Here is a 45208-nt window from a genome sequence, read left to right on the forward strand (position 1 = left end):
CCGATCCGATGGTCTTGCCGAGGCAGAGCGCCAACTTGTGCTTGGTTGCCTCGAAATCCTGGCTGGCGAGGAGCTCGCGCAGGAAGACGGTCTCGCGCTTGCTGTTGGGCAATTCGATGCCGATGGCGTTCTTGCCCTGCACCACCGCGACACGGGCCGAGACCGCGCTCATCGAACGCGCGATGTCGTCAGCCAGCGAGATCACCCGCGAGCTTTTGATGCCGGGGGCGGGTTCGAGCTCATAGAGGGTCACCACCGGGCCGGGGCAGGCCTGGACGATCTCGCCCCTGATATTGAAATCTTCGAGCACGCCTTCGAGCAGGCCGGCATTCTGCTGGAGGACCTCGACCGGCATCGCCTCGGCCTGTGCCACAGGCGGCTCGGTCAAAAACTCGATCGGCGGGAGCTGGAAGCCGGCATCCTGCATCACCGGCAGCTCGACGAGGCGATGCTTGGCCTTGAAGGGGGCGGCCTTGGTCGGCTGAACCATGACGGGCTCGGGCACAACGACCGGCTCGGGCGCGGGCTCGACCACAGGGCGCGTGCTGCGTGCCAGCGGCACTCCGGGCTTCACGGCGATCACGGGGTCGACCGGGACGGGAACGTCATTCTCGACCGGCTCGATCTCGGCGGCCGGCGCACACCAGGACGGCACGGAGATCTGGAAGCTCACCTGATAGCTCTGACCCCAATTCAGACCCGACCAGGCGGGAACGATGAGCGGAGCCGAAACGGCGAGCGGCGCGGCCTCGGGCCGCTTGGCCTCGGGCTGTGCCCGCGCGCCGCCCTGAGCCCGTGGCGGCTCTTCGGAAACGGTGTCGGCCGCAGCCGGGGTGGTGGCGGCGGACCATCTCGCAGGGGGCGTGACGGTCTCGAACGAAAACTCGGCGTCGTCGCGCTCGGCCTCGGGCACGCATTCCCAGAAGGCGTGGTCGGAAATGAAGGCGAGCGGCGTCGTGGCCTCCTCGGCCTCGGCAACCGTCTCCGGCCAGACGACCTCGCCGGTCACCTCGAAGGGCTCCTCGATGATCGGGGCCATCGCCTCGTCAGGCGCGTCCAGCGGCTCGGCAAGCGATGCATCCTCGCTCTCCGGAGTGCCCCAGACCTTCTTGATGAGATGGTCCGGCGTCCGCCAGAAACGGACGCGATTCGTACTGGCCGGCGGCGCTGGAACAGCTATCGCCCTGGATTCGGTCGAAGCGGGAACAGCCTGCTCTCGCTCGACTTGCGCCGCCTTGCGCAGCTTGTCGGGCGTGCGGCTGAAACGCACGTTCTCGGGCCGGACGCAAGGCTTCTCCTGCGCCTCTTCCACGGGGCGCCGGACAGCCCGCGGCGACACCGGAGCCTGGAAGGATTCGTCGGCTTGGTCGGCGCTATAAGCCTCGGAAACGATGACGTTCGCGCGGCGGTGACGGTCAAGTTTGTGCATGGGCTTGGGCGAACACGATAACTCGTTAACCAGTCACCCAGTGCTAGCCCGGCAGGGTTAAGGCCCCATGAATCCGAGCCGTTGTTAACAGGCGAGGCAGAACTCAGTCCCGCGTGTCGTCATCCTGCAGGACGCGCCAGGCCGCCCCCTCCAGATCGGCGAATTGGCCGCTGCGCATGCACCAGAAGAAGGCGCCGAGCCCGATCAGACCGAGTCCGAGGGCGAGGGGAAACAGGATCACGATGATGTTCATGCATCTGCCTCCGAGGAAGCCCCGCGGCCGCGTGCGCGCAAGGCGTTGAGCGTCACCACCAGCGACGAGCCGGACATGGCGACGGCGGCGACGAGCGGCGTCGCCAGCCCGGCAATCGCGATCGGCACCGCAATCGCGTTGTAAAGCACGGCGAACCAAAGGTTCTGCAGCATCAGCCCGCGCGCCTTCCGTGCGATCTCGATCGCTGCGGAGACCGGGGCAAGGCTGTCACCCAGGAAAACGACATCGGCCGCCGCCTGCGCGAGATGGGTCGCGCTCACCGGCGAGATCGAGACATGGGCACCCGCGAGCGCCGGCGCATCGTTGAGGCCATCGCCGACCATCAGCACCTTGCGGCCATTCGCCGCCATGCTGTCGAGCAGGTTGAGCTTGTCGCCCGGAAGCAGGCCGGCCTGCACATGCGCGATGCCAAGCTCGGCCGCGATCGGCGCGACGGCCTCCGGGCGGTCGCCGGAGAGGATCGCGATTTCCAGCCCCGCCGCGCGCAGCGCGTCGATCGTCTCGCGCGCCGCGGGACGCAGGCTCTGGCCGAGCGCCAGAACAGTGCAGCAGGAACCGTGGCGATAAGCGATCAGCGAGGCGCCGGGATGAAGCGCCTTCACCGACTCAGCTTCGGCCTCAGCCCCGCAGAGGGCGATGCTGCCTAACCGCTGCTCGTCGTTGCCTTCGCCTGCCGTCAGGCCTTGACCGCGTTCCTCGCGGACATCGGACCTTGCGGACGCGCCTCCGAGCGCGCGCGCCAGAGCCTGTGCCAGCGGGTGGGTGCTGGCCGCCGCGAGCGCACCGATCTCGGCGCGGCGCTCAAGCGGCAAAGCCTCGGGATTGAGGATGTCCGGCTCGGGCAGGGTCAGCGTTCCCGTCTTGTCGAAGACGGCGATGTCGGCTTCCGCGAGGCGCTCCAGCGCATCGCCCTCCTTCAGCATGATCTTGCGCTTGAACAGGGCGGAAGCCGCGACGACCTGCACCGCCGGGATCGCAAGCCCAAGCGCGCAGGGGCAGGTGATGATCAGCACGGTGACGGCGATCATCAGCGCCTCCGGCCACGCCAGCCCCCATGCCAGCCAGCCGAGGAATGTCGTGGCCGCCAAAGTGTGGACCACCGGCGCATAGAGCCGCGCCGCCCGGTCCGACAGGCGGACATAGCGCGAGCGGCTGCCCACGGCCTGACTCATCAGCCGGTCGATCTCGTCGAGCAGCGTGCCCTGCCCGGCAGCCTCGACCCGCACCGTCAGCGCGCCGGTGAGGTTGAGCGTGCCGGCATGGACGCGCTCGCCATGGCCGATCGCAACAGGGGCTGTCTCGCCGGTGACGAGGCTCTGGTCGAGCGCGGAGCGGCCGGTCTCGACAACGCCATCGACCGAGACGCGCTCGCCTGGACGCACGAGAACGCGGTCGCCCGCCGCGATCGCCGCGATCGGCGTGATCGTCCAGCTGCGGTCATCGGCCAGCCGCGTCGCGGTCTCGGCCTTGAGGGCGGCAAGATTGCCGGCGAGGTCGCGGGTGCGCCGCCGCATCAGCTGGTCGAGATAGCGCCCGATCAGCAGGAAGAAGAGCAGCATCACCACGCCGTCGAAATAGGCGTGGCGGCCATGGGTCCAGGTTTCCGCTACCGACATGGCGAGCGCCAGCACGACGCCGATGGTGATCGGCACGTCCATGTTGACCGCGCCGGCCTTCAGCGCCCTGAGTGCGCTCTCGAAGAACGGCCGGCCGGCATAGGCCGCCGTCGGCAAGGCGATGAGCGCCGAAAGCCAATGGAAGAAGTCCCGCGTCGTCGGGTCGATGTCACCGCTGTTGCCGGACCAGACCGCGACCGAGAGCAGCATGATGTTCATCGAGGCGAAGCCGGCAACGCCCAGCCGGCGCAGCAGGCCGCGCTCCTCGGTGGCGGCGCCCTCCTCCTGCCGCTCGGGCACGAAGGGATAGGCCTTGAAGCCGAGCGCCGCGAGCTTGTCGACGACAGCTTCCGGCCGCAGCAGCGCTTCGCGCCATTCGACCGAGACGCGCTTCAGGGCGAGATTGACGCGGGCGCCGAGAATGGCGGGTTCGCGGCCGAGGCCGCTCTCGATCGCCTGCATGCAGCCGGCGCAGCGGATGCCGTCGACCGCGAGCTCCATGCTGGCGACGCCGCCATCGCGATGGCGCACGAAGACGGAAAGATCCTGCGCCGCCATCTCACTTCTCCGGCAGGGTGATGCGGCTGCGCGAGACGAAGACGACCTCCTCGCCGCGACGCGCCTTCAGCTCGAGGATCCAGGCACCGGCGTCGATACGGTCGAAGCGCGCCTCGTAGCGCCCCGGCTGGCGTTCGCTCAGCGCGACGCTGTGGTCGCGCGCGGAGGTAGCGGGGTGGCGCAGCCGCGCCGTCCCCGTGAAGCCGGAGAGCGGCTGGCCGAGCCGGTCGGCCAGCGTCACGTCGAGCGCCGCGCCCTCGCCCTGCCTTGCGAGCGTGGCCGCGGCATTCCAGCCGCGCGCGTCGCGCTCGTGCTGGCGCGCGATCTCCTGGTTGAAGTGCTGGCCGTCCTCATAGGCGCTGCGGGTCTCGACCCCCGGCATGGTCCGCAGCGCCACCGTCATGATCGTCGCATTGACCGAGATGATGACACCGAAGAACAGCACCAGCATCGCTGCAACCATGCGCCCGGTGAGCCGGAAAGGGCGGCGCGGGCGCGGGGCGGCGGGGGTGTCGCAGGACATCAGGAAAACTCCGCAGCAGCTCATGGTTTGCCTCCGGGCGCCATGAAGTGGTCGGTTGCGCGCACGGTTTCCCCGGCGAAGAGATCCGAGGCGGTGATGGTGATGGGCTGAGACGCATCGAGCGGCACGCCTGCCGGCACGGTGACGAGGACACGCACTTCTCGCGAGGTGTCCGGATCGACGTTCACGACCGGTCGGAGATCGGCGGTGGGTGCGACGCCGACCGCGTCGATGCGGATGCCCGGCAGGCCATCGACGGTGAGCGCGAAGGGGCGGACATCCGGGCGCTTGTTGAGCAGGCGCACCGCATAGGCGTTGCGGATCGAGCCGTCGCTCAGCGTCACGAAGAGTGGCGCGCGCTCGTGCAGCACCGAGATATCGGCGGTGCGACGCGTCGCAAGCTGCCAGATCATGGCTCCGCCGACGACGAGGATCAGCGCCGCATAGATCAACGTGCGCGTCCGCAGCGGGCTGTAGACGGCTGGCTTTCCGGCAATGCGCCGCTTGACGTTGATCTCGGTGTCATAGGCGATGAGCCGCTTGGGACGGTCGATCTTGGCCATCACCGTATCGCAGGCGTCGATGCACAGGCCGCACTGGATGCAGTCGAGCTGGGCGCCCTCGCGGATGTCGATGCCGACCGGGCAGACGGCGACGCATTGGTGGCAGTCGATGCAGTCGCCGGCCGGCGCGCCCTGCGCCTTGAGCTTCTGCGCCTGCTTGACCGAGACGCGCGGCTCGCCGCGGTCGTAGCGATAGGTGACGTTGAGCGCCTCGTCGTCGGTCAGGGCCGCCTGGATGCGCGGCCAGGGGCACATGAACTTGCAGACCTGCTCGCGCATGATGCCGGCGAGCGAATAGGTGGTGAAGGTTAGGATCGCGATCCAGACATAGGCCGAGATCGGCGCGGTGAAGGTCGCAAGCTCCCGCACCAGCGTCGGCGCATCGGCGAAGTAGAGCACCCAGGCGCCGCCGGTCCACCAGGCAATGACGAGCCAGACGGCGTGTTTGGCGCTCTTGCGCCAGAGCTTGTCGAAACTCCAGGGCGCCTCGTCGCCGCGCATGCGCTCGCGGCGGTCGCCCTCGAAGAAGCGCTCGACGGCGAGGAAAAGGTCGGTCCAGACCGTCTGCGGGCAGAGATAGCCGCACCAGACCCGGCCCGCGACGGCGTTCATCAGGAAGAGGACGAACGCCGCCATGATCAGCAGGCCGGTGAAGTAGTAGACCTCCTGCGGCCAGATTTCGATGAAGAAGAAGTAGAAGCGATTGTTGGCGATGTCGGCCAGCACCGCCTGATCAGGCAGATGCGGGCCGCGATCCCAGCGCAGGAACGGCAGCAGGTAGTAGATGCCGAGGCACAGGAACAGGATGAGCCATTTCGCGCGCCGGAACGGGCCGGAAACGCTCTGCGGATAGACCTTCCGCGACGCCGCAAAAAGCGGGGTGTCGTCGGGATCGGCCTCGGCGGTGCTCACGCTACTGCCCTCCCCCCAGCGAATGGACGTAGACGGTCAGCGCCTTCAGCGTGGGCTCATCAAGGCGGCCGCCCCAGGCCGGCATCACGCCGCCCCGGCTGTTGGTGATGGTCTCGGTGAGCGAGGCCATGTCCATGCCGTAAAGGCTTATCGCGTCGGTCAGGTTGGGCGCGCCCAGTTCCTGGTTGCCCTTGCCGGCGGGGCCGTGACAGGCGGCGCAGTTGTCGGCGAAGAGCTTGCGCCCAAGCGCCAGGTTGGCCTTCGGCTCGGTCGACAGGCCGGCGAGCTCGCGGACATGGTTGGCGACAGCGTTGATCTCGTCGCGCTTGAGCATGCCGTCGCGGCCGAAGGCCGGCATCTGGCTCACTCGCGTCTCGTCATTGCCGGCGACGCGGACGCCATGGCGCAGCGTCTGCATGATCGCGTCGAGCGAACCGCCCCAGAGCCAGTCGTCGTCGTTCAGATTGGGATAGCCCTTGCCCCCGGCGCCGCCGACGCCGTGGCAGGCGGCGCAGTTGTCGCCGAAGGCCGCCTTTCCCTGCGCCATCGCGATCTGGAACAGCGCCGCATCGGCCTTGATCTGCGCGGGCGTGGCGTCGGCCATGCCCGCGGCCTGGACAGCACGCTGAGCCTTCAGTTGCGCCATGTCCGCGCTGATATCGGCCCGGCTGGCGTAGCCGATCACGCCCTTGGTGGCGTCGGTCAGCAGCGGCCAGGCCGGGTAGACGATCCAGTAGCCGAAGGCCCAGACGATGGTGGCGTAGAAGATGCCAAGCCACCAGCGCGGCAGCGGGGTGTTGAGCTCGCGGATGCCGTCCCATTCATGACCGGTCGTGGCGATGCCGGTGTGAGGGTCGATATGCGGGGCGTCGTGCTTGTTCTGGTCCATGGTCAGTCCTCGCGCAGCGGATTGAGCGCGGCTTGCTCGAAGCGGGCGCGGTTCTTCGGCCAGAAGGCGTAGAGGCAGACGCCGAGGAAGACGGCGACGAAGTAGATCAGGCCGGCGGACTGGGCGAAGCCGGCGAGCCAGTGATAGGTCGTTTGCATGGCAGCCTCGCTCAGCGGATGTTGGCCTTGTCGTCGTAGAGCTTGAAGTCGACGAGCGTGCCGAGTGCCTGGAGATAGGCGATCAGGGCGTCGGCTTCGGTGATGCGCTGGGGGTTGCCGTCGAAATCACGCGACTGCACCCGCGGATAGCGCTTCTCCAGATCGGACTGGCCGGGATGGTCCGGTGTCGCCTGCGCCTTCAGGTCGCTCTGCGCCTGCGCGATCATCTCGTCAGTGTAGGGCACGCCGCCGGCGCGGTTGGCGCGCAGCTCGTCGGCGATGTCGTTGTAGTTCAGCTCGGTCTTCGCCAGGAAGGGATAGCCCGGCATGATCGACTGCGGGACGACCGCGCGCGGCTCGGCGAGATGCGCCCGCTGCCACTCGTCGGAGTACTTGCCGCCGACGCGGGCGAGGTCAGGCCCCGTCCGCTTCGAGCCCCACTGGAAGGGCTTGTCGTACATGCTCTCGGCCGCGAGCGAGTAATGCCCGTAGCGCTCGACCTCGTCGCGCAGCGGCCGGATCATCTGGCTGTGGCAGTTGTAGCAGCCCTCGCGGACATAGATGGATCGGCCGGCCAGTTCGAGCGGGGTGTAGGGGCGCATGCCCTGCACGGTCTCGATCGTGTTCTTCAGGTAGAAGAGCGGGGCGATCTCAACCAGGCCGCCGACCGAGATCACCAGCAGCACGCCGATGACCAGGATGATCGAGTTGGTCTCGAATATCTTGTGCTTGGCCCAGAGCGACCGGCGCGCGGGCTTGTGTTCGATGCTCGTCATTCCGGAAGCTCCTCAGACGGCCATGGCCAGCGGCGCCGGCGCCTCGTCGGAGAGCGGCATCTCGGCCGCGCTCTCGGAGCGCACGGTCATCCAGAGGTTGAAGGACATGATCAGCGCGCCGATCAGGAACAGGGCGCCGCCCATCGCGCGGATCACATAGAAGGGGTGCATCGCGGCGACGGTCTCGATGAAGGAGTATTCGAGGAAGCCGAGCGAAGTGTAGGCGCGCCACATCAGGCCCTGGAGGATGCCGGAAACCCACATCGCCGAGATGTAGAAGACGATGCCGAGCGTCGAGATCCAGAAGTGCCAGCTCACCAGCTTGAGCGAGTAGAGCCCCTTGCGGTTCCACAGCCAGGGCACGAGGCAGTAGATCGCGCCGAAGGAAATGTAGGCGACCCAGCCGAGCGCGCCGGAATGGACGTGGCCGATGGTCCAGTCGGTGTAGTGCGACAGGCCGTTCACCGCCTTGATCGACATCAGCGGGCCTTCGAAGGTCGACATGCCGTAGAAGGCGAGCGAGACCACCATCATCCGCAGCACGGGGTCGGTGCGCAGCCGATCCCAGGCGCCCGACAGGGTCATGATGCCGTTGATCATGCCGCCCCAGGAGGGCATCCACAGCATGATCGAGAAGGTCATGCCCAGGGTCTGCGCCCAGTCCGGCAGCGCGGTGTAGTGGAGGTGGTGCGGGCCGGCCCAGATGTAGATGAAGATCAGGGCCCAGAAGTGGATGATCGAGAGCCGGTAGCTGTAGATCGGCCGCTCCGCGCGCTTGGGCACGAAGTAGTACATGATCGCGAGGAAGCCGGCGGTGAGGAAGAAGCCGACTGCGTTATGGCCGTACCACCACTGGAACATCGCATCCTGCACGCCCGACCAGAGGCCGTAGGATTTCGGCGACAGGATCGAGACCGGCATGGCGACGTTGTTGCCGATATGCAGGACCGCGATGGTCAGGATGAAGCCGAGATAGAACCAGTTCGCCACATAGATATGCGGCTCCTTGCGCTTCATCACCGTGCCGAGGAAGACCAAGAGGTAGACGACCCAGACGATGGTCAACCAGAGGTCGGCATACCATTCGGGCTCGGCGTATTCCTTGCCCTGGGTGATCCCCAGCAGATAGCCCGTGCCGGCGATGACGATGAAGAGATTGTAGCCGAGGACGACGAACCAGGGCGAAAGCGTGCCGGCCAGCCGCGCGCGGCAGGTGCGCTGCACGACGTAGAACGAGGTGCCGATCAGCACGTTGCCGCCGAAGGCGAAGATCACGGCCGAGGTGTGCAGCGGCCGCATCCGGCCGAAATTGATCCAGGGCAGATCGAAATTGAGATCGGGGAAGGCCAGCTGCGAGGCGATGAGCAGCCCAACCGTGAAGCCGGCGATGCCCCAGACCATCGCGGCGATGGTCGCGAACTTGACCGGCTCCATGTTGTAGTTCGGCTTGCCGTCGAGTTCCTGCGGCTCGGCCGCAGGCGTGCCGTCGAAACAGCGGTTCGCGATCAGAATCACGCTGGCGGCAGCCGCTACGACGCCTAACATGGCATGGAAGGCGTAGCCGGAGTTTTCGGCCAGTGCCGAGATCACGATCAGCGGCAGCACGCAGGCCGTCGCGATCAGCATGCCGATCATTTCGCCGACAGTCGCCTGCCTGACTTGGCTTGCCGTTGCCGTCACATTCGACTCCCGCTTGGTCGCCGGCGCATGAGCGCGCCATGAACGGGAGGCTTAGCGGGCGGCCTGAGGCCGGGCGTTGATTCAGGTCAAGGGAAGCGGCTGGCAGGTTGCGACGAGAGACCGCAGTCTCAGGCCGCGACTGCGTTCATCCGCTCGGGATTCATCACGCGCACACCGCCCGGCACGATCAGGATCGTCTTGTCCTTGGCGAGGCGGGTGAAGGTACGGCTGACCGTCTCTATGGTGAGGCCGAGAAAATCGGCGATGTCCTGCCGCGTCATCGGCAGCGGCACCGTGACCGAAGGCTTGCCCAGGCGCGCCCAGCGCTGCTGCATGCCGAGCAGGAAACAGATCAGCTTCTCTTCGGCGGTGCGCCGCCCGAGGAGCATCATCTGCTCGTGGGCAAGCGTCAGCTCGTGCGTGGCGAATTCGTGGAGGCGCTTCAGCAGATGCGGCTTGGCGTCGACCAGCGCGGTATAAGCGCCGCGCGAGAAGGCGCAGGCCGCGACGTCGCCGATCGCATCGGCGGAGAAGCCATAGGCATCGCGCATGGCGAGCCCGAGGAAATCCCCCGGCAGGGCGAAGCCGACAACCTGGCGACGACCGTCCGACAGCAGCTTGTAGAGGCGCACCACGCCAGCGGTGACATTGTAGACGGAGTGAGCCTCGCGCCCCTGCGTAAACAGCGTCTCGCCAGAGGCGAAATGCGTGGGGTGCGCCAGGGATTCAAGCAGCGCCAGCTCGTCGTCGGAAAGTGACGCGCAGACGCTCACCAGGCGAACCATGCAGCTGCGGCAATTGCCCTCGCCACGGTTCGCAGTGCTACAGGCCGAAGGGTGACAGTTCACGATCGCATCTTCCCGCTTGTCGAAACGACCATAGCCGAGGCGAGCAGGGTCACAAAGCACGCTCGGCACCCTAGTCGGCGAAATTGATCCAGATCAATGCGACAACATCGCCCCCGCAACCACCGTGCGCTGCAGAAAATCGGGAGAGCCGCACGTGACCGGCGATGACATCTTCGAGGTCGCGCGCATCGCGCCGGCCGGAGCCGACGCCGTCTATGGCCTCGTCGCCATGCTGCATCCGGAGGTAACGCCCGACGACTGGGCCGCCTTCGTGCGCGAGCATTCGCAGGACGGCGCAAGGCCGCGGGGCGTCTTTGCCCTGCGCGATGGCCGCGGCATGCCGCATGCCCTGTTCACCTTCCGCGTCGCACAGACCATCAGTGGCGGAACCACGCTCGAAATCTTCGAGCTGGCGATGCTGCGCTTGCCGGGGACGCATCTGGTCGATGCGCTGCTGCGCTTTGCCAATCAGCTCGCTGTCGAGCTTGGCCTGCCCCGGATCTCGATCTCGCTGGAGCGCTCGGCCGCCTGGCCGCAGGACCACGACGCACTGCAGCGCTCGGGCTTCCAGGTCGATCGCGTGATGGTTCTGGGGCGGGCCCGGATGGAGCCCGCACCCTGGAATTGACCTGTCTCAATCCGGCCTGGCGCCGCTCCCGGGCGGCGCAAACCCGGCGGTCAGACCCGCTCCAGCGCGATGGCGATGCCCTGGCCGACGCCGATGCACATGGTGGCCAGCGCACGCTGCTTGCCGGTCAGCGACAATTCGAGCGCGGCGGTGCCGGCGATGCGGGCTCCGGACATGCCGAGCGGATGGCCGAGCGCGATCGCCCCGCCATTCGGGTTCACATGCGCGCCGTCCTCGGCGATGCCGAGATCGCGGAGAACCGCGATGCCCTGGGAGGCGAAGGCCTCGTTGAGCTCGACGATGTCGAAATCGGTCGGTTTCAGCCCCAGACGCTCGCAGAGCCTGCGGGTCGCCGGGATCGGCCCCAGCCCCATCACCCGCGGCGCGACGCCACCGGCAGCGCCACCGACGACGCGCGCCAGCGGGGTCAGGCCGTATTTCGCCGCGGCCTTCTCCGAGGCGATGATCAGCGCCGCGGCGCCGTCGTTGACGCCGGAAGCATTACCGGCGGTGACGGTGCCGCCTTCCTTGCGGAAGGGCGTCGGCAGCTTGGCGAGCTTCTCCAGCGTGGTGTCGCCGCGCGGATGCTCGTCGCTCTCGACGCGGATGGCATCGCCCTTCCGCTGCGGGATCACGACCGGCACGATCTCCTTGCCGAGGCGGCCATTCTGCTGGGCGGCGACAGCCTTGAGCTGCGAGCGCAGGGCGAAGGCATCCTGATCGGCGCGGCTGATATTGCAATCGGCGGCGACGTTCTCGCCGGTCTCAGGCATCGAATCGACGCCGTATTGCTGCTTCATCAGCGGATTGACGAAGCGCCAGCCGATCGTGGTATCGTGGATCTCGGCATGGCGCGAGAAGGCGCTGTCGGCCTTCGGCAGCACGAAGGGCGCGCGCGACATGCTCTCGACGCCGCCCGCGATCATCAGTTCGGCCTCGCCCGCCTTGATCGCGCGGGCCGCCGTGATGACGGCGTCCATCCCTGAACCGCAGAGCCGGTTCATCGTCGTGCCCGGCACCTCCTTGGGCAGGCCGGCGAGCAGCAGCGACATGCGCGCGACATTGCGGTTGTCCTCGCCCGCCTGATTGGCGCAGCCGAAGATCACATCGTCCACTGCAGCAAAATCGACGCCCGCGTAGCGCTCGACCAGGGCCTTCAGCGGCACGGCGCCGAGATCATCCGCCCGCACAGAGGACAGGGAACCGCCGAAACGGCCGATCGGCGTGCGGACATAGCCGCAGATGAAAGCGTCGCTCATCGTCGGGAACTTCCCCTCTGTCGCCGTGCTTCAGGCCCGGCCGTCAGTCGGGTGTTCTCGCTGCCCCTCCGCGCTTTGTAAAGACGAAGCGGCGCGCGGCTGCGCCCGCCGCGTCCCCCGGTCTCACTTGCCCCAGCGCAGCGCCAGAGGATCCAGCTCACGCGCGAGCTCGATCAGGCCCTCGCGGGTCTTCGGGTGCAGCGGCGTCAGCGGGTGGCGCACGGCCTCCGACTTGATCACGCCGCCTTCCTTCATCACCGCCTTGGCCGAGCGCAGGCCGCACTGGCGGTTCTCGTAGTTGATGATCGGCAGCACGCGGGCATAGAGCGCCGCCGCCTGCTTGCGGTCCCCGGCCGCATGGGCGGCGAGGATCGGCTTGATCAGGTCCGGGATCATGGCCGATGTCATGGTGCCGGTCGCGCCGGCGTCGAGATCGGCCATCAGCGTGATCGCCTCCTCGCCGTCGAAGGGGCCGACGACGGCATCGCCGCCCGCCTCGATCAGGGCGCGCAGCTTGTTCGCCGTGCCGGGCACCTCGATCTTGAAATAGCGGACGAGCGGAACCTCCTTCGCCAGCCTGACCATGAAGGGCACGGTCATGGTGACGCCGGAGAGCGGCGCGTCCTGCAGGATGACGGGCAAGCCGCAGGCGTCGGTGACAGCCTTGAAATGCTCGATCATGCCCTGCTCGTCGGCCTTGAGCAGCGCGCCGTGATAGGGCGGCATCATCATCAGCATTTTTGCGCCGGCATTGGCCGCGGCCTTGGCGCGGGCGGCGGCGATGCGCGTCGAGAAATGCGAGGTGGTGACGATGACCGGCACGCGGCCGGCGACCTGCTCGAGCGAGAGCCGCATGACCTGATCGCGCTCCTCGTCGGTCAGCAGGAACTGCTCCGAGAAGTTGGCGAGGATGCAGATGCCGTCGACGCCCTGATCGACCATCAGGTCCATGACGCGCCTGTTGCCCTCGCTATCGAGATCGCCATTGTCGTGGAAGATGGTCGGCGCGATCGGCAGGATGCCCTTGTAGGGTTCGGTCATGGCGTCATCTCGTATGGCGGACAGGGCGGCATTCGAAGGGGCGATACGGCCGTCAGACGGTTCTGGCGGCCTTGGTGCCACGCAAGCGGCGAGCGATGCTGCCGACAACGGGCAGCACCAGAAGCGCGAGCCCGACCGACATCAGCGTCGAGACCAGCGGGTTCGACCAGAAGATCGAGAGCGAGCCCTGGCTGAAGATCATCGACTGGCGGAACGCGTCCTCGGCCTTGTCTCCGATGACCATCGCCAGCACGAGCGGCGCGATCGGATAGTCGAGCTTCTTGAAGACGTAGCCGACGAGCCCGAAGATCAGCGCGAGCCAGATGTCGAACTCCTTGCTCGCGGCGGTATAGGCGCCGATGAAGCAGATCACCACGATGATCGGCCCGATGATCGAGAAGGGGATGCGCAGGATCGAGGCAAAGAGCGGCACCGTCGCCAGCACGATCACCACCGCGACGACGTTGCCGAGATACATCGAGGCGATCAGGCCCCAGACGAAATCCGGCCGGTCGGTGAAGAGCGTGGGGCCGGGGTTGAGCCCCCAGATCATCAGGCCGCCCATCATCACCGCCGCCGTCGCCGAGCCGGGAATGCCGAGCGCCAGCATCGGCAGCATGGCGGCGGAGCCGGCGGCGTGGTCTGCCGTCTCCGGCGCGATCACGCCCTCGGGCTCGCCCTTGCCGAATTTCGCCGGGTTGCGCGAGGAGCGCTTGGCCATGGCGTAGCTCATGAAGGAGGCCGCGGTCGGCCCGCCCGGCGTAATGCCCATCCAGATGCCGATCAGCGAGGACCGGAGCAAGGCGAGCCAGTAGCGCGGCAGCTTCGCGGCGGTGCGCAGCACGTCGCCGATGCGGACCTTGGCGGCGACGCCGTCGAATTTGAGCCCCTCCTCCATGGTCAGCAGCAATTCGCCGATGCCGAACAGGCCGATGACCGCGATCAGGAAGCTGACGCCCGCGAGCAGCACGTCGAACTCGAAGGTGAGACGGACATTGCCGGACACGGAGTCCATGCCGATGGTCGCCAGCGCGAAGCCGATCGCCATCGACACGACCGTCTTGAACGGCGAGGAACCGCCGAGCCCGATGAAGCTCGCGAAGGTCATGAAGTAGACGGCGAAATATTCGGGCGAGGAGAAGCGCAGCGCGAATTTCGCGACCCAGCCGGAGAGCAGCGTGATCAGGATGACGCCGGCCATGGCGCCGAAGCCGGCCGAGAGGAAGGCGAAGGAGAGCGCCTCGGTCGCCTTCCCCTGCTTGGCCATGGGGTGGCCGTCGAAGGTCGTCGCGACCGATGAGGGCTCACCGGGAATGTTGAACAGGATCGAGGTGGTCGAGCCGCCGAAGAGCGCGCCCCAATAGAGCGAGGTCAGCAGGATGATCGCCGAGACCGGCTCCATCGAAAAGGTCAGCGGCAGCAGCAGCGAGACGCCGTTGGGGGCGCCGAGCCCCGGCAGGACGCCGACGAGCACGCCGAGCAGCACGCCGGCCATCATCAGCAGGATATGATGTGTGGTGAGCGCGACCGAGAAGCCGTGCATCAGGTTGGCGACGTTGTCCATGCTGATATCCCCGCCGCTTTCAGAGGCCGATGAGCGGCTCGATCGGGCCTTTGAGCAGGCCGATCTGGAAGAATTTTTCGAGCGAGAAATAGAAGAACGCCGCCGTCGCAAAGGCCGTGACCAGGGTCGGCAGCCAGCCATAACCACCCTGGAAGCGCATCGCGAAGACGAGGTAGAGGATCGTCGCGACATACATGCCGAGCGTCGCGCTGATGACGACGAAGGCAATCAGCGGCAGGAGGAATGAAAGCACGCGCTTGCCGCGCTCGGCATCGAGGAAGGACTCGGCGAGTACCGCCTTGCCGGCGACGCGCTGGCCGACCGTCATGGCGAGCGTGCCGAGGCTCGCGAGCGCGATCAGCGCACCCGCATAGAAGGGGAAAGCGCCGGGTTGCGGGCCGGACGTATCCCAGCCGATGCCGAATTCGAGCGAGCCCTTCACGATGACGAGCCCGAAGACGAGCGTCAGGATCGCGGTCCCGATCTCGGCCCAAAAGCGGGTGATCATGCGGTGGGTTCTCCCTTTCAGGGCTTGCACGTCATGGCCGGGCTTGACCCGGCCATCTCGGAAACCAGCCTTCGCGTCATGAGATTCCCGGGTCGACGCGTCGCGCCGCCCGGGAATGACGATCGCACCTTACTTCGCGACCCAGCCTTCGTTTTCGAAGACCTTCTTGTTCGCGGCCTCGTCCTTGGCGACGAAGTCGGTGAGCTCCTTGCCCTTCATGAAGCGGGCGGTCTGGGCGGTGCGCTGCACGAACTCCTGCCATTCCGGCGTCTTGGAGACCTTCTCCAGAAGGTCTGCATAGTAGGCCACCGCATCGGCAGGAACCTCGGCCGGCAGCCAGACGGTGCGCGGCATCTGGAAGGTCTCGAGCGGCAGGCCCGCCTCCTTGCAGGTCGGGATATCGCCCCAGCCCTTGCCCTCGAAGACCGGATCGCTCTTGGCGAGGCGGACCGGCGAGAAGACGCAGAGCGGCTTCACCTGCCCGGCCTTCCACTGGCCGATGTTCTCGTTGGGATTGTTGACGTTGGAATCGATATGGCCGCCGGCGAGCTGCACGGCCGCCGCGCTGCCGCCCTGGAACGGGACGTAGATCCACTTCACGCCGGACGCGTCCTGGATCATCGAAGTCAGCGTCTGGTCGGTGTCCTTGGACTGGCTGCCGCCCATCTTGAAGCCCATCGGCTTGGCCTTGACCGCCTCGATATAGGATTTGGCGTCGGCATAGGGGGCGTCGCCCTTCACCCAGAGCAGGAACTCGTCGAGCGCCAGCGAGGCGACGGGTGTCAGATCCGTGAACTTGTAGCCGAGCTTGGCGACATAGGGCAGCAGATAGGCGTTGTTGGTGCCGAAGATGACGCGGTTCGGATCGCCCTTGCCGCCCTTGCCATAGACATAGCCCTCGGCGCCGGAGCCGCCGCCCTTGTTCACCACAACGATCGGCTGCTCCGTGAACTTGTGCTTGGTGATGATCGACTGGATCACGCGGGCAAAATTGTCGGTGCCCCCGCCGGCGCCCGAGGTCACGACGAACTCGATCGGCTTGGTCGGCTCCCAGGCCTGCGCCGCGCTGGCGCCGCCGAGCGCGATCGCGCCAGCGAATACAGCCGAGATGGCAATGGTCTTCATGATGATTTTTCTCCCTAGGAACTGGATTTTTGCGACGCCGCTCTTGTTGGCGGCTTCACTGAAAGCAGCGGGAATTCAGGCCGCAGCGCGCGCCCCGGCCTTTCCGTCCTGAGCCATCTTGATCGCGAGCGACAGTGCCGCGCGCGTCGCGCCGAGATTGGCGATGCCCTTGCCCGCAATCTCATAGGCCGTGCCATGAGCCGGCGTGCAGATCGGGAAGGGGAAGCCGCCGATCAGCGTGACGCCGCGGTCGAAGCCGATCAGCTTCATCGCGATCTGGCCCTGGTCATGATACATGGTCAGCACGGCATCGAAATCGCCGTTCCTGGCGCGCAGGAAGACGGTGTCGGAGGGGAACGGCCCCTCGACGGTGAAGCCCTTGGCCTTCGCCGCAGCAACCGCCGGCTCGATCGTCTCGATTTCGTCGCGGCCGAAATTGCCGCCGTCGCCGGCATGCGGATTGATGCCCGCGACCGCGATGCGCGGCGGGTTGAAGCCGGCCGCGCGCAGATTGGCGTCCGCCAGGGTCAGCGCCCGCAGGATGCGCTCCTGCGTGATGTTCTGCGCCACCTCCGAAAGCGGGATGTGCGAGGTCACGCGGGCGTTCCAGAGCTTGTCGAGGATGTTGAACTCACTCGCCGCCCCTTCGAAGCCGATGGCGTCGCGCACGAAGCGGATCTCGTCGTCATAGCCGGGATAGGCGAAGCGCATCGCCGCCTTGTTGAACGGCGTGAAGAACACCGCATCGGCCTTGCCGGAGGCGGCGAACTGCAGCGCTCGGCGGAAATTCTCGGTCGCAGCCTTGCCGCCAGCGAGCGTCGCGGTGCCACGCTTGAGATCGGCGGGATCATGGTTGGCGAGGTCGACGAAGACAGGTTTGTCGCCGAGCGGCAACGCTTCGCCATCCCCGACGACCTGAACCTGCGGGTCGGCGCCGCCATCCTTGATACCGAGGTCGAGCAGCCGCTTGTCGCCGAAGACGACATAGCGCGCGGCAGCCCTGAGATCGGCCTCCGAGAGAATGCGGGCCGTCAGCTCCGGGCTGATGCCCGAGGGATCGCCCATCGCCACGGCGATCACCGGCAGGGCTTCGTTCATCCGCTCGCTCATGGCCGCACTCCGCTGCCTGGAATTGTTTGTCGGCCCTCTCGCTAACACAGGCACCGCGTCGCCTCAAGTATGCTGTATGCAGCATAACGAGATTGCTGTAGTCATCGCCAAAAGCGCGGACCACGCCGTCATCGGCCGCGCCGGGAGGAGCCTGATGAATTTCCACGCGCATTACGCCGGGATCACCGAGCCGGTCGAAACCTGCCTCGTCGGCAGCGGCAGCTTCGGTCGCAGCTATCTGGCGCAGTCGCGCCGCACGCGGCTGGTCAATGCGCGCATCGCCGTCGACATGTCGGCGGAAGCCGCCGGGCGCGCCTTCGCCGCCGCCGGTTTCGCACCGTCCGAAATCGCCCTGTGCGAGACGGCAACGCAAGCACGCGCGGCTTGGGACAGCGGCAAATGCGTCGCGGCCGCCAGCCTCGACATCGTCCTCGACTTGCCCTTCCAGCTGCTCGTCGAGGCGACCGGCAGCCCGGAAGGCGCGACGCAATACAGCCTCGCCGCGATCGAGGCCGGCCGCCATGTCGCACTGGTCTCGAAGGAGGCCGACAGCGTCGTCGGTCCGGGGCTGGCGCGGCTGGCGCAGCAGAAGGGTGTGGTGGTGACGCCGGTCGACGGCGATCAACCCAGCCTGCTGATCGCGCTGGCGAGCTGGGCCGAGGTGCTTGGTCTCGACATCATCGCCGCCGGCAAGTCGAGCGAATACGATTTCGTCCTCGACGCCGCCACCGGCGATGTCGCCTGCAACGGCGTGACCCGCCATCTCCCGGCGTTGCGCGAGCACTGGCTGCCGGGCTCCCGCTCCATCGTCGCCAATGCGGCTGAACGCGCCCGCGTTCTGGGCGAGGCCTTCCCGCTGCGGGCCGTGCCGGATCTCTGCGAGATGACGCTGGTCGCCAACGCGCTCGGCTTCTCCGCCGATACCGCCGGTTTCCATGCGCCGCCGGCGCGCATCCCGGAGCTTGCCGACCTCTTCGCGGAGCGCGACGAGGGCGGCCTCATGTCGGGCACGCGGCGCATCGACGTTTTCCATCATCTGCGGCTGGCGGAAGAAGCCAGCTTCGCCGGCGGCGTCTTCATCGTCGTGCGCTGCGACAATGCCGAGACCTGGGAGATGCTCGCCGGCAAGGGCCATGTCGTCAGCCGCAGCGGCCGGACTGCGGCGCTCTACCTGCCCCGCCATCTGCTGGGCGTCGAGGTCGCCACCTCCATCCTCGATGCCGCCGGCCTCGGCCGCTCCGGCTATGGCGGGGATTACAGGCCACGGCAGGATCTCGTCGCGGTGGCGCAGCGCGACCTTGCCGCCGGCACGGTGCTGAAGATGGGCGGGCATCATCACAGCATCGACGGCATCGGTGCCGAGGTGCGGCCCGCCGCCCCGCTCGCAGCCGACCGCCCTGCCCCGTTCTACCTCGTCGCCGACCGGCCGCTCGTCCGCCCCGTCAAGGCCGGCGAGGCGATCCGCCTCGGCGATGTCGAGATCGGCGGGGATTCCGGCCTGCTGGCGATGCGACACCGCCAGGACGCACTCTTCGCCGCGGTTTGACAGCACTGACGCCGCGTGCCGTAACGGAGCAGCCGAAGACAATGGAGCAGCGATGAGCGAGACGGCGGCCGACTTCCCCCGGATCACGCGGCGGACCTTGCATGACGAGGTCCTGGAGCGGGTGCGCGACATGATCATCGAGGGGCAGCTCGCCCCCGGTCAGCGCATCAACGAGGGTCTCGTCGGCGCGCAGCTCGGCGTCTCGCGGACGCCGCTGCGCGAAGCGATCAAGACGCTCGCCAGCGAGGGGCTCGTCGAGATCCTGCCGGCCAAGGGCGCCGTTGTCCGCAAGTTCTCGGCGCGCGACCTCGCCGACATCCTCGAAGTCATCAAGAGCCTGGAGCAACTCGGCGGCCGGATCGCCTGCGCCCAGGCCAGCGACGCCACGATCGAAGCGATCCACAAGATGCACCGGGACATGCTGGCGCTCTACGCGACGCGCGACCGGCTCGACTATTTCAAGCTGAACCAGGCCATTCACAGCGCCATCGTCGCCGCCTCCGGCAACGCGGTGCTGCTGGAGATGCACACCACCCTGCAGTCGCGCATCAAGCGGCTGCGCTTCGTCGGCAATGAAGGCCCCGAGAAATGGGCAGGCGCGGTCGCCGAGCACGAGGAGATGATGGCGGCCCTGCTCGAGCGCGACGCCGACGCCCTGTCGGAGGCGATCGGCCGTCATATGGATGTGACCTTGCTGCGCGTGCGCGAGGTGCTCTAGCGGCTCCAGGGGCCGGTCTCGGGCTTCTGCGAGGTGGCCTCCGGGGCGATGCGGAACGCGCCGCGCAATCGTTTACCCTCCCTTCCGCAGGCAGAAAAACGCCTGTGGAAACGACTATTCGCGCCCCCCGACTTTCAATAAGCTGTTGACAAGGCGGCTCGGGGAATTCCGCCCACGAAGCTTCCGATACAACGGGGCCATCGTCCGCACACGGCGGTGGAAGAGGCGTTCAAGGAGACATCCATGAAGAAAATTCTGTTGGCGACGCTGTCGGCCTCCGCGCTGATGGCGGCGCAGCCCCTGATGGCGAAGACGCTGGTCTATTGCTCCGAGGGCAGCCCTGAGAACTTCGCGCCGAGCGTGAACACGACCGGCACCTCCTTCGACGCGAACACCCAGATCTACGACACCATCGTCCAGTTCGAGCGCGGCGGCACCAGGGTCCAGCCGGCGCTCGCCGAGAAATGGGACATCTCGCCGGATGGACTGACCTACACCTTCCACCTGCGCAAGGGCGTGAAGTGGCATTCGAACAAGACCTTCAAGCCGACGCGCGACTTCAACGCCGACGACGTGATGTTCATGATCGAGCGGCAGTGGAAGGAGGACCACCCGTTCTTCAAGGTGACGAGCTCGAACCACTCCTACTTCAACGACATGGGCATGCCCAAGCTGCTGAAGTCGGTCGAAAAGGTCGATGACTACACGGTCAAGATCACGCTGAACCAACCGGAGGCGCCGTTCCTCTCCGACCTCGCCATGCAATATGCCAGCGTGCAGTCGAAGGAATATGCCGATGCGATGCTGAAGGCGGGGACGCCCGAGAAGCTCGATCAGGACCCGCTCGGCACCGGCCCGTTCTATCTGGTGCAGTACCAGAAGGACGCGATCATCCGCTACAAGGCCTTCCCGGAATACTGGGCGGGCAAGGCGAAGATCGACGACCTCATCTTCGCGATCACGCCGGACGCCTCGGTGCGCTGGGCCAAGCTCCAGAAGGGCGAATGCCATGTCATGCCCTATCCGAACCCGGCCGATCTCGATGCGATCAGGAAGGACGCCAATGTCCAGATCCTCGAGCAGCCCGGCCTGAACATCGGCTATCTCGCCTACAACACGACCAAGAAGCCCTTCGACGACGTCAAGGTGCGCCGCGCCGTCAACAAGGCGATCAACAAGAAGGCGATCATCGACGCGGTCTATCTCTCCAGCGGCATCGCGGCGATCAACCCGATCCCGCCGTCGATGTGGTCCTACAACGAGACCATCAAGGACGACCCCTATGATCCGGAGGCGGCCAAGAAGGAGCTCGCCGAGGCCGGCTATCCGAACGGGATGGAGATCGACCTCTGGGCCATGCCGGTGCAGCGCCCCTACAACCCGAACGCCAAGCGCATCGCCGAGCTGATGCAGGCGGATCTCGCCAAGGTCGGCGTCAAGGCCGAGATCAAGAGCTTCGAATGGGGCGAGTACCGCAAGCGCATGCAGGCGGGCGAGCACCAGACGGGCATGCTGGGCTGGACCGGCGACAACGGTGACCCGGACAACTTCCTGCACACGCTGCTCGGCTGCGATTCGGCCAAGACCAACGGCTCGAACGTCGCCAAGTTCTGCTACAAGCCTTTCGAGGATCTGGTGGTGAAGGCGAAGACCGTGACCGACCAGGCGGAGCGCGAAAAGCTCTACCGGCAGGCGCAGGTGGTGTTCAAGGAGCAGTCGCCCTGGTTCACCATCGCCCATGCGGTGCAGCTGAAGCCCGTCCGCAAGGAAGTGAAGGACTTCAAGCTCTCGCCGTTCAGCCGCCACGTCTTCTACGGCGTCGACATCGCCAACTGAGTCGAGGAGCCAGCCGCGCCCCGACCCGGCGCGGCTGATGCATGCCAGATGACGCGGCCCCGGCGGGGCCGCGTTCCGGGAGGCGGAGACGATGGGGCACGACGCCCCGCGCCCGATCCCCCTCCCGCCTGTCCCGAGAGAAACGTCCATGTCCGTTCGTGCCCGCTCCTTCGCCCTGACGCTGGGGCTGAGCGCCCTTGCGCTACCCGCCGCCGCCAACGCCCAGGCGCTGGTCGTCTGCTCCGAAGCCAGTCCCGATTTCCTGAACCCGCAATTCAGCAGCCAGAACACGGCCTACGATGTGGCGGCGCAGATCTATGAGCGCCTGACGGCGACGGAACGCGGCGGCTCGCAGATCATCCCGAGCCTCGCCGAGTCCTGGACGATTTCCGAGGACGCGCTGACCTACACCTTCAAGCTGCGCAAGGGCGTGAAATGGCACGCCAACAAGGCCTTCACGCCGACGCGCGAGTTCAACGCCGACGACGTGGTCTTCTCCTTCGAGCGGATGTTCGATGCGAGCAACCCCTACAACAAGGTCGGCAGCGGCAATTACCAGTTCTTCAGCGAGATCGTGAAGCCGAGCCTGAAGTCGATCGAGAAGGTCGACGACTACACAGTCAAGCTCACGCTGACCAAACCGAACTCGCCGATGCTGTCTGCTCTCACGGTCGAGCCGATGTCGATCCTCTCGGCCGAATACGCAGCCGCAATGCTGAAGGCCGGCACGCCCGAGCAGGTCGATTTCGCGCCGATCGGCACCGGCCCCTTCTCGCTGCTCTCCTATCAGAAGGACGCGATCATCCGCTTCAAGGCGGTGCCGGATCACTGGACCAAGGCCGTCGGCAACCGCGACCGCATGGCGCTGGTCAACGACCTGATCTTCGTGATCACCCCCGATGCCGCGGTGCGCTTCGCCAAGGTGCGCTCGGGCGAATGCCAGATCGCGCGCTACCCCAATCCCGGTGACCTGCCGGCGATGAAGACCGAGCCGACGATCAACCTGTTGCAGGGCAGCATCGCCGATCAGAGCTTCCTTGCCTTCAACCAGCAGAAAAAGCCCTTCGGCGACAAGCGGGTGCGCGAGGCGCTGGCCTACGCCACCAACATCCCCGCGATCATCGACGCGGTCTATCAGGGCACCGGCAACCCGACGGCGGCGGCGGTTCCGCCTTCGCTCTGGTCGCACAACACCGAGCTCAAGCCGCGTCCCTATGATCCGGAGAAGGCCAAGGCATTGCTGGCCGAGGCCGGGTATCCGAACGGCTTCGAGACGACGCTCTGGGCCATCCCCGTCGTGCGCGCCTATATGCCGAACGGCCGGCGCGCGGCCGAACTGATCCAAGCCGACTGGGCAAAGATCGGCGTCAAGGCGACGATCCAGACCTTCGAATGGGGCGAATACCTCAAGCGCGGCCGGGCCGGCGACCACGAAGTGGGCATGTTCGGCTACACCTGGGATTATCCCGATCCGAGCCAGATCCTGCTCTCGGGCTGGACCTGCGAGGGCGTGAAGACCGGGGCCAATCGCGCGCGCTGGTGCAACCAGGAGGCCTCGGATGCGCTCGCCAAGGCGAACACGATCACCGACCAGGGCGAACGGACCAAGCTCTACAAGCGTTTCCAGGAGCTGTTCCACGAGGATGTGGCGGGCCTGCTCTTCGCCAATGCGCAGGCTTTCACGCCGGTGCGCAAGGAAGTGAAGGACTACAAGATCCACTTCTTCGGAGGACAGCCGTTCTACGGCGTATCGATCGCGAAATAAGACCCGAACGCCCGACGATCACCGGCGCCGGCAGAGCATTCATTGCTTTTCCGGCGCCGAAAAATTTCGTATTGTTGCGCCAGAATTCCCGAACGTTCTCAAGTATTTCGTGATCAAATACGCGAGAACCGCGATACCCCGTTGCGATCCACGGTTTTTGTCATCGCGTTCTTGATCTTTCGTGGATTCTGGTGTTTCCGCTGCGCCGGAATTCGAACTCGACTAAAGTGACAAGACAGGCCGCCGCGCAGGACGACATGCTCCGGCCGACAAGAATGGCAGAACCATGCTGCGCTTCATCTTCACCCGGCTGAGCCTGGTCATCCCGACCTTCATCGGCATCACGCTGCTGGCCTTCTTCCTGGTGCGGCTCGTGCCGGGCGACCCGATCGAGACCATGGCTGGCGAGCGCGGCATCGACGCCGCTCGCCATGCCCAGCTGCTCACGGAATACGGCCTCGACCGGCCGCTGCTCGTCCAATACGGCAAATATATCGAGCGTGTCGTCCAGGGCGATCTCGGCAAGTCGATCGTGACGCGCGAGAACGTCCTGACCGAGTTCGGGCAGCTCTTCCCGGCGACCATAGAGCTCGCGCTCTGCGCCATCCTGATCGCGCTGATCGTCGGGCTGCCGGCCGGCATCATCGCGGCGGTGAAGCGAAACTCGATCTTCGACCATGGCGTGATGGGCATCTCGCTGACCGGTTACTCCATGCCGATTTTCTGGTGGGGCCTGCTGCTGATCCTGCTGTTCTCGGTGCAGCTCGGCATCACGCCGGTCTCGGGCCGCATCGCGGTGCAGTACTTCATCGAACCTGTCACCGGCTTCCTGACCATCGACAGCCTGCTAGCCGGCGACGTCGACGCCTTCTGGTCGGCGCTGTCGCATCTCGTGCTGCCGGCGATCGTGCTCGGCACCGTGCCGCTCGCGGTCATCGCGCGCATGACGCGCTCGGCGATGCTCGAGGTGCTCGGCGAGGACTATATCCGCACAGCGCGGGCCAAGGGCATGGCGCCGATCCGGGTCGTCGCGCTGCATGCGCTGCGAAACGCGCTGATCCCGGTCGTCACCGTCATCGGGCTGCAGGTCGGCACGCTCTTCACCGGCGCGATCCTCACCGAGACGATCTTCTCCTGGCCCGGCGTCGGCAAATGGCTGATCGAGGCGATCAGCCGGCGCGACTACCCCGTGCTCCAGGGCGGCACGCTGCTGCTCGGCATGGTCGTGATGAGCGTCAACCTCTTCGTCGACCTGCTCTACGGCCTGATCAACCCGCGCATCAGGCACGCCAAATGAACCGCCCTTCGCATTTCAGCTCCCATTGGAGCCCTCGTCCATGAGCGCAGAAACCCTCGAAGCCCCAGCCGTCGCCGCACCGAGCGGCACGCCGCCCCATCCGGCGCGCGAGTTCTGGACCTATTTCAGCGCCAATCGCGGCGCAGTTGCCGGGCTCGTCGTCATCGTGCTGGTGCTGCTCTGCGCGCTGTTCGCGCCGATCATCGCACCGCATGATCCCAATCTGACCAATAATGCGGTCTTCCTGAAGCCGCCGTTCTGGCAGGAGGGCGGATCGCTCTCCTATCCGCTCGGCACCGACGCCATCGGCCGCGACATCCTCTCGCGCCTGCTCTACGGCGCGCGGCTCTCGCTGGTGATCGGCATCTTCGTCGTCGCGGTCGCCATCGTCGTCGGCATCGTGCTCGGGCTGATCGCCGGCTACTTCAAGGGCATCGCCGATATCGCGATCATGCGGCTGATGGACATCCTGATGACGATGCCGAGCCTGCTGCTCGCCATCGTCATCGTCGCAATCCTCGGCCCCGGCCTGATGAACGCGATGCTCGCCGTCGCCATCGTCGTGCTGCCGCACTATGTCCGCATCACACGCGCCGCGGTCATCACCGAAGCCAGCAAGGATTATGTCATCGCGGCCAAGGTCAGCGGCGCGCAGACGGTCCGGCTGCTGTTCTCCGAGATCCTGCCGAACTGCGCCGCGCCCCTGATCGTGCAGGCGACGCTCGGCGTCTCCACGGCGATCCTCGATGCCGCGGCACTGGGCTTCCTCGGCCTCGGCGCCCAGCCGCCAACCCCGGAATGGGGCACGATGCTCGCCGATGCGCGCGAGTTCGTGCTGCGCGCCTGGTGGGTCGTCACCTTCCCGGGCCTCGCCATCCTCATCACCGTGCTCGCCTTCAACCTCCTGGGTGACGGCCTGCGCGATGCGCTCGACCCCAAGCTGAAGCGCTGAACCATGCCCCTGCTCGAAATCGAAAACCTCAGCGTCGAATTCCCGACATCGCAGGGAACGCTGCGCGCCGTCGACCGCATCGACCTCACCCTCGACGAGGGCGAGGTTCTCGGCGTGGTCGGTGAATCCGGCTCCGGCAAATCAGTCACCATGCTCGCGCTGATGGGCCTCGTTGGCTATCCCGGCCGCGTCCGCGCCGACAAGCTGCGCTTCGACGGCCGCGATCTCCTGACCATGTCCGCCCGCGAGCGCCGCCAGCTCACCGGCAAGGACGTGGCGATGATCTTCCAGGAGCCGAGCACCAGCCTCAATCCCTGCTTCACCATCGGGTTCCAGCTCGCCGAGACGCTGCGTAAGCACGAGCGTATGGACGGCAAGGCCGCCAAGCGCCGGGCGATCGAGCTGCTGGAACAGGTCGGCATCCCCGCTCCGGAAAGCCGCCTCAAGGCTTATCCCCACCAGCTCTCGGGCGGCATGAACCAACGCGTGATGATCGCGATGGCGATCGCCTGCAATCCGCGCCTGCTGATCGCCGACGAGCCGACCACGGCGCTCGACGTTACCATCCAGGCCCAGATCCTCGAATTGCTGATGTCGCTGCAACGCGAGCGCGGCATGGCGCTCGTCCTCATCACCCACAATATGGGCGTCGTCGCCGAGACGGCGCAGCGCATCATGGTGATGTATGCCGGGCAGATCATGGAGGAGCGCAAGGTCGACGCTTTGTTCGCCGACCCGCAGCACCCCTATTCGGCCGCGCTGCTTGCCGCCCTGCCCGAGCGCAGCGAGAATGCAAGCCGCCTCGCCACCATCCCCGGCATGGTGCCCGGCCTCAACGACCGGCCGAAGGGCTGCCTGTTCAGCCCGCGCTGCGCCTATGCGACCGAGCATTCGCGCAATGTCCAGCCGGAGCTGCGCCCCTGGCAGGATGGGCGCGTGCGCTGCCACTACCCGCTCGGCGATCCGCAGCGCGACGCCGAACGCGCCCGCGACGAAGCCGGCCGGGCAAAGGAGGCCGTGCGATGAGCAACCCCGTCATCGAGGCGCGTGAACTCACGCAGATCTATCCGGTCAAGCAGGGGCTCTTCCGCCCGCCGGCGCAGCTTCAGGCTGTGAACAAGGTGTCCTTCTCGGTCGAGGCCGGCCGGACGCTCGCCGTCGTCGGCGAGTCCGGCTGCGGAAAGTCGACGCTCGCCCGCATGGCGACGCTGATCGAGACGCCCACCTCGGGCGCGCTGACGCTGGACGGACTCGACGCCGTCAACCCGCCCGCCGGCGAGCGCAAGCGCCTGCGCCGCACGGTGCAGTTCGTCTTCCAGAACCCCTATGGCTCGCTCAATCCGCGCAAGAAGATCGGCACGATCCTGGAGGAGCCGCTCAAGATCAACACCGACCTTTCCAAGGCCGAGCGCACCGAAAAGGCGCGCGCGATGATGGCCAAGGTCGGCCTGCGCCCCGAGCACTATGCCCGCTATCCGCACATGTTCTCGGGCGGCCAGCGCCAGCGCATCGCGATCGCCCGGGCGCTGATCCTCTCGCCCAAGGTCGTGGTGGCGGACGAGCCAGTCTCGGCGCTCGACATCTCCATTCAGGCGCAGGTGCTCAACCTGCTGGCGGATCTGCAGGAGGAGCTGAAGCTCGCCTATCTCTTCATCTCGCACGACCTCAGCGTCGTCCGTCACATCGCCCATGATGTGATGGTGATGTATCTGGGCAATGCCATCGAGCACGGACCGAAGGAGCGCATCTACGCCCGGCCGCTGCACCCGTATACGCAGGCGCTGCTGGCTTCGACGCCGCGCGTCGATGCCGGCAAGCGCGAGCGCATCGTGCTGCGCGGCGAATTGCCCTCCCCGCTCAACCCGCCGAAGGGCTGCGTGTTCTCGACCCGCTGCCCCTATGTCACCGACCGCTGCCGGGCCGAGCGCCCCGAGAAACGCGAGATCGACGGCCGGCAGGTCGCCTGTCACTACGCCGAGGACTTCCTCGCCAAGGCGGCGTGACCGCTAGATCGCCGTGCGTCCTATCGGACGCAAAGTGGCGATCCATCTCGTTGTTTGAGCACCGGATTTCTCCGAAAAGTGGATCTCACTTTTCGGCCCGATGCTTTGGGCTCCGGCAGGTCTTGCCGAAGCGCCGGCCGACGCGATAGCTCTCGCTGCGCGCGCCATCTGGTATGGCGCTGCCTGACGAGTGGGGTCGAGATGTCCATTGCGGCGAAACTGACGGAGCGCTTCCTGCGCTATGTCGCGGTCGAGAGCCAGAGCGACGCGCAGGCGACGAACCTGCCCACGACGCCCGGACAGCAGCGCCTCGCCGCCCTTCTCGCCGAGGAACTCAAAGCCCTCGGTCTCGCCGATATCGTCATCGACGAGCACGCCACCGTCACCGCGCGCAAGACCGGCACGCGCCCGGGCGCGCCGCGCATCGGCTTCATCGCCCATCTCGATACGGTCGATGTCGGGCTCTCGCCGGTGATCCGCCCGCAGATCCTGCGCTTCGAAGGGCAGGATCTCTGCCTCAACCGCGAGCGGGACATCTGGCTGCGCGTCGCGGAGCACCCGCAGCTCGAACCATGGGCCGGCGCGGACGTCATCGTCGGCGACGGCACCAGCGTGCTCGGCGCCGACAACAAGGCGGCCATCGCCGCAGTCGTGACACTGCTCGCCGAGCTCGGGCCCGAGGACGCCCATGGCGACATCCTCGTCGCCTTCGTGCCGGACGAGGAGATCGGGTTGCGCGGGGCCAAGGCGCTCGATCTCACGCGCTTTGCCTGCGACTTCGCCTATACGATCGATGCCTGCGAGTTGGGCGAGGTCGTCATCGAGAACTTCAACGCGGCCCAGGGTGAGATCAGCTTCACCGGCGTCAGCGCCCATCCGATGTCGGCCAAGGGCGTGCTGGTCAATCCGCTGCTGATGGCGATGGATTTCATCGCTGAGTTCGACCGGAGCGAGACGCCTGAGAACACCGAGGGGCGCGAAGGCTATTTCTGGTTCACCGAGATCGTCGCCGGCCAGAGCGAAGCCAGGCTGAAAGTGATGATCCGCGAGTTCGACAAGGCGCGGTTCGAACAGCGCAAGCGCCGCATCGGCGCGGTCACGGAACTGATCGCGCGGCGCTATCCGACGGGACGGGTCTCGTCTGACGTCAGCGACACCTACGGCAACATCCATGACAGCCTGGGTGACGACCGCCGCTCGGTCGATCTGCTCCTCGCGGCGCTGGACGAGCTGAAGATCGCGCCGAAACTGATCCCGATGCGCGGCGGCACGGACGGGGCGGCGCTTTCGGCACGCGGGCTGCCGACGCCGAATTTCTTCACCGGCGGCTGCAATTTTCACTCGCGCTTCGAGTTCCTGCCCGTGCCGGCTTTCGTGAAATCCTACGAAACCGCACGCATGATCTGCCGGCTGGCGGCGGAGCGTGGCTGAGGACAGCGCCTCGCCTTCAGATAGCATCGCCCGCAACCGCGCTTAACCATAAGGCGCGAGGTTTCCTGCAGTGTGCCGAATATTTAATAGCCTTGTGGCCTAAGGAGGCCACTCCCCAGCGCAGGTGCTAGACGGCATGACCGAGTTCATTGGCAAGATCCTCGACAAGATTTCGGCGACGAGCCTCTTGACGACGGGATTGCTGCTGCTGACGGCGCTGGTCAGCGCGCTGGTCGCCTATTGGCGGACGGCCGAGCAGAAGAACTTCCGGGAGTTCTTCGATTTCATCTTCCCCAACGAGATCATCACTCATCCTTCGGCGAAGGCGGATCTGCTGTTCTGGGTGACGCGCAAGGCGATCATGCCGTTCCTGATGCTGCCGGCGGGCGTCGCCTTCGTCGCGGCCGTCGGCTACGCGACCAACAAAATCCTCGCCACGATCTTCCAGATCGATCCGCCCCTCATTCCGGGGCCGGCCGGGCCGGTGACGACCGTGATCTTCACGGTCACAATGCTGCTGGCTTACGACATCTCCTATTACCTCTACCACGTTGCGCAGCACCGCTTTCCCATCCTCTGGGAGCTGCACAAGGTTCATCATTCGGCCGAGGTGATGGTGGGCATCACCAAGGACCGCGTCCATCCGCTGGACGAATTGATGAACCGGGCCTGGGACGGGGTGATCCCGGGCATCTGCTTCGGGATCTGGTCGCTGGTCTCGCTCAACCTCATCGAACTCACCGTCTTCGGCGTGAACGTCTACGTCATGCGCAACATCCTGATGATGGACTTCGTCAGGCATACGCATTTCAAGATATCGTTCGGGCCGCTGAACAACGTCGTCCTGTGCCCGCACTGGCACCAGCTGCATCACAGCGTCGATCCGCGCCATTACGACAAGAATTTCGGGCTGCTGTTCTCGTTCTGGGACCGGTTGTTCGGAACGCTGTGCGTGCCGAAGCCGGATGAGGACTTCAAGTTCGGGCTGATGGAACGTGGCGTCCGCGATTACCAGTCACTTTCGGGGCTCTACCTGCTGCCATTGAAGCGGATGTGGCACCAGATCCGACGCCGGCTCGGCCCGCGCCCCGCTCGCCGCACCGAAGCCGAGGCCGAGGGAGCACAGCAGTGAGCGCATCTGCCGAGTTCACCGCCGTCGATGGCCGAAAGCTGGAGATCGTGACCTCGGAGGAGCGGCTTGCGGCGCTGGCTCCGGCCTGGGATGCGCTATGGCGGCAGGCCGAAGGCCTCGTCTTCCAGAGCCATGGCTGGATCAGCGCCTGGTGGCGGACCACGCCGGGCCGCGACCAGCGCGGGCTGCTGATCGGCCTGGTCTGGAATGGCGAAAACCTGGAGGCCGTGCTGCCTTTCGCCACGATCAGGCGCCGCGGCATCCGCATCCTTGAATGGGCGGCGAAGGAACACAGCGACTATGGCGATATCCTCGTGGCTCCCGGCTGGAGCCGCGAGGCCGCAGCCGCCTTGTGGCGGGCGATCGCCAAAGCCGGCCGCTTCGACATGGCCTATCTCAACCGGCTTGCGCCCGAGGCCCTCGCCCGCCAGATCCTGACGGGTGACAACGCAGCTCTCCGTCTGAGCCCGAACCACCGCACCGAGATCAACTATCGTGTGAGCGGCTCCTGGAATCGTGGCGCGCTCTGGTTCGACCAGCAGTCGAAGAAGACGCGGCAGAACTACCGGCGCGGGCGCAAATTCATGGAGGAATCCGGGGAAGTCCGCTTCCGGCTGATGTCTCCGGAAGAGCCACTTGAGCCCGTGCTGCTGCGCGTCGCCGCCCTCAAGCGCAAATGGCTCGAGCGCCATGGCCATGCCTCGGATCTGTTCGACGAAGGCTCTCCGGCCCTCACCGCGCTCGTCGGCGTGATGGCGAAGCTCGGCATCCTGCGTGTCTTCCTGCTCGAATGCGGCGATAGCGTCGTCGCCGTCTCGATCAATCTGGTGCAGCGCGACAGGATGATGGCCTTCGTCACCACCTATGACCTAGACCATGAGCGGGCGTCGCCGGGCATGGTGCTGATGATGGACTACATCCAGTGGTCGATCGACCAGGGCCTGCCGATGGTCGATTTCCTCTGCGGCGGCGAGGATTTCAAGCGGCGCTTCGCCACCCAGGCGGTGACATTGGACTCGGTTTCGGGAGGGCGCACGTTGGTCGGGCGGCTCGCCGTCCTCGCCGACGGCGCCCGGCACGCCATCAGGAGCCGGCGAGCGCCGGCACCGGCCGCAGACCAGCCAGAAGCGGCCGGCGAGCCATTGCCGAGCCGTCGATGAATTCATAGCCGCCGGCCCGGTTGAGGCTGTGGATGCGGCGGCCAGGCCAGAGAGCACCTGCCTGGATGATGGTCTCGATCTCCTGATCGAAGCCCTCGGGGTCGAGCCGTGTGACGCGGGCAATGCCGAGAGCCTTGCCATAGCCGAACCGGCAGTCCTGCACCGGGCGCAGTAAAACACCATCGCGGATGGTCATCTGCCCGGCCGGCCGGGCCGAGGCGATATCGATCAGCACGGGATTGCGGGGATGCGGTTTCCAGGGACCGCGGAAATCCGGCGCCGACCAGAGATGCAGCGTGTCCGAATGGGAGCCGCCGCCGTCCCGCACCGTGGCAAACAGCCACCATAGACCGCCATGCTCGATCAGCGTCGCGTCGCTGGCGACGACGCCGTCGATCAGCGTCGCCTCCCTGACCCAGCCGCCGGGGAATGCCGTCGCGCGAAACAGATCCACCCGCGCGGCGCCGGAGCTTTCCGGGATCATCCAGACCTGCCCGTCCCGTTCGAAGACGAAGGGATAGGAGAGATGGCCGGGCTGTTCGAGAACTGGCTCGGGGCGGCCTATCGGACCATCCGGCCCGAACTCCACCGCCGAAATGATGCCCTTGCCGGTGGCGTGGGGGAAATCCTCGACGAAGAGCGTGAGACGCCCCCGATGCAGGATCGGAAACGGATCGGCATAGAAGCGGGTGCCGTCATCGGGCAGGTCGCGCCAGCCCGCGTCGGGATGGCGCTTCAGATCGAAAAGATCCGGGCCGTCGAGCTTGCGCCAGCCCACCCGCCAGTGAGGGGCGTGAAAGCAGCGGCGGTAAATGCGATCGACCGCATTCGAAGTCACCGCGCGGACCATGGTCCGCGCGAGGCCGGTATGGGGCGTGGGCGAAGGCTCGGCTTCGGCAGGCAGCTGCGGCACACGCATGCGGCTGCCTTCGACCGCCGCCACGATGAAGGTGATCACGCGGCTGAGGATATCGTCGAGCTTCGCCAGCAGAATGCGGCCGTGATCGCTGCCCGGCCGCGCTGCGGCGATCAGCGCCCCATTCTCCGTCAGCTCGACCAAGGGAACGCCGCCGGCAAGAAGAGCGGAAACGAGTGCGGCTTCTCCCGCCTGCCCTTCGAAGCGAAGGACCCAGCGGCGCGTTGGTCCGGCCGGTTCATCGCTGCCGAGATCGAGAAGCAAGTCGGCTTCGTCGTGCCCTGGCGCGGCGGCCACCGCAGCCGCCTCAGCCGGCCGGGCCAGCGTGAAAAGGCCATCGGGCTGAAGGCCGTGCAGATAGCCCTCGACGCGGAAGAGACCACCGAGCCGATGTGGGTCGGCTGCGTTCACTGCCGGCGGAACGACCAAAAGCGTCAGGCCGGGGATCGCCCGGAGACGCTCGATGAGGACCAGATGCCACCGCCGCAAGGGCGAAGCACCCATGTACAATCTCAATCTCATATCCAAGCCCAGCCGCATTTCTTGCGGCAACTACGCCAAAGCAGCCAGCATTCTCCAACATCCGCATTTCGATTTGGTTATCCCCGCCCGACCCGCGCGCAAGCCCGCTCAAGCGTTCAGCCTCGACCGATCGGAGCAGTTGTTAAGGAGTTCGTGGCAGGGTCGCGCCTGGAAGCCGCGGTCGGACGACACCGCGGCATCGCGTTGCGTTGTCCGAGTAGAGGAATGACAAGTCTGGCTGCGACCGCTCATCGGCAGGAGGAAACGGTGCAGCCGCCTCCTCAGGAGACCTTTCGTCGCCGCCCGGATGGCGCCGTCGAAGTCTCCGAGCTCTGGCGCATCCTCTGGCATCGGCGCCTGATGATCCTGGCCGTCGCCGGCCTGCTGGCGGGGCTGGCCCTCGCCTACGGGCTGTTGACGCCTTCGCTCTATACCGCCTCGGCGCAGCTCCTGATCGATCCGCGCGACCGGAACGTCGTCAGCAACGACGTCAACCCCAATACGGTCTCGCCGGATGGCGGCTTGGCGCAGGTCGAGAGCCAGGCCAGCGTCGTCCAGTCCACGAACGTGCTGGCTCGGGCGATCAGGACGACGAAACTCACCGAGGACACGGAATTCAACGGCGCGGGGCTTCTCAGCCGCCTTCTCGGCCGGATTGCGACAGATGCCCCTGCCCCGGACGGCACCCTCACGCCCACCGAGGCGCGGACGCTCGCCAACCTCCGACGGAAGATTTCCGTCAGGCGCGCGGACAAGGTCCTGGTGCTGGACGTGGTCGTGACGACGCGCGACGCCGACAAGTCGGCCAAGCTCGCCAACGCGATCGCCGAAGCCTATCTCGCCGACCAGGCCGATGCCAGAAGCCGCGCTGCGACAGAGGCGTCCGAGGGGCTGACAGCCCGGCTGGCGGAACAGCGCAAGCGGGTCGAGGCGGCCGAGAACGCCGTCGAGCGCTATCGCGCCGAAAACAATCTTGTCGCGGCGTCCGGACGCCTGATCAGCGAGCAGCAGCTCAGCGAGATCAGCAATCAGCTCTCGGCAGCCCAGGCGCGCACTTCCACCCTCCGTTCGCAGGTGGAGCTGATCGCCCAGCAACGCCGGCGCGGCGCCCTGGCCGGCAGCTCGATGGAGGCACTACAGTCGCCCGTCATCGGAAGACTGCGGGAGCAGGAGGCCGCCCTGGTTCAGCGCGAAGCCGATCTGCAGAGCCAGTTCGGCCCGCGCCACCCGTCGATCGGGGCGGTACAAAACCAGCTCGTCCACGTTCGCCGCCTCATCGCGACCGAGATCGAGCGGGTCGAGCAGTCCGTGCGCACCGAATATGAGCGCGCGCTCGGCAATGAGAAGCTGCTCGCCAGCAAGCTCGAGACCCTGACGCGGCAGACGCAAGGGGCGGACCAGGCGTCGGTCCGGCTGCGCGAGCTCCAGCGCGATCTCGAAGCGGTCCGCGCGGTTTATGCGACGTTCCTGCTGCGCGCGCAGGAAACACGCGAGCAGGCAAATCTGGACACCACCAACGCCCGCATCATCAGCCGGGCTCAGCCGCCATTACAGGCGAGCTGGCCGCCGACATTTCCGCTTGCAGCGGCGGCGGCCGTCCTCGGGCTGGGCCTCGGTGCCGGCCTCGCATTGCTTCGCGAGTATGCCGCGCCTCATCTGCTCTCCCGCTCGCAGGCCGAGGCTTTGATCGGCGCTCCCGTGGTCGGCGTCCTGCGCCCCCGGACGGCGCCCCCGCGCGGCTTCGGCCGATGGTTCCGGCGATCGACAGGCCGGCAAGCGGAGACGGACGGCGCGGCGCAACTCGCGCTGCTCCTGCTGTTCAAGCCCACGGATGTGCCGATCCCGGCCGCCCGCAGCGCCCTGCTGATTTCGGCCGAGGCCGATGGCGATGAGCGGGAGCATGCGGCCGACCTGCTCGCCAGCGCTGGAGTCCAGCACGGAGAGCGCGTCCTGCTGGTCGATACGACAACCGAACCGGTCCAGGGCGGCCCGGCCGGGCTGATGGATATTCTGCGCGGCGAATGCAGCTTCGAGGACGCCATTCACTTCAGCGACGCCAAGGATGTCGCGCTGATGTCCGCCGGTCGTCCGAAAGCCGCAACGCAGAAGGCATTGGCACGCAGCTATGCGATGCGAATGCTGGGGGATGCCAGCCGTCACTTCGACATCGTGGTCATCGACGGCGGCCCGCTGGAGCGCAATGTGAAGATCGCCCCGCTGGTCGGCATGGTCGAGGAGATCGTGCTCGTCGCCCGTCTCTACACCACGCGCCAGCAGGAGATCATGCGGGCGGTCGAATCCGCACGCGTCATGGGCCGCTCGGTGACGGCAACGATCCTGATCGACGCCGACGGGCGAGGCTGATGCCTGCCGCCGGCCTCACGGCCGAGGCCTCGGCTCGTGGGGTACCGGGCTGGGCTCACCTGGATGGGCTGACGCGCTACGGTCTTTTCGCCACCGTCCTGGTGCTGTTCTGCGTGTCGGGCGGCATGCTCTGGCTCGTCGGCTACAATTATGACGGCCTCACCGGCGCCGCCGCCACGAAGATCCATCCGTCGACCTATATGATCGTGCTCCTGTTCGGCTGGAGCCTGATCGCCTGCGGGGATCCGGTCAGCCGCATCATTCATCTCGTCAGTGCTCGGCCGGCGACGCTGTTCATGCTGCTGGTGACGATGGCGACGATCGTCGTCACGGTGATGCGCGACGGGCCGGGCCTTGGCGGCATGGTCGACACCTATGTCGCCGTCTGCCTGCTGGTCCTGTTGCTCGTCGATGCCGACGACGAGACCATGACGACGCTCACGACGATGCTGCATGTCGTCATGACCCTCAACGCCCTGCTCGCGCTCTTCGAGTTCGTCACGCAATTCCGGCTCTTTCCCTACCGCTTCGACGGCGCCGTCTTCGAAACCGACACGCGCTCCAGCGCGTTTCACGGCCATCCGCTGGCGAACGCCATGATCACCGCCTGCTATCTGATGGCTCTGATCAGCGGGTCACGCTCCCTGCCGCCGGCGGTCCGTGGCGTCCTCATCGCGCTGCAGAGCGCCGCCCTGGTGGTCTTCGGCGGCCGGACCGCGCTTCTGACGTCGCTGGCGTTCGGCCTCTGCTACGGCACGGTACAGCTGTTCGCCTTGCTGCGGAGCGGGCGGATATCGCTGATCGCGGCCGCCATCGGCTGCGTGCTCGTAGCCCTCCTGCCCGTCGCCATCGGCGGGCTGGCGGCGCTTGGTTTCTTCGACGACGTGGCCACGCGCTTCGTCTCCGACGGTGGCAGTGCCAATGCTCGCAAGGAGATGTTCGAGCTGCTGCAGATGTTTTCGATCGGCGACCTCGTCATCGGGCCCGATGTGCAGCTCGTCGACACCCTGCGCCGCGTCAACGGACTCGAGTGGGGCATCGAGAACCCGTTCGTGCGTATGATCCTCTATCAAGGGGCGATCATCACCGCGCTCGTGACGCTGGCCTTCGGCCTCTTCATGTACGAATTGGGGCGCGGACGCCCCGGCGTCTGGCTCCCGATGATCGTCTGGATCATCCTGCTGAACGGCTCGGAGAGCATCGCGACGAAGACGACGATGCCGGCGAAATTCGTCATCGTCATTCTGTGCCTTTATCGACCGGAAAGGCGCGGTTGCGACCGGCTCAATCCGGCATTCGCAGACCGAGGGCCGCGATCATGGCCGGGTCGAGCCGGCGGCTGACATCGTCCATCATCCCCATGCTGTCGAACAGGTTCCAGAATGCCCAGGGAAACCCGAGCGCCTCGGCGCCGAGCCTGACGTCACGCACATAGCGGGCGCGATCGTCCGGAGCGGAGGCGACGGTGCCGCCCCCGGACCGCAGCGCTCCGAACTCGCCCATCAGGATCCGGCCGGGCTGCACGCCCTCGCGCTCCGCCCAGGCACGGACCCGGCGCAGATAGCCGTCGATGAAGGGGCGATCCGGCTGGGCATCGAAATATTCCTTGAGGACGCGCTCGGTCTCGCGATAGGCGGCCGCTCCACTGCCCTGTGCCGGCGCACCCAGCGCGGCCATCCTGGCGCGCACCGCAGCGAGGGTGGCGTCGAGGCTTCCCCGCGCCGCTGGCCAGGGCACGGCGTTGAGCGCCCGATAGACCGGTTCGCTCATCCAGCGCGCGCCCTGATGCGAGAAGAGATAGGGCTCGTAGAAGTGGAAGGTGAAGAGCAGCGGCTCATAGAGCGAGAGCTCGCGGACCCGGAGGGGTTCGAGACCTGCGATCATGCTGCCGCAAGCGCCGGTCGCCAGCAATGTCAGCCCCGGCGCGGCCAGTCGGGCGGCGGCCAGAAGCCGCTTCTGCGTCTCCCCCCATTCAGCGGAGCCGCAGGCCTGGAGCGGCTCGTTGACGGGCTCGAATCCCGTCCGCTCCGGATCGCTCCGCCCCAGTCGCGACGCCAGCTCCACCACGAGATCGCGATAGGCCGGAAACGCCGGAGCATCCAAGGTTCCGAACAATCGCGAAGGCGTCCAGTAATGCGTCGCGCCGTTGGCGTGAAGATTGACGATCACGGCAAGCCCCTCGCCCTGCGCCAGCGCGACCGCGGCCATCACCTGATCGAGCAATGACGCCCTGACGGCGGGAGCTGCGGCAAGGAACGGGCCGGGGTCCACGGGCAACCGGACGAAGTCGAGGCCCGCACGACGTAAGAGAGCGAGATCCGCCCGCGTCGGAAGCGGCCGGTCGAGCTGGAACGGGGGCCAATCATAATCGGTTCGCGGCGCGGGGTGCTCCCGCGTCAGGGAGAACCATGGCCAGAGATTGACGCCGCGCCGGATGCCGAGGGGCCGCGCCGCATGAGCGCGACCGCCGCCGATCGCCGCCGTCCCGATCGCCCCCGCCAGCAGAGAACGGCGGCTGACCGTCATCCCCTGCGGCCGCCGGCCACTTCGGCCGGAGCGACGGCAGCTTCCGGCTCGAGACCGAGCAGGGCCAGCGCCTCGCGTTCGTAGTGTTCGAGGACCGCCTGCCATTCGAAGCTGGAGCGGGCGCGCCCGAGCGCAGCCTGTTTCAGGCGAGCCGCCAGTTCATCATCGGCCAGCAGCCGCCCTATCGCATTGGAGCAGCTCGCCTCGTCAGCAAAGAACAAGCCCGCCTCACCCGCGGTCCAGCGGTTATAGGGATTGTCATGGGCGATGACCGGGTTCCCTGCCCAGAGCGCCTCGACCAGCGAAGGGTTGGTCCCGCCGACGGTATGTCCGTGCAGATAGCCGCGCGCGTGGAAACGCAGGGCCCTCACGGTCTCGGCGTCGTAGATCGCGCCGGGCATGATCACTTCCGGCCCAGCGGCCGCCTTGACCTGGCGATGATAGGCGTTTTCGTCCGAGAAATTGCCGAGAACGACGAGGCGCATGCCGCGCGGCCTGGACGAGAAGGCCTCGACCAGCGTGAGGATCGAATTGTCGGGCTCGATCCGCGCGATCGAGATCAGGTAGCGGCCGCTCTCCAACCCGAATTTGGCGAGCGGCTTTGCCGGCGCCATCCTGATCGGCATGCCGCCATAGGGAATCATGACCGTGGCGCTGCGCGGACGCCGCGTCGCTAGATGGTCGGCGATGATCGGATGATCAGCCACGAGACGGTGCGAGGACCAGGCCGCGATCCACTCGTTCATCCAGAACCAACTGCGGACGGGCCATGACCATTTCGGCCGGCGCCACTCGATCCCGTCCATATTCGTCATGATCTTCCGCCCGGCGAGGCGCAGATAAGGCAGGAAGATCGCGCCGTTATATCCCAACACGAGGCTGAGCGCCGGACGCCGCGCCGCATGCCGCACGCAATGCCAGTCGAAGTCGATGGTCGCGCGCGGCCCCGATGACGACACCTGCGTGCGAATGAGCTCGATGCCCCGCCAGGATTCGCTGTGGAACCGGCGCGTGACGGCCGGAACCTCGTCCTGGCAGTACACGCCGACCTGCCAGCCCCGCTCGACCAAAAACAAGGCGAGCTTCTCGGCGAAGGTCTCGAAGCCACCATGCGCTGCCGGAATACCCCGTGTTCCGAGGATCAGCAACGAAGGAGCGGTATTTGCCATGATTTCATCCGGAGGGGCGCAAAGCTGCGCGAAGATAGCGCGTAGCTTCAAGAATACCTTGAATTTCTGCGACTTATCCCGCTTTTATCGAAGATGGTTAGGACGCGCTTTCCGGCCATGCGGATCGGTGGAAGCGCGATGGCGGCGTCCTCGAATGGAAACGGATTGTGACGCTGCGTATCGCCTGCATTCATCAGGGCTATGAACTCTACGGGTCGGATCGCGCTTTCGCCGAGAGCGTAGCCGCCTTGCGCCAAGCCTACCCGGCCGCCGATATCGAGGTCGTGCTCCCGCGCGAAGGTCCGATCCTCAGCCTGCTCCAGCCGATCGCCAGCCGGATCGTCATCGAACCGCTATGGGTGCTGCGCCGCAGGAATCTGCCGAGATTGATGGCCATGGCGCCGATCGAACTGCCGCGCGCCATGCTGCGCGCGGCCCGGCGAATGCGCCGTTGCGACCTCGTCTATATCAATACCTCGGTCATCGTTGACCATGTGCTTGCCGCACGATTCTTTGCCGGCAAGGCAATCCAGCATATCCACGAAATCCCGGAAGGGATGACGCGCACGCTCCTGCGCCAGTTGATCCTCTGGGGCCGGGCGCGGCTGATCTTCAACTCTCAGGCGACGCGCTCTGCCTTCCCGCTCCCGGACGGCCATGAAGCGGATGTCATTTACAATGGCGTGGCCGGGCCGGCCGACTGGGCGCCCACAGATTATGATGGCAGGCGGCGGCTGCGTGTCCTCATGCTCGGCCGCATCAACCGCATCAAGGGCCAGGAAATCCTGCTCGCGGCGGTGAGTGCCCTGCCCCGGGATCTGCGAGACCGGCTCGAGGTCCGCATCGTCGGCAGCGCATTCGAGGATCCCGCCCTCGAACAGGCGTTGCACGAGGCGGTGACGAGCGCGGGTCTCGACCCGCAGGTGAAGGTCGAGCCTTTCCGCGACGATCCCACACCGCTTTATCAGTGGGCCGACATCGTCGTGGTGCCGTCGCGCCGGCCGGAGTCGCTCGGCCGCGTCGCGATCGAAGCCATGGCGTTCGGCCGGCCGCCGCTGGCTTCGGCGATCGGAGGCCTGCAGGAGGTGGTCGTGGACGGTGTGACCGGCCGGCTGTTGCCGCCCGGCGACCCCGATGCCCTCGCAGAAGCGCTGAAGCAGGTGGTCCTCGCGCCGGAGATGCTCGCCCCCATGGCGCGTGCGGGCCGCGAACGCTTCTCGGCGCTGTTCAGCGATCACGCCGTCGCCCGCGCCATCGGCGCGGTTGTCGAGGACATGCTCTCCCGCGGCCGGCTGGCTCAGCAATGAACTTCGAATCCCTGCGCCGTCTGATCCTGAAGCTCGTCGTCATGGTCGGCGGCGAGGCGATGCAGAGCGCGTTTCACCTGGGCCTCAACCTCGTCCTGCTGCACTCCGTATCCGCGTGGGATTACGGCGTCTTCGCGCTGGTCATGGTGGTCGGCGGCATCGGCCTCACCTATATCCGCGCACTGACGGCTCTCCCGGCGAGCATCTTCATCGCCCGCAGCCATAGCGTCGGCGCGGCCGGGGCCTATGAGATCACCTTCGGCTCGGCAGCCGCGCTGCTGTCGGCACTGCTCGGCGTCTGCGTCGCCTTCGCCCTGAGCGGCTGGCTTCCGGAAGGCGCCTTCAGCGGCGGCGCCTTCGTCGCTCTGTGGACCGCACGCGCGCATATCCGCACGGTCTTCTTCGCCCGCAATCGGCAGATGCTGGTCAGCGCCAGCGATCTGACGTTCACGATCAGCGGCTCGCTCGGCGCAGCATGGGTCGTGTGGAACGACACCCATATCCTGCAGCATACATTCCTCGTCATGATGACGGCCAACGCGCTTGGCATCGCCGTGATGCTCGCGCTCGGCCGGCGGCCGGTGCGGTTGAGCTTCGGCACACATGTCTGGCGGCGTTATCGCAAGCTCTGGCGGGATTTGAAATGGTCGCTGCTGAGCGTGACGATCACCAACCTCCAGGGCCAGGGGATGGCGCTGCTGGTAGCCACGATAGCGGGGCCGGCAGCCTATGCGCCGATCGCGGCTGCGCTGGTCAATTTCGTGCCGCTGCGCATCGTCTCCACCGCCTTCGCCAATATGATGCATCCGGAGATGACGGCGCTCATGGCCCATCGCGACTCCGGGAAGGTCGGGCGGTTGCTGCGCTACTGGCCGATACCGCTGGCGGCGCTGGGCGTCGTCTACGGGATCGTCATTCTGCTCGCGCTCCCGCTCATCCTGCCGGAAAGCCTCGAGGACACCCGCTTCTTCAAGATATCGGTGCTGGCATGGGTCATGAGCGGCATGCCCTTGCTCTATGTCATGCCCCGCATCTGGCTCGAGATCGCCCAGGATTTCCGCTCGATCGCGATCCTCTCGGCGATAGCCGCCGCCATCGGCATGATGGTGGTGCTGGTCCTGCTGCTGACGGCCGCTCCCTCCTGGGTGCTTCTCGGCGGAGCGCTGTCGGAGGTCATCGTCCTCATCGGCAGCTGGGCCGTGGTCTGGCCCAGGCAGCGCGCGGCCGAGAAGGCGATGCCGTCGATCGCCAGATCCGGCTGACCGGCGGCCGCCCTTACGACCAGGAGGCTTCCGCCGTCATGCAGAGCGTGCCGTTCTGCTTCGCCGTCCAGAGCTTCAAGCCGGCCCCCTCCTCCGTCGCGTGCAATGCGAAGGCGTCATCGTCGAACAGCGGCGACAGGCCACGGAAGCTGAAGCGCCGAGGCGGGGCGCCGCGCAGCTCGGCGGCGTAGTTGCAGAGCAGGGCGGCCTGCATCGGACCGTGGACGATGAGACCAGGATAGCCTTCGACCTCCGTGACATAGCGGCGATCGTAATGGATGCGATGGCCGTTGAACGTCAGCGCGGAATAGCGAAACAGCAGCGGCGCCTCGGCGCGCATCGGCCGCTGATGAGCGCCCTGCTCGGCAGGGGGCGGCTGCTTTGTCGCGCCCGCGGCGCTCTTGAGGCCGCGATAGACGATGTCCTGCCGTTCCTGCAGCACGAGCACTCCATTCGCTTCGACGCGGTGCTCTACGGTGACGAAGCAGAGCGGCCCGGTGCGCCCTTTCTTCAGCATGACATCGGCAATCCGGGAGGTGCGCCTGACGACATCACCCACTCTGAGATCGCCGGAGAAGGCGAATGCGCCGCCCGCCCACATCCGGCGAGGCAATGGCACGGGCGGCAGAAAGCCGCCCCGAGCGGGGTGCCCGTCCGGGCCGAGCGTGCCGGTCGGAGCCGCCGGCTGGGCCAGGCAGAAATGGATCAGCCTCGGAACGATTTCGCCGTGCTGCGGCGCCTCGCCGGGATAATCGAAGGTCGCGTGATACTTCCGCGCCAGATCCTCGCTGACAATGTCGACGCCGATATCCTCGCGGCCGATCCAGCCGCGCAAGTGATCGATGTCGAGTTCGGAGATGCCGGACGCAGCCATCAATAGGACCTCGGCATGCCCAGCACGTGCTCGGCGAGATAGGAGAGGATCAGGTTCGTGGAGATCGGCGCCACCTGATAGAGCCGTGTCTCGCGGAACTTGCGCTCGACATCGTATTCCTCGGCGAAGCCGAAACCGCCATGCGTCTGGATGCAGGCATTGGCTGCCTCGAAGGAGGCATCCGCCGCAAGCATCTTCGCCATATTGGCCTCGGCACCGGGATTGGCGCCGGCCTCGTAGAGCCGGATCGCCTCGCGCACCATCAGTTCGGCGGCGCGCATATTGGCGTAGGCCTTGGCGATCGGGAACTGGATGCCCTGGTTCTGGCCGATGGGCCGGCCGAAGACATGCCGCTCCCTGGCGTAGTTCGAGGCCTTGTCGATGAACCACTTGGCGTCGCCGACGCACTCGGCCGCGATCAGGATGCGCTCGGCATTCATGCCGGAGAGGATGTAGCGGAAGCCCTTGCCCTCCTCGCCGACAAGGTTTTCGGCCGGAACCTTCACATTGTCGAAGAAGACCTCGGTGGTGGCGTGGTTCATCATCGTGCGGATCGGCCGGATGGTCAGGCCGTCCTTCAGCGCCGCGCGCATGTCGAGGATGAAGACCGAGAGCCCGTCGGTGCGTTTTTGCACCTGATCGCGCGGCGTGGTGCGGGCGAGCAGCACCATCAGGTCCGACTGTGCGGCGCGGCTCGTCCAGATCTTCTGGCCGTTGACGATGTAATGGTCGCCCTCGCGGTGCGCGGTGGTGCGCAGGGCGGTGGTGTCGGTGCCGCTGGTCGGCTCAGTAACGCCGAAAGCCTGCAGGCGCAGTTCGCCGGAAGCGATCTTCGGCAGGTAGCGCTGCTTCTGATCCTCGCTGCCGTGGCGCAGCACCGTGCCCATCACATACATCTGGGCATGGCAGGCGGCACCGTTGCAGCCCTGGCGCTGGATCTCCTCCATGATCACGGCCGCAGCCGAGAGCGGCAGACCGGCGCCGCCATACTCCTCCGGGATCAGCGCCGAGAGGAAGCCGCTTTCAGTCAGCGCCGTGACGAACGCCGCGGGATAGGCCATCTCGCGGTCGAGCTTGCGCCAGTACTCGCCCGGGAAGTCCGCGCAGAGCTTCGCAACCGCATCGCGAATGTCGTTGTGGTCGGAAGCATGCTGCATGGCGGCCTCGAAGCTGTCGGACGCTTGGGACCGCGTCCCGATACCCTTCGTGGTTAGCCCTCCGCCGGCCGACGAGGAAGAGCCTCCGTGAAGGGGAAGCCCCGCGTCAGCGCCAACCGATGCCGATGCGCGCGGGCTTCATTCTCAACGGCCCGACTGCCCAGTCCCCTCGAACGGGGCGGCGACCGCATCCCCGGTCGCTTGACCGGCATCGGATACGGAGCGACCGACCTGCTGGATCGTGTCGTTGAAATTCCGGCGCGTGTGGGGATCGACGACGGCGATCGGCGCCGAGATCGCGAGGCCCGCTGCCGTGCCGACAGCCGCCGCGGTGCCGGCGGTCACCTCCATCAGACGCTCGCCCAGGCCGACCCGCGAATCCGTGATCGGCTGCCCCTCGACCAGACGCGAGCCGATCAACTGCACGACTTCCGGGCTCTCGGCGAACTTGCCATGGTTCAGGCTGTCGCCGGAGCGCAGCTTGGTGAGGTTGAGGACCGTGATGCCGTATTCGGCGATCTCGCTCCGATAAGGCTCGACATCGGGATCGATGGCGCCGAGCCGTGCGGCGCTGCCCCAGACGCGCCGCGACACGGCCAATGCCCGGTCGTCCTGCGAGACGAACACGGTGAACCGAGGCCGCTTGCCATGGATATCGGCGATCTGGCTGCGGAAGACGTCGACATCGACATCCGGCGCAGCGAGCATGACATTGGCGATCTTCGGCGGGATGCTGCCGTTGCGGATCGCCATCTGGCGCAGCGCCTCCATCGTCACCCAGTTGCCCATCGAATGGGCGAGGATCGAGACTTCGCCAACCGCCGGATCGCGGGCCAGGCTTTGCAGGAGGTTCTCGAGCGCGGTGCGGGAGTAGTTGCCGCTTTCGCGGTCGTAGCCATAAGCGAAGATCGAGCCGCGCGACGGCCAGGTGAAGAGCACCGGCACGACCTTCGCATTCGAGTCGTGCACGATCTGCGCGAAGCGATAGACCGCATCCTCGAAGCGATTGTTGAAGCCGTGGATGAACACCATCACCCGGCGCTTCGGCACCTTGGTCACGGCCTTATGAAATAGCGAGATGGCCTGCGCCTGATCGAGCTTCTCGACGTTGAGCGTGACGAAGTCCGTCTCGGGATTGCCGGGCAGGCGGTTCGGCCATTGCACCTCACCGATTTTGCGATGGGATGCCGGCGGCAGCGAAACGGTAATTTCAGCGAAAGACGGCTTGCCGCGCTCGCCGGAGAACAGGATGCCGGCGTCCTCGTCGGGCGCGCGCGTCGTCGCCACCAGCATGGTGACCTTGCTCGTATCCGTAGCCGCCGAGCTCACGGGCAGGAGCACCCCCTTCACATCCCCGGCGCAGCCCGCGAGCAGCAGGGCTGCGGCTCCCGCCGAGAAAGACCGGAGCCCGGCCTTGTGAAGTAACGCAACACGCATGCCCGCCCCCGATCACCACGCCACTCTGTCCCGACATCGCGTTATCGTGCGGGAATGATGCTGAGCTGTGACAGCCAGTTCCAGACTAGGCAGCGTTCCTGCCGAACGGTCAAGCCGTTGGCCGGCCCCCTGATGTGGTCGGCGATCAAGTGTGGCTTTGAAGTGCTGGTGCGTGGGGTGTTCCGCTTTGGCGGATTGTAGGGGTTCTTTTCTCTTGTTTTTTTCTGGATTTTAGACGCAAAAACCCGCCGCTGCTTGCGACGGGTTTTTGTGTTTGGTTGCGGGGGCCAGATTTGAACTGACGACCTTCAGGTTATGAGCCTGACGAGCTACCGGGCTGCTCCACCCCGCGGTAAGGATATGGGACCTTTTG

The 45208-nt window shown here is 66.4% G+C and carries 38 protein-coding genes and 1 tRNA gene; 16 read left to right on the forward strand and 23 right to left on the reverse strand.

The features are described 5' to 3' along the window. The 10 genes from AC1DE3_RS26770 to AC1DE3_RS26815 form a co-directional block, all read right to left on the reverse strand. A partial coding sequence (locus AC1DE3_RS26770; protein ID WP_476852941.1) for a DNA translocase FtsK occupies nucleotides 1-1429 on the reverse strand: 1429 nt, incomplete at its 3' end. Between the two features lie 103 nt (nucleotides 1430-1532). Continuing rightward, a complete protein-coding gene (ccoS, locus tag AC1DE3_RS26775) occupies nucleotides 1533-1682 on the reverse strand; it encodes a cbb3-type cytochrome oxidase assembly protein CcoS (protein WP_149130936.1) in 150 nt (49 codons plus the stop codon). Further along, nucleotides 1679-3877, reverse strand: coding sequence for a heavy metal translocating P-type ATPase (locus AC1DE3_RS26780; RefSeq protein ID WP_476781169.1), 2199 nt, complete (start codon nucleotides 3875-3877; stop codon nucleotides 1679-1681). Before AC1DE3_RS26780 ends, ccoS begins: the two co-directional genes overlap by 4 nt. 1 nt (nucleotide 3878) lies before the next feature. Further along, a complete protein-coding gene (locus AC1DE3_RS26785; protein ID WP_476852942.1) occupies nucleotides 3879-4424 on the reverse strand; it encodes a FixH family protein in 546 nt (181 codons plus the stop codon). Continuing rightward, complete coding sequence (gene ccoG, locus AC1DE3_RS26790) at nucleotides 4421-5875, reverse strand: cytochrome c oxidase accessory protein CcoG (protein WP_476781171.1); 1455 nt, start codon at nucleotides 5873-5875, stop codon at nucleotides 4421-4423. The genes AC1DE3_RS26785 and ccoG overlap by 4 nt, the downstream gene beginning before the upstream one ends. A 1-nt stretch (nucleotide 5876) precedes the next feature. Beyond that, complete coding sequence (gene ccoP, locus AC1DE3_RS26795) at nucleotides 5877-6764, reverse strand: cytochrome-c oxidase, cbb3-type subunit III (RefSeq protein ID WP_441513559.1); 888 nt, start codon at nucleotides 6762-6764, stop codon at nucleotides 5877-5879. A gap of 2 nt (nucleotides 6765-6766) precedes the next feature. Next, nucleotides 6767-6922, reverse strand: a complete 156-nt coding sequence (locus tag AC1DE3_RS26800; RefSeq protein WP_441513558.1) for a cbb3-type cytochrome c oxidase subunit 3 — start codon at nucleotides 6920-6922, stop codon at nucleotides 6767-6769. 11 nt (nucleotides 6923-6933) lie between these two features. Next, nucleotides 6934-7698 carry a cytochrome-c oxidase, cbb3-type subunit II gene (gene ccoO, locus AC1DE3_RS26805; RefSeq protein ID WP_476781172.1) on the reverse strand — a complete coding sequence of 255 codons (765 nt, stop codon included), beginning with the start codon at nucleotides 7696-7698 and terminating at the stop codon, nucleotides 6934-6936. Nucleotides 7699-7710: 12 nt separating this feature from the next. Then, a complete protein-coding gene (ccoN, locus tag AC1DE3_RS26810) occupies nucleotides 7711-9324 on the reverse strand; it encodes a cytochrome-c oxidase, cbb3-type subunit I (RefSeq protein ID WP_476781195.1) in 1614 nt (537 codons plus the stop codon). Nucleotides 9325-9506: 182 nt separating this feature from the next. Next, nucleotides 9507-10163 (reverse strand): helix-turn-helix domain-containing protein, encoded by a 657-nt coding sequence (locus AC1DE3_RS26815; RefSeq protein ID WP_441513556.1) that lies wholly within the window; start codon nucleotides 10161-10163, stop codon nucleotides 9507-9509. Between the two features lie 217 nt (nucleotides 10164-10380). On the opposite strand from AC1DE3_RS26815, the gene AC1DE3_RS26820 reads away from it, so the two are divergent. Further along, nucleotides 10381-10854 (forward strand): hypothetical protein, encoded by a 474-nt coding sequence (locus tag AC1DE3_RS26820; RefSeq protein WP_476781173.1) that lies wholly within the window; start codon nucleotides 10381-10383, stop codon nucleotides 10852-10854. Between the two features lie 50 nt (nucleotides 10855-10904). Here the strand turns inward: AC1DE3_RS26820 and pcaF are convergent, their stop codons facing one another. From pcaF to AC1DE3_RS26850, 6 genes are all read right to left on the reverse strand, one after another. Further along, entirely contained in the window at nucleotides 10905-12113 is a 1209-nt protein-coding gene (gene pcaF, locus AC1DE3_RS26825) for a 3-oxoadipyl-CoA thiolase (RefSeq protein ID WP_441513554.1), read from the reverse strand. 123 nt (nucleotides 12114-12236) lie between these two features. After that, nucleotides 12237-13154, reverse strand: a complete 918-nt coding sequence (locus AC1DE3_RS26830) for a dihydrodipicolinate synthase family protein (protein ID WP_476781174.1) — start codon at nucleotides 13152-13154, stop codon at nucleotides 12237-12239. A gap of 52 nt (nucleotides 13155-13206) precedes the next feature. Next, a complete protein-coding gene (locus AC1DE3_RS26835) occupies nucleotides 13207-14718 on the reverse strand; it encodes a tripartite tricarboxylate transporter permease (RefSeq protein WP_476797914.1) in 1512 nt (503 codons plus the stop codon). Nucleotides 14719-14737: 19 nt separating this feature from the next. Beyond that, nucleotides 14738-15226 (reverse strand): tripartite tricarboxylate transporter TctB family protein, encoded by a 489-nt coding sequence (locus AC1DE3_RS26840; RefSeq protein WP_441513551.1) that lies wholly within the window; start codon nucleotides 15224-15226, stop codon nucleotides 14738-14740. A 129-nt stretch (nucleotides 15227-15355) separates the two neighbouring features. After that, nucleotides 15356-16351, reverse strand: a complete 996-nt coding sequence (locus AC1DE3_RS26845; protein ID WP_441513550.1) for a Bug family tripartite tricarboxylate transporter substrate binding protein — start codon at nucleotides 16349-16351, stop codon at nucleotides 15356-15358. Nucleotides 16352-16426: 75 nt separating this feature from the next. Next, on the reverse strand, nucleotides 16427-17461 hold the full coding sequence (locus AC1DE3_RS26850) for a 4-hydroxythreonine-4-phosphate dehydrogenase PdxA (RefSeq protein WP_476781176.1): 1035 nt from the start codon (nucleotides 17459-17461) through the stop codon (nucleotides 16427-16429). Nucleotides 17462-17615: 154 nt separating this feature from the next. Here AC1DE3_RS26850 and AC1DE3_RS26855 point away from each other — a divergent pair, with 154 nt between their 5' ends. The 11 genes from AC1DE3_RS26855 to AC1DE3_RS26905 all read left to right on the forward strand — a co-directional run bounded on the left by AC1DE3_RS26855 (nucleotide 17616) and on the right by AC1DE3_RS26905 (nucleotide 31301). Beyond that, entirely contained in the window at nucleotides 17616-19007 is a 1392-nt protein-coding gene (locus AC1DE3_RS26855; RefSeq protein ID WP_476852943.1) for a flagellar biosynthesis protein FlgA, read from the forward strand. Nucleotides 19008-19059: 52 nt separating this feature from the next. Next, nucleotides 19060-19725, forward strand: a complete 666-nt coding sequence (locus tag AC1DE3_RS26860) for a GntR family transcriptional regulator (protein WP_441513547.1) — start codon at nucleotides 19060-19062, stop codon at nucleotides 19723-19725. Nucleotides 19726-19968: 243 nt separating this feature from the next. Continuing rightward, nucleotides 19969-21561, forward strand: coding sequence for an ABC transporter substrate-binding protein (locus AC1DE3_RS26865; protein ID WP_441513546.1), 1593 nt, complete (start codon nucleotides 19969-19971; stop codon nucleotides 21559-21561). A gap of 148 nt (nucleotides 21562-21709) precedes the next feature. Further along, the gene (locus tag AC1DE3_RS26870) at nucleotides 21710-23326 is read left to right on the forward strand and encodes an ABC transporter substrate-binding protein (RefSeq protein WP_476781179.1); all 1617 of its coding nucleotides are present in this window, start codon (nucleotides 21710-21712) and stop codon (nucleotides 23324-23326) included. Between the two features lie 286 nt (nucleotides 23327-23612). Continuing rightward, the gene (locus AC1DE3_RS26875; protein ID WP_441513544.1) at nucleotides 23613-24623 is read left to right on the forward strand and encodes an ABC transporter permease subunit; all 1011 of its coding nucleotides are present in this window, start codon (nucleotides 23613-23615) and stop codon (nucleotides 24621-24623) included. 40 nt (nucleotides 24624-24663) lie between these two features. Next, entirely contained in the window at nucleotides 24664-25575 is a 912-nt protein-coding gene (locus tag AC1DE3_RS26880) for an ABC transporter permease subunit (RefSeq protein ID WP_441513543.1), read from the forward strand. A gap of 3 nt (nucleotides 25576-25578) precedes the next feature. Then, nucleotides 25579-26601, forward strand: coding sequence for an ABC transporter ATP-binding protein (locus AC1DE3_RS26885; protein WP_476781180.1), 1023 nt, complete (start codon nucleotides 25579-25581; stop codon nucleotides 26599-26601). Then, the gene (locus AC1DE3_RS26890; RefSeq protein ID WP_476781181.1) at nucleotides 26598-27578 is read left to right on the forward strand and encodes a peptide ABC transporter ATP-binding protein; all 981 of its coding nucleotides are present in this window, start codon (nucleotides 26598-26600) and stop codon (nucleotides 27576-27578) included. Before AC1DE3_RS26885 ends, AC1DE3_RS26890 begins: the two co-directional genes overlap by 4 nt. 201 nt (nucleotides 27579-27779) lie before the next feature. Further along, a complete protein-coding gene (gene pepT / locus AC1DE3_RS26895; RefSeq protein ID WP_476781182.1) occupies nucleotides 27780-29009 on the forward strand; it encodes a peptidase T in 1230 nt (409 codons plus the stop codon). Between the two features lie 136 nt (nucleotides 29010-29145). After that, a complete protein-coding gene (locus AC1DE3_RS26900) occupies nucleotides 29146-30141 on the forward strand; it encodes a sterol desaturase family protein (protein ID WP_476781183.1) in 996 nt (331 codons plus the stop codon). After that, the gene (locus AC1DE3_RS26905; RefSeq protein WP_476781184.1) at nucleotides 30138-31301 is read left to right on the forward strand and encodes a GNAT family N-acetyltransferase; all 1164 of its coding nucleotides are present in this window, start codon (nucleotides 30138-30140) and stop codon (nucleotides 31299-31301) included. The genes AC1DE3_RS26900 and AC1DE3_RS26905 overlap by 4 nt, the downstream gene beginning before the upstream one ends. Here AC1DE3_RS26905 and AC1DE3_RS26910 read toward each other — a convergent pair. Further along, nucleotides 31225-32721: a glucosamine inositolphosphorylceramide transferase family protein gene (locus AC1DE3_RS26910; protein ID WP_476781185.1), complete on the reverse strand. Its 1497-nt coding sequence runs from the start codon at nucleotides 32719-32721 to the stop codon at nucleotides 31225-31227. The genes AC1DE3_RS26905 and AC1DE3_RS26910 overlap by 77 nt on opposite strands. Before the next feature lie 285 nt (nucleotides 32722-33006). Here AC1DE3_RS26910 and AC1DE3_RS26915 point away from each other — a divergent pair, with 285 nt between their 5' ends. Both AC1DE3_RS26915 and AC1DE3_RS26920 read left to right on the forward strand, forming a co-directional pair. Further along, complete coding sequence (locus tag AC1DE3_RS26915; RefSeq protein ID WP_476781186.1) at nucleotides 33007-35103, forward strand: exopolysaccharide transport family protein; 2097 nt, start codon at nucleotides 33007-33009, stop codon at nucleotides 35101-35103. Continuing rightward, nucleotides 35103-36446: a VpsF family polysaccharide biosynthesis protein gene (locus AC1DE3_RS26920; protein WP_476781187.1), complete on the forward strand. Its 1344-nt coding sequence runs from the start codon at nucleotides 35103-35105 to the stop codon at nucleotides 36444-36446. Before AC1DE3_RS26915 ends, AC1DE3_RS26920 begins: the two co-directional genes overlap by 1 nt. Here the strand turns inward: AC1DE3_RS26920 and AC1DE3_RS26925 are convergent. Both AC1DE3_RS26925 and AC1DE3_RS26930 read right to left on the reverse strand, forming a co-directional pair. Then, entirely contained in the window at nucleotides 36388-37629 is a 1242-nt protein-coding gene (locus tag AC1DE3_RS26925) for a glycoside hydrolase family 5 protein (RefSeq protein ID WP_476781188.1), read from the reverse strand. The two genes, AC1DE3_RS26920 and AC1DE3_RS26925, sit on opposite strands and share 59 nt — an antisense overlap. Beyond that, nucleotides 37626-38798 carry a DUF1972 domain-containing protein gene (locus tag AC1DE3_RS26930; RefSeq protein WP_476781189.1) on the reverse strand — a complete coding sequence of 391 codons (1173 nt, stop codon included), beginning with the start codon at nucleotides 38796-38798 and terminating at the stop codon, nucleotides 37626-37628. Before AC1DE3_RS26930 ends, AC1DE3_RS26925 begins: the two co-directional genes overlap by 4 nt. A 284-nt stretch (nucleotides 38799-39082) precedes the next feature. Between AC1DE3_RS26930 and AC1DE3_RS26935 the strand changes: the two genes are divergently transcribed. Both AC1DE3_RS26935 and AC1DE3_RS26940 read left to right on the forward strand, forming a co-directional pair. Further along, a complete protein-coding gene (locus AC1DE3_RS26935) occupies nucleotides 39083-40105 on the forward strand; it encodes a glycosyltransferase family 4 protein (protein ID WP_476781190.1) in 1023 nt (340 codons plus the stop codon). Beyond that, nucleotides 40102-41367 (forward strand): MATE family efflux transporter, encoded by a 1266-nt coding sequence (locus tag AC1DE3_RS26940; RefSeq protein WP_476781191.1) that lies wholly within the window; start codon nucleotides 40102-40104, stop codon nucleotides 41365-41367. Before AC1DE3_RS26935 ends, AC1DE3_RS26940 begins: the two co-directional genes overlap by 4 nt. 13 nt (nucleotides 41368-41380) lie before the next feature. Here the strand turns inward: AC1DE3_RS26940 and AC1DE3_RS26945 are convergent, their stop codons facing one another. From AC1DE3_RS26945 to AC1DE3_RS26960, 4 genes are all read right to left on the reverse strand, one after another. Next, nucleotides 41381-42241 (reverse strand): HTD2 family dehydratase, encoded by an 861-nt coding sequence (locus AC1DE3_RS26945; protein ID WP_476781192.1) that lies wholly within the window; start codon nucleotides 42239-42241, stop codon nucleotides 41381-41383. Next, a complete protein-coding gene (locus AC1DE3_RS26950) occupies nucleotides 42241-43398 on the reverse strand; it encodes an acyl-CoA dehydrogenase family protein (protein WP_476781193.1) in 1158 nt (385 codons plus the stop codon). The genes AC1DE3_RS26945 and AC1DE3_RS26950 overlap by 1 nt, the downstream gene beginning before the upstream one ends. A gap of 144 nt (nucleotides 43399-43542) precedes the next feature. Then, entirely contained in the window at nucleotides 43543-44835 is a 1293-nt protein-coding gene (locus AC1DE3_RS26955) for an alpha/beta hydrolase (RefSeq protein ID WP_441513528.1), read from the reverse strand. A 275-nt stretch (nucleotides 44836-45110) separates the two neighbouring features. Next, nucleotides 45111-45187, reverse strand: a tRNA-Met gene (locus tag AC1DE3_RS26960). Between the last annotated feature and the right edge of the window lie 21 nt (nucleotides 45188-45208).

Source organism: Allobosea sp. 10L417, assembly GCF_056395485.1.

What these genes read in the sequence shown, in the direction of transcription:
- ccoS (WP_149130936.1), bottom strand. Translation starts at nt 1,682, where the DNA reads ATGAACATCATCGTGATCCTGTTTCCCCTCGCCCTCGGACTCGGTCTG.
- AC1DE3_RS26780 (WP_476781169.1), bottom strand. Translation starts at nt 3,877, where the DNA reads ATGGCGGCGCAGGATCTTTCCGTCTTCGTGCGCCATCGCGATGGCGGC.
- AC1DE3_RS26785 (WP_476852942.1), bottom strand. Translation starts at nt 4,424, where the DNA reads ATGAGCTGCTGCGGAGTTTTCCTGATGTCCTGCGACACCCCCGCCGCC.
- ccoP (WP_441513559.1), bottom strand. Translation starts at nt 6,764, where the DNA reads ATGGACCAGAACAAGCACGACGCCCCGCATATCGACCCTCACACCGGC.
- AC1DE3_RS26800 (WP_441513558.1), bottom strand. Translation starts at nt 6,922, where the DNA reads ATGCAAACGACCTATCACTGGCTCGCCGGCTTCGCCCAGTCCGCCGGC.
- ccoO (WP_476781172.1), bottom strand. Translation starts at nt 7,698, where the DNA reads ATGACGAGCATCGAACACAAGCCCGCGCGCCGGTCGCTCTGGGCCAAG.
- ccoN (WP_476781195.1), bottom strand. Translation starts at nt 9,324, where the DNA reads ATGCTGATCGCGACGGCCTGCGTGCTGCCGCTGATCGTGATCTCGGCA.
- AC1DE3_RS26815 (WP_441513556.1), bottom strand. Translation starts at nt 10,163, where the DNA reads ATGGTTCGCCTGGTGAGCGTCTGCGCGTCACTTTCCGACGACGAGCTG.
- pcaF (WP_441513554.1), bottom strand. Translation starts at nt 12,113, where the DNA reads ATGAGCGACGCTTTCATCTGCGGCTATGTCCGCACGCCGATCGGCCGT.
- AC1DE3_RS26830 (WP_476781174.1), bottom strand. Translation starts at nt 13,154, where the DNA reads ATGACCGAACCCTACAAGGGCATCCTGCCGATCGCGCCGACCATCTTC.
- AC1DE3_RS26835 (WP_476797914.1), bottom strand. Translation starts at nt 14,718, where the DNA reads ATGGACAACGTCGCCAACCTGATGCACGGCTTCTCGGTCGCGCTCACC.
- AC1DE3_RS26840 (WP_441513551.1), bottom strand. Translation starts at nt 15,226, where the DNA reads ATGATCACCCGCTTTTGGGCCGAGATCGGGACCGCGATCCTGACGCTC.
- AC1DE3_RS26845 (WP_441513550.1), bottom strand. Translation starts at nt 16,351, where the DNA reads ATGAAGACCATTGCCATCTCGGCTGTATTCGCTGGCGCGATCGCGCTC.
- AC1DE3_RS26850 (WP_476781176.1), bottom strand. Translation starts at nt 17,461, where the DNA reads ATGAGCGAGCGGATGAACGAAGCCCTGCCGGTGATCGCCGTGGCGATG.
- AC1DE3_RS26855 (WP_476852943.1), top strand. Translation starts at nt 17,616, where the DNA reads ATGAATTTCCACGCGCATTACGCCGGGATCACCGAGCCGGTCGAAACC.
- AC1DE3_RS26860 (WP_441513547.1), top strand. Translation starts at nt 19,060, where the DNA reads ATGAGCGAGACGGCGGCCGACTTCCCCCGGATCACGCGGCGGACCTTG.
- AC1DE3_RS26865 (WP_441513546.1), top strand. Translation starts at nt 19,969, where the DNA reads ATGAAGAAAATTCTGTTGGCGACGCTGTCGGCCTCCGCGCTGATGGCG.
- AC1DE3_RS26870 (WP_476781179.1), top strand. Translation starts at nt 21,710, where the DNA reads ATGTCCGTTCGTGCCCGCTCCTTCGCCCTGACGCTGGGGCTGAGCGCC.
- AC1DE3_RS26875 (WP_441513544.1), top strand. Translation starts at nt 23,613, where the DNA reads ATGCTGCGCTTCATCTTCACCCGGCTGAGCCTGGTCATCCCGACCTTC.
- AC1DE3_RS26880 (WP_441513543.1), top strand. Translation starts at nt 24,664, where the DNA reads ATGAGCGCAGAAACCCTCGAAGCCCCAGCCGTCGCCGCACCGAGCGGC.
- AC1DE3_RS26885 (WP_476781180.1), top strand. Translation starts at nt 25,579, where the DNA reads ATGCCCCTGCTCGAAATCGAAAACCTCAGCGTCGAATTCCCGACATCG.
- AC1DE3_RS26890 (WP_476781181.1), top strand. Translation starts at nt 26,598, where the DNA reads ATGAGCAACCCCGTCATCGAGGCGCGTGAACTCACGCAGATCTATCCG.
- pepT (WP_476781182.1), top strand. Translation starts at nt 27,780, where the DNA reads ATGTCCATTGCGGCGAAACTGACGGAGCGCTTCCTGCGCTATGTCGCG.
- AC1DE3_RS26900 (WP_476781183.1), top strand. Translation starts at nt 29,146, where the DNA reads ATGACCGAGTTCATTGGCAAGATCCTCGACAAGATTTCGGCGACGAGC.
- AC1DE3_RS26910 (WP_476781185.1), bottom strand. Translation starts at nt 32,721, where the DNA reads ATGGGTGCTTCGCCCTTGCGGCGGTGGCATCTGGTCCTCATCGAGCGT.
- AC1DE3_RS26920 (WP_476781187.1), top strand. Translation starts at nt 35,103, where the DNA reads ATGCCTGCCGCCGGCCTCACGGCCGAGGCCTCGGCTCGTGGGGTACCG.
- AC1DE3_RS26925 (WP_476781188.1), bottom strand. Translation starts at nt 37,629, where the DNA reads ATGACGGTCAGCCGCCGTTCTCTGCTGGCGGGGGCGATCGGGACGGCG.
- AC1DE3_RS26930 (WP_476781189.1), bottom strand. Translation starts at nt 38,798, where the DNA reads ATGGCAAATACCGCTCCTTCGTTGCTGATCCTCGGAACACGGGGTATT.
- AC1DE3_RS26940 (WP_476781191.1), top strand. Translation starts at nt 40,102, where the DNA reads ATGAACTTCGAATCCCTGCGCCGTCTGATCCTGAAGCTCGTCGTCATG.
- AC1DE3_RS26945 (WP_476781192.1), bottom strand. Translation starts at nt 42,241, where the DNA reads ATGGCTGCGTCCGGCATCTCCGAACTCGACATCGATCACTTGCGCGGC.
- AC1DE3_RS26950 (WP_476781193.1), bottom strand. Translation starts at nt 43,398, where the DNA reads ATGCAGCATGCTTCCGACCACAACGACATTCGCGATGCGGTTGCGAAG.
- AC1DE3_RS26955 (WP_441513528.1), bottom strand. Translation starts at nt 44,835, where the DNA reads ATGCGTGTTGCGTTACTTCACAAGGCCGGGCTCCGGTCTTTCTCGGCG.